A 47,474-nucleotide genomic window follows, 5' to 3' on the forward strand; every position below is an offset into this window, starting at 1 on the left:
AATAATTAAATAACAAATTATAGTGTCGCTCATCGTGAACCAGAATTAATAAACCGGAGCTGCACCATGTTAAAAAATGAAATGATCGACAAGCTCAATGCGCAAATGAATCTTGAGCTGTTTTCTTCCCTGCTTTATCAGCAAATGAGCGCCTGGTGCAGCTATCACAGCTTTGAAGGTGCGGCCGCCTTCCTGCGTCGTCATGCCCAGGAAGAGATGACGCACATGCAGCGTCTGTTTGATTACCTGACGGATACCGGCAGCCTGCCGCGCATTGATAACGTGGCATCGCCTTTTGCCGAATACGGCTCTCTTGATGAGTTGTTCCGCGCCACCTATGAGCATGAACAGCTGATCACCCAGAAAATTAATGAACTGGCTCATGCCGCCATGACCAGCCAGGATTATCCAACCTTTAATTTCCTTCAGTGGTATGTGGCTGAACAGCACGAAGAAGAGAAGCTGTTTAAATCCGTGCTGGATAAATTATCTCTGGCAGGTAAATCCGGTGAAGGTCTGTACTTCATTGATAAAGAGCTGTCGACGCTCGATACCCAGAATTAACAGAAAAGCGGTGCTGAGTTTTCAGCACCGCTTTATTTAATGACGGCAAATTTTACTTTCGTGAGTGGAAAATCCGTCTGCTGCCGGAATGAATTTTCCGCGCGCCGCCAGAAACGCCACCAGCTCCGCGGCTGTCATCTCTGAAGCTGAACAGGTATGGAAACGCGCCGCTTCGCCAAAGCGGGCATGTATCGCCTCTACCAGACTCTCCTCCGTATAGCGCTCACCTGACTCAATCATCATATTCAGCACGTCGTGTCCGTGAATTGACATGGTTACCTCTCGTAAATAAAAAGCAGACTAAACGCTCCCTCCACGGCACGCCTTGCGCTGGCGCAGGTTACGCCTTCCTTTTTTGTAAATTAATCATTACACCATATGTAACGGTGATTTGACGAGATGGGGCTTTTCCCTTACTCTGCGCCGCAGAATGAGTCGCGGTATGGAAGCGTTGTAGAGGAAAGCGTGAAGAACAGAACTCTGGGAAGTATTTTTATCGTCGCCGGGACGACAATTGGCGCAGGAATGTTGGCCATGCCGTTGGCGGCTGCGGGCGTCGGGTTTGGAGTCACCGTAGTGCTGCTGGGCGGTCTGTGGGCCCTGATGTGTTACACCGCGCTATTACTGCTTGAGGTTTATCAGCATGTCCCTCCCGATACCGGCTTAGGCTCCCTGGCTGCACGCTATCTTGGACGCTACGGGCAGTGGATCACCGGTTTCAGCATGATGTTTCTGATGTACGCCCTGACTGCCGCTTACATCAGCGGCGCCGGGGAGCTGATTGCGTCAAGTATCAATGACGGCTTCGGTGCGTCGCTTTCACCGGAAACGGGCGCCATTGTCTTTACGCTGATCGGTGGCGGCGTAGTTTGCGCGGGCACATCGCTGGTCGATCTGTTTAACCGTTTTTTGTTCAGCGCCAAAATTCTCTTCCTTGTTGTGATGCTGGTGCTGCTGGCACCGCATGTGCACAAGGTTAACCTGCTCTCCCTCCCGCTGGAGAAAGGTCTGGCGCTTTCGGCCATCCCGGTTATCTTTACCTCCTTCGGTTTTCACGGCAGCGTGCCGAGCATCGTGAGCTATATGAATGGTGATATTCGCAAGCTGCGCCGCGTCTTTGTTATCGGCAGCGCCATTCCGTTGGTTGCTTATTTGTTCTGGCAGCTAGTGACGCTGGGCAGTATTGGTTCCAATACCTTTATCGGCCTGATGGCAGAGCATTCTGGTCTGAATGGATTCCTGGTTGCCCTGCGTAACGTGGTGGCCTCTTCACACGTGGAGCTGGCGGTACATCTGTTTGCAGACCTGGCGCTGGCAACGTCCTTCCTCGGCGTGGCGCTTGGCCTGTTTGACTATATGGCGGATCTGTTCCAGCGTCGCAATACCGTTGCGGGACGCTTACAGACGGGGGCGATGACCTTCCTGCCGCCGCTGGCCTTCGCGCTCTTTTACCCGCGCGGGTTTGTGATGGCGCTGGGGTATGCTGGCGTGGCGTTATCGATTCTGGCCCTGCTGCTGCCTTCCCTGCTGGCGTGGAAGAGCCGCCAGCAACATCCGCAGCAGGGGTATCGCGTAGCGGGCGGTACGCCAATGCTGTGCGCGGTGTTTGGTTGTGGGGTGGTGATTATTCTGGTGCAGGTGCTGATTGCAGCGGGAATGCTGCCGGAAGTGGGATAACTTATTTATACAGGTCCTGAGGTACTGTTCCGTTCACCTTAAGATCTACAGAATATAATTTTTTCACAGCATGTGAACGGGATAAGGGGGCCGCCGCGGCCCCCTTATCAATCCCCGCGGCCCCGCGGAAAATCGGTGCTTCGCACTGCGCTCACCTCCCGACCATCTGCCTGCGGTCGGCTCAACTCGACATCCTGTCTCGATTCGCCTCTGGCCGCCATCCATGGCGTCCAGCCCTTGTCATCTGGTCTCCGGTTCGCCGATTTTAGCGGGGACTCAACACCCGTGCCCCATTCAGGCCACAGTAATTAATGATTTAATGCAGGCAGCAGCTTTTAAACTTCTTCCCACTCCCGCACGGGCACGGGTCGTTACGCCCCACCTTCGACCCGTTAACGATCGGCTTTTTCGCTTCCGGCTGCTGCGGGTTAGCCACCCAGTAGTTATACAAACGCAGCGCCGCAGGCTGAATGCTCTCGATGCTGGCCATGTACTCCTCTTCGGTCAGCGCATCCAGCTTCTCGCTGTTCTCTTCCGTCCCGTGGAGGGCAATCACCGCCAGGTCCGCTTCCAGCGCTTCCGGCAGGGATGACCAGTCCGTCAGCGCCACGCCGCGCATGTAGCCATAGCACCACTCTTCCACCACGGTATAGCTCTGACCGTCAACGTCGTTATAGCCAAACAGCGGTTCAAACTGATCCGGGTATTCGCTCAAACGCTCGGCAATATCGTTCATGTGCTTAAAGCAGAGATCGATAAAACGGTTCATCTCACGATCGTTTTTCCAGCGCGGAATATATTTCTCACCACCCCAGACCGTCACCAGCCAGGTGTCGGGCTCCACCACAACGGGACCGGAAAGTACTGCGGTAAGCATGCCGTCCAGTTCGGACACGTCAATCACGGATGCATCGTCGTGACCGTAAGAGATTAATGTCTCTTCCAGCCACGCCATCTCGCTTTCATTTAATGGGCCTTCAGCCATTGCTGATACTCCTGATAAAAAAAACGATCCTGACATATATCGCCGCGCGTGCCTATCTGAAGTTTAGGTCTTTATTGCTGCAAAAACGTGCAAATCGTGACCGTTGCACAACTTATGGGCTTTGTTGTTAAGGAGATGTGATCTCCGCTGTAAATTCATCTCATCCCGCAAAGGCGCATAAAACGGCGCTCTATACTCAACGTGTTGTGACCCGGTCAAGGGATTAACCATTCTGGCAACCTTTTTGCTTAATGTTCTGCGCGCTTCGCGGTGCGTGGGATCCTCGCCGTATTAAGCATGAGATTGCTTCTAAAGTGCATTTTGTTCTCGCTCTTGTTTTTGGATTTACGATGCCATCAGGCGTTCGGGTTTATACCTGGTGCAAAAACCTCTTTGCTAAGGAACATAATAATGTCGCTGAAATTTACCAAAACTCCCCTCTCCCTGGTGCTGGCCGGTTGTCTGGTGACGGCCTTTTCCGCGCAGGCCGATATCGTCATCGGCGTGGCCGGGCCGTTCACAGGCCCGAACGCAACCTACGGCGATCAATACTGGCATGGCGCTACGCAGGCGGCGGAAGACATTAACGCCGCCGGTGGGATCAACGGTGAGAAAATCAAACTGGTTCAGGGCGACGACGCCTGCGAGCCCAAACAGGCCGTCGCCGTTGCCAACCGCTTAGTCGATCAGGATAAGGTGAAAGCGGTCGTCGGCCACTTCTGCTCCTCGTCGACCATGCCCGCCTCCGAGGTCTACAGCGATGCCGGGATCCTCTCCATCACCCCCGGCTCAACGAACCCGCTGATTACCGAACGTGGCATGAGCGATATATTTCGCATGTGCGGACGTGACGACCAGCAGGGCCAGGTCGCCAGCGATTTCATTCTTGATAAGCTGAAAGCCAAACGGGTGGTCATCATCCACGATAAAGACACCTACGGTCAGGGGCTGGCGGACGCCACTAAGGCGGCGCTGGCGAAACGCGGCGTGAAGGAGGTGATGTACGAAGGGTTATCCCGCGGGGAGAAAGACTTTAACGCGCTGGTGACCAAAATCGGCGCACAAAAACCGGACGTGGTGTTCTTCGGGGGCTGTCACCCGGAAGCAGGCCCGCTGGTTCGCCAGATGCGTGAACAGGGCGTGCAGGCGAAGTTCTTCTCGGGAGACTGTATCGTCAATGAAGAGATGGTCACCGCCGCCGGTGGGGCGCAGTACACCAACGGTATTTACATGACCTTCGGTAAAGATCCGCGCCAGATCCCGGACGGAAAAGCCGTCATCGAGAAATTCCGCGCCGGTAAATTTGAACCCGAGGGATACACCCTCTACGCCTACGCGTCTGTGCAGGCTATCGCGACGGCATTTAAGGCCACAAAAGGGACGGATTCCGCAAAAGCCAGCGAGTGGCTGAAGGCCAACCCTGTCGACACGGTGATGGGTAAAAAAGCCTGGGACAGCAAAGGTGACCTCAAAGTCTCTGACTACGTGGTCTACCAGTGGGATGACAAAGGCAAATATAAAGAAGTGCCATAACGGGACGGAATCTGCTCAGCGCCGGCAGGTCTGACTGTCGGCGTAACCCTTTATTCAGGTGCGCGACCATGAGTACATTCTTCCTGCAACAATTAATTAATGGCTTAACGCTGGGTTCGGTCTACGGTCTTATCGCCATCGGCTACACCATGGTGTACGGCATCATCGGCATGATCAATTTCGCCCACGGCGAAGTGTATATGATCTCCGCCTATCTCTCGGCCATTGGTCTGGCTCTGCTGGCGTTTTTTGGACTCCACTCCTTTCCGCTGCTGATCCTGGGGACGCTGGTTTTCACCATCGTGGTCACCGGGGTTTACGGCTGGACGATTGAACGCATCGCCTATAAGCCGCTACGCAACTCGACGCGTCTGGCGCCGCTGATTTCGGCCATCGGGATGTCGTTGATACTGCAAAACTACGTCCAGCTCAGTCAGGGTCCGCGTCAGCAGGGCGTCCCGACCATGCTGGATGGCGTGCTGCGTTTTCACCTCGGCGAAGGGTTTGTCCAGATAACCTATACCAAAGTCTTTATTCTCATCGCCTCGTTCGCGGGCATGCTGGTGCTGACCTGGATTATCAACCGTACCCGCTTAGGACGCATGTGCCGTGCTGTGCAGCAGGATCGTAAGATGGCCTCCATTCTGGGTATCAATACCGACAGAATTATTTCGCTGGTGTTTGTTATCGGCGCAGCGATGGCCGGGCTGGCGGGCGTGCTGATCACCATGAATTACGGCACCTTTGATTTTTACGTCGGGTTCGTTATCGGCATTAAGGCCTTTACGGCGGCGGTGCTGGGCGGCATCGGCTCTCTGCCCGGCGCGATGCTTGGCGGGCTGATTCTGGGCGTCGCAGAAGCGCAATTCTCCGGGATGGTGAACTCGGATTATAAAGACGTGTTCTCGTTTGGATTGCTGGTCTTAATTCTGATCTTCCGTCCTCAGGGGCTGCTGGGCCGCCCTGTCGTGGCTAAAGTGTAAGGAACAACGCGATGACCTCTGACGGTTTTTCCCTGAAGCGCTGCATTCTGGACTCGATTTTTTCCGGAATGATCGCCCTGATTATTTTCGGCCCGATTGCGGGCGTGATACTGGATGGTTACAGCTTTACCTTTGACGGCCAGCGGCTGGCGTGGATTGTAGGCACGGTGATGATGGGACGCTTTTTACTGAGCGCCTTTTCAGCTACGGCGGCCGGAAGACGTTTACAGGCGCGGTTTGAATCCGACAATGCGGGCGTGTATGTCCGGCCACCGGCGTATAAAAGCCGCATGCGCTGGATCATTCCGCTGATTGTCACGCTGGCGATCTGCTTCCCGTTTGTGGCCACTAAATACGTTCTGACGGTTGCCATTCTCGGACTGATCTACGTCCTGCTCGGTCTTGGGCTGAACATTGTTGTTGGCCTGGCAGGGCTGCTGGATCTGGGTTATGTCGCCTTCTATGCCATCGGCGCTTACGGGCTGGCGCTCGGGTATCAGTATCTGGGGCTTGGGTTCTGGAGCATGCTGCCGCTGGCGGCGCTAATGGCCGCGGGCGCGGGCGCCCTGCTCGGCTTTCCGGTGCTGCGCATGCACGGGGATTATCTCGCCATCGTCACGCTTGGGTTTGGCGAGATCATCCGCCTGGTGCTGAACAACTGGCTCACCTTCACCGGCGGGCCTAACGGCGTTTCAGCCCCTGCCCCGACCTTTTTTGGCCTGGAGTTTGGCCGACGCGCCAAAGAAGGCGGCGTCCCCTTCCACGAGTTCTTCGGCCTGACCTATAACCCCAACATGAAGTTTATTTTCATCTATGCGGTACTTTTCCTGGTGGTGATGCTGGTGCTGTACATTAAACACCGGCTGACCCGAATGCCCATTGGACGGGCGTGGGAAGCGCTCCGTGAGGATGAGATTGCCTGTCGTTCCATTGGGCTGAATCACGTTCTGGTCAAACTCTCGGCCTTCACCCTGGGCGCATCGACGGCAGGTATCGCCGGGGTGTTTTTTGCCACCTACCAGGGGTTTGTTAACCCGACCTCTTTCACCTTTTTTGAATCGGCCCTGATCCTCGCCATTGTGGTCCTGGGCGGGATGGGCTCCACCGTCGGCGTCGTACTGGCCGCCTTTGTGCTGACCGTCACGCCGGAACTGCTGCGCAGCTTTGCGGAATACCGGGTGCTGCTGTTTGGCATGCTGATGGTGGTGATGATGATCTGGCGTCCTCGCGGTCTGATCCGCATCAACCGCAGCGGATTTGCCGTGCGTAAAGGAGTGGCGCCATGAACGCAACGATTTTACGTGTAGAACATCTGATGATGCACTTCGGCGGGATCAAGGCCTTAAACGACGTCAATCTTGAGGTGCAGCGCGGCTCCATTACCGCACTCATTGGGCCTAACGGCGCGGGAAAAACGACCGTCTTTAACTGCCTCACCGGTTTCTACCGGGCCTCCGGCGGCAACATTCTGTTCAATGCACGAAATAAAACCACCAATGTCATTCAGGTGCTCGGCCAGAAATTTCAGCCGGGCGACTGGCTTAACCCGGCGCAGCTTGGTCAACGCCTGTTCTATAAGATGTTTGGCGGCACGCATCTGGTGAACCGCGCGGGTCTTGCGCGCACGTTTCAGAACATCCGCCTGTTCCGCGAAATGTCCGTTGTGGAAAACCTGCTGGTGGCACAGCACATGCGCGTCAACCGCAATCTGCTGGCGGGGGTGCTGAACACCCCTGCGTATCGTCGGGCAGAAAACGATGCGCTGGACAGGGCGTTTTACTGGCTGGAGGTGGTGGATCTGGTGGAATGCGCGAACCGTCTGGCCGGGGAAATGTCCTATGGTCAGCAACGACGCCTCGAAATCGCCCGCGCCATGTGTACCGGCCCGGAGATGATTTGTCTCGATGAACCTGCTGCCGGCCTGAACCCGGTGGAGACGCACAAGCTGAGTGAGATCATCCGGTTCCTGCGCGACCACCATGACATCACGGTTTTGCTGATCGAGCATGATATGGGGATGGTAATGGGCATTTCAGATGACATCATTGTGCTCGATCACGGCGATGTGATTGCCAGAGGTAAACCGGCTGAGATCCAGCACAATGAAAAAGTGATTGCCGCGTATCTGGGCACCGACGAAAGTGAGGTAAACCTGTGAGCGAACCGATGCTTCAGTTTCAGGATGTGGATGTTTTCTACGGGGTGATCCAGGCGTTGAAGCAGGTTTCGCTTGAGGTTAATAAAGGGGAAACCGTAGCCCTGATTGGCGCTAACGGCGCGGGGAAGTCAACATTACTGATGTCTGTCTTTGGTCAGCCCCGGATCCGCAACGGGCAGATCCTCTTCTGCGGCGAGGATATCAGCCAGAAATCTACCCACTATGTTGCCACCGGCGGCATCGCGCAGGCACCTGAGGGACGACGCATTTTCCCGGATATGTCTGTAGAAGAGAACCTGCTGATGGGGACAATCCCCGTCGGCAATCAGCATGCAGCGGAAGATATGCAAAGCATGTTCGACCTCTTCCCTCGCCTCAAGGAGCGACGTAACCAGCGGGCGATGACGCTTTCCGGCGGTGAACAGCAGATGCTGGCTATCGCCCGCGCGCTGATGAGCCGTCCTAAACTTCTGCTGCTGGATGAACCCAGCCTCGGCCTCGCGCCAATCGTGGTTAAACAGATCTTCCAGACGCTGCGCGAGCTGGCCCGTAACGGAATGACAATTTTTCTGGTCGAGCAGAATGCGCACCACGCGCTGAAGTTGTCCGACCACGGTTATGTGATGGTTAACGGCCAGATTCGGTTAAGCGGCAGCGGCGAGGCGTTGCTGAAGGATCCGGAGGTGAGGAAGGCGTACCTGGGTGGCGTGTGAAACGAAAAGGCCATAGTGAGAAAAACTCACAGTGATTGCCATTATTAATCGTTTTTCTGATGCGACCGTATTCAAATATCATCCTCACGACCCGCCTTTGCGCGGGCCGAGAAACGTTCAGCCGCAAACTGAATAATAATGATAAGAGGATCCGGGGCAAACATGACACTTGATGCGTTATATCAGTTAATGAAAACTGTATTACCACCTGACAGCGATTCAGCCAATGATTTACAGGATTTTATGGCCATGCTTATGGCGACGAAACATCACTCAGAGGCTCTGTCACCGTTTTCGCAGCGCGTGTACATGCTGTCCGTTGCCCATCGCGACCCTAAGCAAGCGGCTGCGCTGATTTCAGCCTGTCATCCTGAAGCAGGAAAGCCCCTTCCTCTGCTCGACTTTTCCGGCTGGCCGCACGTGCGTTACGCCACGTCGGGTGAATTTCAGACGCCCGAGTCCGAGGCATATTTTCACAAGATTACGTCTGCCGCCACGATATTACGCGCGGCAATCATCGAGGCTGAGCAGCAAAAAAATACCCCTGCTTTTTATATTCTGGATAAGGTGCTCAGCCTGAACAGCGCTTTACCAGAACGCTATAAAAAGATGGCAAACATCTCTTACTCATAACGGTATTAATACACCCGGCTTTCATCGTATTCCAGATAAAGAATATCCAGAGCCGGAACGACCGGGGTATGGTTTTGCAGCCAGGCCAGAAGATGCTGAATGCTCTCTCTTTTGAGTGAATTTTTTGGCCAGACGAGGTAGTAGCCATCCCCCGTCGCGATAGCTTCCCTGAAAGGCAGGCCCAGCAGGCCACTTTTCAGGGCATCAAGCGTGAGATGCAGGTCGGCGATAGCGATGCCGTGCCCGTTCATCGCGGCAATACTCCCCTGTTCAAGGGTGTCAAACACCATACCGCTGCTCATATCGAGCCCCGGGAACAATCCTGTTCTTCGCAGCCAGCGTCGCCAGTCCCGTCTGTCCGGTGAAGGATGTATCAGATCGCATTGCGGAAGCCGCTGCCGTGCCGGTTCGATAAGTGATGGGGTACAAACCGGGATAAGCCATTCATGAAAAAGCAGCTGGCTTTCCGTTGTGTCACCAAAACGCCCATTGCCGAGAAGAATGGCGCAGTCGTAGGGCTCAAGATTGAAATCAACGGTGTCAATGTCCATCCAGACGCTGGCAATCTCAACCTGTGGTTTTGCATGGTTGTTGCGAAAAGATCGCAGCACGTCGAGAAGCCATCTCATGGTCAGGGTGCTGGGCGCTTTTAACCGCAGCAGGTGGTTTTCACTGCGAAATACCCGGCAGGCCCATTCAATGCTCGTGAAGCTTTCGTTCAGCTGCCCGGCAAGCACTCGCCCGGCTTCAGTGACCTCCACGCGAGGACCTTGCCTTTTGAAAAGCTCGCAGTCGAACCACAGTTCAAGGGTACGAACATGTCTGCTGACTGCGCCCGGTGTAATATTGAGCGTTTCAGCGGCTTTACTGAAGGAGTTCAACCGCGCAGCAACTTCAAACGCACGCAGTGCATACAATGGCGGTAAAGACATAGCGTCCCTTAAATGAGGTGATGGCATGGGGAATCAGGATCGCAAACCTGCAAATCTTCACACTGCAAATCGCGCCCGCTACACGATAGCATAATGGGTATCTGTTTAATTCCGTTGAAAAGGATCGTTGTTTTATTACGTGAGGGTCAGAAATGAAGGTTGTTGATTAGCAGAATGTCAGGCACAAAAAAACCACCTTTCGGTGGTTTCACGACACTGCTTATTGCTTTGATTATTCTGCTTTTTCCCATGGTAGCCGGAGTGGGACTTGAACCCACACAGCGCGAACGCCGAGGGATTTTAAATCCCTTGTGTCTACCGATTCCACCATCCGGCCAGGGAAGAAAGTGGAGGCGCGTTCCGGAGTCGAACCGGACTAGACGGATTTGCAATCCGCTACATAACCGCTTTGCTAACGCGCCTTAAATCTGTTGTCTTTCGACCTGCACCCGCAAACTGCCGATGCACTAATCTGGAGCGGGAAACGAGACTCGAACTCGCGACCCCGACCTTGGCAAGGTCGTGCTCTACCAACTGAGCTATTCCCGCATGTCATCAAGTAACTATTTAACCACTTCCTAACCACTTGATTTCATTGTCGTCCGGCTAACTGTGCCGCCGTTCGATGCGTTGCATTCTACTGATATGACGTTATGAGTCAACGTTATTTTTTGCATCTCAGGATCGTTTGCTGAAAATTAAGCCGAAACGATCACTGTTCAAGCAAATCACCACGCGCAGCGTTCAAATATTGCAGCATTGACCACAGCGTCAGCACCGCCGCAACCCACAGCAGACCAATGCCAGCCCACTCTACCCAGGCATTGGGACGCCACAGCATCCATACCAGCGCCGCCATCTGTGCGGTGGTTTTAACTTTACCGATCCAGGACACCGCCACGCTGCTGCGTTTACCCAGCTCCGCCATCCACTCGCGCAGGGCAGAGATAATAATCTCACGGCCAATCATGGTTGCGGCAGGCAGCGTCACCCACCAGGTATGATAATGTTCCGCCACCAGCACCATCGCGATTGCCACCATCACCTTATCGGCAACCGGATCGAGGAACGCGCCAAAGCGGGTACTCTGGTTCCAGCGACGCGCCAGATAACCGTCAAACCAGTCCGTCACGGCAGCGATCAGGAAAATAAGCGCACAGGCAAAAGGCGCCCAGACGACCGGCAGGTAAAATGCCAGGACGAAGAACGGAATGAGCACAACGCGAAAGAGAGTGAGCAACGTAGGGATATTAAATCGCATGATGACGGTAACTGTCTGTTGTCAGTAAAATTTAGCTCTATGTTGCTACAGAGCCCTCAATGTTTCAACGAGTAGTAGATCTTTTCTGCCAGCCCTTGCGAAATACCCGGCACTTTTGCAATTTCTTCCATACTGGCGTTGAGTAATCCTTGCAATCCGCCCATATACTTCAACAGCATCTGGCGACGTTTTGGCCCGACGCCTTCAATCGTCTCAAGGGTACTGGTATTTTTCACTTTCGCCCGTTTTTTACGGTGCCCACTGATGGCATGATCGTGCGACTCATCGCGGATATGCTGGATCACATGCAGCGCAGGGGAATCCGGCGGCAGGCTAAAGCCCTCGCCTTCCGGCTCAAAGAACAGCGTTTCCAGGCCAGCCTTACGGTCTGCCCCTTTCGCTACCCCCAGCAGCAGCGGATGATTCTTATCCCACTCCACGTCGAGCGATTCAAATACCGCCTTCGCCTGCCCCAACTGCCCTTTCCCGCCGTCGATAAGGATAACGTCCGGGATTTTGCTCTCTTCAATCGCTTTACCATAGCGACGGCGCAGCACCTGGTTCATGGCGGCATAATCGTCACCAGGCGTAATGCCGGTGATGTTATAGCGACGATACTCTGCCCGCAGCGGACCGTTGGCATCAAAGACCACACACGACGCCACGGTCTGCTCACCCATCGTATGGCTGATGTCGAAGCATTCCATGCGTTTCACTTCCGGCAGCTTAAGCAGCGTAGCAAGCGCGGTTAAACGCTGGCTCACAGTCGACTGCTGGGACAGTTTAGTGGTCAGCGCCGTGGCGGCATTGGTTCGCGCCAGCTTCAGATAACGCGCGCGATCGCCGCGCGGTTTCGTCTGAACATTCACCCGGCGGCCTGCCAGCTCTGAAAGCGACTCCGCCAGCAGGGTTTTATCATCGAGCGTGAAGTCGAGCAGGATCTCCGAGGGCAGCGTACGCATCTGGCTGCCCTGCAAATAAAACTGGCCGACAAAGGTCTCCACCACTTCACCCAGCTCAGTGCCGCCAGGCACTTTCGGGAAGTAGCTGCGGCTGCCGAGCACTTTGCCCTGACGAATAAACAGCACATGAACGCAGGCCAGACCGGCGTCAAAGGCTACGCCGATAACATCGAGGTCGTCGCCCGTATTGGAAACAAACTGCTTCTCGGTCACCCTGCGCACCGCCTGGATCTGGTCGCGGATGCGTGCGGCCTCCTCAAATTCCAGCGCCGCGCTGGCTTTTTCCATACGGGCAATCAGTTGCGTCAGCACCTGATCGTCTTTCCCGGCTAAAAACAGGCGGACATATTCCACCTGCTGCGCGTACTCTTCTTCGCTCACCAGCCCTTCTACGCACGGCCCCAGGCAGCGGCCAATCTGATATTGCAGGCATGGCCGCGAACGGTTGCGATAAACACTGTTTTCGCACTGGCGAACGGGAAAGATTTTTTGCAAAAGCGCCAGCGTTTCCCGCACGGCATAACCGTTCGGGAAGGGGCCGAAATATTCACCTTTCGCATGCTTAGCGCCACGATGCATCGCCAGCCGCGGGTGCGTGTCGCCGCTCAGAAAGATAAACGGATAGGACTTGTCATCGCGCAGCAGAACGTTGTAGCGCGGCTGATACAACTTAATGTAGTTGTGCTCAAGGAGCAGCGCTTCCGTTTCCGTATGCGTTACGGTGACATCAATGTTGTGTATAAGTGCGACCAGCGCTTCGGTTTTACGGGAGGCAAGGTTGCTGCGGAAATAGCTGGAAAGGCGTTTCTTCAGATCTTTCGCCTTACCGACATAGATAACCGTACCGCCAGCATCGTACATACGGTAGACGCCTGGCTGGCTGGTGACGGTTTTCAGAAATGCTTTTGAATCGAACGCTTCACTCACTGACTTATTAACGACTCCGCATTGCACAAACCATGGCGAATGGCCAGATGAGTCAGTTCGACATCACCGTGAATGTTCAGTTTACTGAACATTCGATAGCGATAGCTGTTGACCGTTTTCGGGCTGAGGTTCAGCTGCTCTGAAATCTCATTCACCTTCTGACCTTTAGTGATCATCAGCATAATCTGCAATTCGCGCTCAGACAAACTGGCAAACGGAGATTCCGTTTTTTCCGGTTCAATCTGACTCAGAGCCATCTGTTGAGCAATATCAGAAGCGATGTAGCGCTGCCCGGCGTGTACGGTGCGGATCGCATTGACAACTTCCTGCGGCGCGGCGCCTTTACTGAGATACCCGGCAGCACCCGCCTGCATAACCCTGGCAGGCAGCGGATTTTCGGTATGGACGGTCAGCATGATAACTTTGGTATCAACGAACATGCGCGCGATTTTGCGCGTGGCTTCAAGCCCGCCAATACCGGGCATGTTCATATCCATCAGCACCACGTCTGCGGAGTTAGCGCGACACCATTTGACGGCATCTTCGCCACAGCACGCCTCGCCGGCAACTTTAATACCCTTTATATCTTCAAGAATGCGTCGTATCCCTGCGCGCACCAGTTCGTGGTCATCAACAAGAAGGACGTTGATCAAAGGAAATGTCTCCAGAATAGGGATAACGCTACTGACTGCTAATTGGGTTTATATTAACGGTTTTCCATGCAAGATTAAAACGCTAAAAAATCGTCTATACGATTCTGGTCTCGTTTTTGGAAATTAGGCTGTACAGCAAGTGGAAAGAAAACCCTTGTCCGCTGGGCTTTTACCGCTATTTTTTAGCATCGACATTCAAAAAGTTACTAAAACAGTTGTTAACTCTGACGAAAAAGAGCGCGCGATTTTTTGTAACAACAATTAACGAATGGCGAACCGGGGATAAACATTTAATTGTCGCTAACATATTGGACAGAGTACCTTCATAATCCGCGCCGCCCAATAATCACGGCGTGATAAGTATAAAAAACAACCACTGCATTTTTTGCCGTAGCTTGTGGTATACTCCGCCGCCTTAACTTTCATCGTCGCGCTCATGCGCTGTTTTATAATGAGGAAAATAAATGAGCACACCTGAATTTGCCACTGCCGAGAATAACCAGGAACTGGCACAGGAAGTAAACTGCCTGAAGTCGCTGCTGACGCTTATGCTACAGGCGATGGGCCAGGCTGATGCTGGTCGTGTGATCATTAAAATGGAAAAACAGATCGCGCAGATGGAAGACCAGGCTGAATCCGCTGTTTTTGCCAATACGGTTAAGCAAATTAAACAAGCCTACCGCCAGTAACAAAAACGGCTGGATGCAAAGCATTCAGCCGTTTTCTCGTCTGACACGCAGAACGTGATATCAGTCAGATAAGCCCCGTCGCCGCGGCATAACACGCTATCTGGATCTTATTCGGTGCGTTGAATTTCTTCTGCATATTCTTTTGATGGAAATTGACGGTATTTTCCGAGATGGAGAGAATGATGGCGATTTCTGCCGACGTCTTCCCTTCTGCGGTCCACTTCAGAATTTCCCGCTCACGCTTGCTGAATTTCATTTCAGGCGGCATCACCGTCTCATGTTCAAAGCGCAGCAGCGTAGTGAGCGCCATCTGGACCAGCATTTGTAAACGCAGCTCAATTTCTTCACTGGATATCGAGTGTGCCTGTAAGCTGGTACATGACACGGAGAGGAAACCGAGCGCATGATTTGGCATCATCAGACACTGCGTTATTCCCTTGCGTAAACCGTGGTCCCGCGCGCCGTCCCATAATTGCTGGGCATCCGTGAATAATTCATCTGTCCAGGGCAAATGTCCCTGAATGAAATTCTCCGGCTTCAGCACCGGGTCAATGGCGAAATAATTCTCGGACTGATATTGCGCCATCCATTGTTGCGGATAACTGGAATGGACGGATGTTCGCGGGCGGGTAAATGGCACAGGGTGTCGAACACAAAGCGCATAATAATCGAATTCAAGCGCCTGCGTTTGTCGCTGAAGTTCCTGATATACCTCTTCGGCACAGGTCATTTCCTGAAACCGGAGGAAGCATTCCCGTCGCCAGGTGAAAAAGTCTATATCCCTCATACTTACTGAATGAAGCCTCTGATAAAGATAATCATTATTATGGTGAATATAACCTAACACATAAAGCATGATTATTTATATAAAATATCGGCCACAGGGAGATTATCTTTAATTTGGCGATGGCTTACCCACATCAGGCGGAATAAAAAAGCAACAGAACGGAGTTTAAGGGAGGATAATTTGCTCCAGAAGCGGCATCTGGAGCAAATTGAACGCTAAAATGCTACTGCATTAAGAATTTTTCAAGGAACTGACGGGTACGGGGCTGCTGCGGATTGGCAAACAGCGCTTTAGCCGGCCCCTGCTCAACTATTCTCCCCTGATCCATGAAAATAGCCCGATCGGCAACGTCGTGAGCGAAGCTCATTTCATGCGTCACAATCACCATCGTGCGTTTCTCCTGCGCCAGCTGTCGGATCGTGTTCAGTACTTCCCCGACCAGCTCAGGATCGAGCGCGGACGTGGGTTCGTCAAACAGGATCACATCCGGGCGCATCGCCAGCGCGCGCGCAATGGCGACACGCTGCTGCTGCCCGCCAGATAAGCGACGCGGATAGCTCGTCTCCTTCCCTGCCAGGCCAACCTTCGCCAGCAGCTCGCGGGCGCGGGCCGTCGCGTCTTCCTTTGATTCACCCTTGACGATGACCGGCCCTTCAATAATGTTTTCCAGCACCGTACGGTGCGGAAAAAGGTTAAAGCTCTGGAACACGAAGCCGACATGCTGGCGCAGGCGGCGAATCAACCCTTTTTGCTGGCTGATGGGTTTCCCGGTATCAATGGTGATATCACCCACGCGGATCGTCCCGCCTTCGGGCTGCTCCAGTAAATTGATGCTGCGCAGCAGCGTGGTTTTGCCTGACCCGCTCGGGCCGATAATGGCCACCACTTCGCCCTGCTCAACCTCAAGGTCAATGCCATGCAGCACCGTTTGCCCGTGGAATTTTTTCACCAGGTTTTTGACGTCAATTGCACTCATTTTGGATCACGCTCCTGGCGGTTAAGCTGGTTTTCAAAATAGTTTTGCAGAGCGGACAGTACCGTCGCCATCACCCAGTAAATCAGCGAGGCCGCCAGATACATGGTAAACACTTCCAGCGTGCGCGAGGTGATCAGCTGCGCCTGACGGAACAGCTCCGGCACCTGAATGGTCGCCGCAAGCGAGGTGTCTTTCACGAGGCTGATAAAGCTGTTGCTCAGCGGCGGCAGCGCCACGCGCGCCGCCTGGGGCAGGATCGCCCGGCGCAGCGTTTGCCACGGGGTCATCCCGATACTGGCCGCCGCTTCCCACTGCCCTTTATCGATGGAGGAGATCGCCGCACGCAGCGTTTCAGAGGTGTACGCCGCCGTATTCAGCGACAGGCCAATCATCGCCGCCGGGATCGGATCCAGCTCAATACCGAACTGTGGCAGACCGTAGTAAATCATAAACAGCTGGGCGATAAGCGGCGTTCCGCGGAACACGGAGATGTAAAACCGCGCCAGCCAACGCACCGGCCAGATGTTGGACATACGCATCAGTGCCAGCACAAACCCGAGCACCAGCCCGAAGAACATCCCGCCGATACTGAGCTGTAAAGTAAACACCGCGCCCTTAAGCAAGAACGGCAGCGAATCAATAACCAGTTGAATACTTTCTTGCATTATTATTTTTCTACCTGATTTTTAGACATGAGGATGATAGGCAAACAGCGCAGGCGCTCCGCCAGTATGAACAAACAAAATGGGTCCTTCATCCTTAAAGCGCTTGCGGGCGATGCCGTCGATCAGGCCCGCCATTGCCTTGCCGGTATAGACCGGGTCGAGCAGAATACCTTCGAGACGGGCCAACAGCTTAACCGCCTCCATCCCTTCATCATTGGGGGTGCCATAGCCCGGCGCGAAATAGTCATCCCACAGCACTATTTCCGCCTTCGCCTGAAGCGCAAGCTGTTCAGACACCGCCTGTTGCAGGGTGACGACTTTCGGCTTCTGGTCCGCAACGCTTCTGGAAACCGTCACGCCAATCAGTTCGACCTCCGGCATCAGCTGTTCAAGCCCGACCGCTAAACCGGCATGGGTCCCCGCACTGCCGGACGCCACCACCACCGAGGATAAACTTACCGCGCCTTCGCACTGCTGAGCGATTTCCAGCGCGCTCTCAACATAGCCGAGGGCACCCAGCGCATTCGAGCCGCCAACCGGGATCACGTACGGACGAAAACCCTGCGCTTCCAGCCGCGTCGCCAGCTCGTCGAGCTGTGCAGCCGGGTCGGTCAACGCGTCGACCATTTCAACCTGCACGTTGAACAGATCCAGCAGCAGACGGTTACCGTTAGTCAGGTAATTCTCTGCCTGCGTGCCGATCGGATTCTCCAGCAGGGCTACGCAGTGGAGTCCCAGCTTCGCCGCCACTGCCGCCGTCTGGCGAACGTGGTTAGACTGAATTGCCCCGGCGGTGATCAGCGTGTCCGCCCCCTCGCGCAGGGCATCGGCGGCGAGAAATTCCAGCTTGCGCAGCTTATTTCCGCCCATCGCCATGGGCGTCACATCGTCACGCTTAATGAAAATATCACGCCCCAGATAGTCAGAAAATCGCGGCAGGTACTCCAGCGGCGTGGGTGCGCCGATAAATTCAAGACGGGGAAAGCGCGTTAAATTCTGTAGTGACATGGTTCCTCCGGTCACGCAAACAATTGTTATTTCATTATGCACGCAGACGCGCGAGAAATAAAAAAGGCGCTTTTAAAAGCGCCTTTTTTTGTCAGTCAGAGACTTATTTCGTCACGTCTGCGCCGAACCACTTCTCAGAAAGCGCTTTAAGGCTGCCGTCTTTCTGCATCTCAGCAATGGCGCCGTCGATGGCTTTCAGCAGATCCTCGTTACCTTTACGCACCGCCACGCCGGACTCCTGACGGGAGAACGCATCACCCGCAACTGCCAGGGTATTGTTGGTTTTCTTCACCAGATCCAGCGCTGCCAGGCGGTCCACCAGAATGGCGTCAATACGGCCTACGCGCAGATCCTGGTATTTCGTCGGGTCATCATCGTAGGTACGGATGTCCACGCCCTGCACGTTCTGGCGCAGCCACTCTTCGTAGTTGGTGCCCAGACCGACGCCGACTTTCTTACCTTTCAGGTCCGCTGCGGACTTGATGCTGCCTTCGTTACCTTTCTTCACCAGCGCCTGAATACCGGACACGGTGTACGGCGTGGAGAAGTCATACTTCTTCTTACGCTCGTCAGAAATGGTTACCTGGTTAATCACCACGTCAATACGTCTGGAGTCCAGTGACGCCAGCATCCCGTCCCATTTGGTGGGTTTCAGGGAGGCTTTAACGCCGAGGTGTTTCGCCAACTCCTGCGCAAACTCCACTTCAAAACCGGTCAGTTTACCGTCGTCGCCCTGGAAGCTGAACGGAGGATAGGTTCCTTCCAGCCCAACCAGCAGCGTGCCGCGCTCTTTAACTTTGTTGAGCAGACTCTCTGCCGCGAACGTTTTCACGCTCATCCCCGCGACCAGCGCAACGGCCATCATCCCCATCAGCGCCTGACGACCCAGAAGTGCTAATTTCATAAGTACCCCGATACAGTGGAATTTTTGAGTAGTGTAGAGAAATCGCCTGCAACGTCAAAGGCGGCTGCGCTACATCTTATTCTTTTTTAATATATATCAGAAGTTGTTCCGGCGCGGACTTTCTGCTTTATGACGCCCGGCATCTGGACTTTAAATTGCGCGTACTTTCGCAACGCGATGCGGTAATTATTGGTACTTGTGGCGGGCAACCAGGGTTCCAGATTTTCATCCAGGTATCCGGTCGTCAGCAGATCGCGGGAGATATTTTGCATGGTCAAATGCTGACCCAGGCGGCGCAGGCGAACCACGTATTCACGCACGGTGCCGTGACTCATCTCCGTTTGTTCAAACAGGAATTGCTTGAAGCCGATAATATCGAAGAAGTCGCTTTGCTCTTTGCAATGGAGATCGCCACAGAAACGGCAAAGCGCTACCCACTCTTTTTGCTCTTCAAGCCAGGCGGCTTCATCCATCAGCGTGTCGAGGCGGGAAATCGCAATCTTGTTCACGATTTCACCGCGACGAACCAGCGTGATGCGGTCGAGTAATTTTTTACAGTGGGCGCAATGCGTCTGGCTGTGTTTAAAGTCTTTCAGGTAGCGGCTTAAAGGCCGTCTTTTAGATTGCTGCACCGTCATGATAACTCCTGGTTGTCAATACGTTGTGCGGCATTTCCAAGGCGAATAACTCACCTATAACTTACCCAGTTTTGTGCGCAGGCGTTTAATGGCCTGGCTGTGCAGCTGGCTCACCCGTGACTCGCCCACCTCCAGCACGGCGCCAATCTCTTTGAGATTGAGCTCTTCCTGGTAATAGAGGGTTAACACCAGTTGCTCACGTTCCGGTAAAGCTTCAATTGCTTCCATCACGCGCTGGCGTAAATTCCCTTCCAGTAAATGGTGTAACGGGTTTTCTTGCTGGTGTTCATCCGTCACCAGCTCGATGCTATCGCCATGCTCTTCGCGCCACTCATCATAAGAGAAGAGTTGGCTGTTATTGGTATCGAGCAACATCTGGCGATACTCTTCAACAGGAATGCCCAGACGTTCCGCCACTTCGGTTTCCGTCGCGTTGCGCCCCAGCTCCTGTTCCAGCTGCCCCATCGCATGCGCCACTTCGCGCGCGTTGCGGCGAACGCTGCGCGGCACCCAGTCGCGGCTGCGCAGCTCGTCCAGCATCGCACCACGAATACGCTGCACTGCGTAAGTCGTAAATGCCGTTCCTTGCAGAGCGTCGTACCGGTCAACTGCATTCAATAACCCGATACCGCCCGCCTGTAGCAGATCGTCCAGTTCCACGCTCGCCGGCAAACGCACCTGGAGGCGCAATGCTTCGTGACGCACCAGCGGAACATAACGCTGCCACAGCGAGTGTTTATCCATTACACCTTCAGCGGTATAGAGTGAATTCACGATAAACAGCCCTGCGTTAGTTGAGTTATCGGCATGATTATCCGATTCTGGAGGGGTTTTAATCGGGTGAATAGTGGGTGAAATGAGGGGTTATTTGGGGGGTTACGCTTATGCGTGGATAGAAAAAACCCCGCCGAAGCGGGGTTTGAGCGTAATCAGGCGATTAGCCTTGCAGCAGAGACAGAACCTGCTGAGGAACCTGGTTAGCTTTGGACAGCACGGAGTTACCGGCCTGCTGAACGATCTGCGCTTTAGACATGTTGGACACTTCGGTCGCATAGTCGGCGTCCTGGATACGGGACTGCGCTTCAGACAGGTTGGTGGTGGTGTTGTTCAGGTTGGTTACGGCAGAGCTCAGACGGTTCTGGACCGCACCCAGTGAAGAACGGAATTTGTCTACGGACGCGATAGCTTTGTCCAGCAGAGCCAGCGGATCGTTGGTAGATGCGCCTGCGAATTCTGCTGTTGCAGCAGTAGTACCATTTTGGCTAAGTTCAATTTTAGCCTGATTACCAGCAGCTGTATCTCCATCAATTGTTACTTTAGTAGCGGCAGCGCCAGCAGCGCCATTAGCATTCACTAATGAGCCATCAGCAACATAGTTTTTACCCTGCACGGTAACAAAACCAACTGCATTGTTTTTTGCATCAGCACCAACCTGAACCAGGCTACCAGCTTGGGTGGCATTAGCAACACCATTCGCTGCGTCATTATAAGTTACGTCGGCTTTGTTCAGTTTAACTGTGCCAGCCGCATCAACAGATGCTGCATAGCTCTTATCGCCATACTGAACAACATAAGTAGGCGTTGCTACGCCACCTTTAGTTACGTTGTGCAGAGAAACAGCTGAGGCATCAGTAATGTTAAGATCGGTCAGAACAGACGCATCCATCTTAACAGCGATTGGCGCATTAGCTCCGTTCGGCAGTTGAGTGATCGCTTCGCCAGTTTCGAGAGCATTTTTAGACACTGAGAAGCCGTTCAGGCCGAGAGTAGAAGAGTCGATTTTTTGCAGATCGATGGAAATAGTCTGACCATCATTCGCACCAACCTGAATCTTCATGGTACCGTCTTTAGCAAGTACGTTCACGCCGTTGAACTGAGTCTGACCAGATACGCGGTCGATTTCAGACAGACGGGATTTGATTTCGTCCTGGATTGAAGACAGGTCAGAATCAGAGTTAGTACCGGTCGTTGCCTGAACGGTCAGTTCACGAACACGCTGAAGGTTGTTGTTGATTTCAGACAGTGCGCCTTCAGTGGTCTGCGCCAGAGAGATACCGTCGTTAGCGTTACGTGCAGCCTGAGTCAGACCTTTGATGTTAGAGGTGAAGCGGTTAGCGATAGCCTGGCCCGCAGCGTCATCTTTCGCGCTGTTGATACGCAGACCAGAAGACAGGCGCTCGATAGAAGAAGACAGAGCGGACTGGTTCTTGTTGATGTTGTTCTGAGTGATCAGCGAGAGGCTGTTGGTATTAATGACTTGTGCCATGATTTCGATTCCTGTTGTTCATCAAATCTGTTTGGTTAGATTTGGGTTTCCACCCTTCGGCTTCATCGCCGTCAAAGGTGTTATCGTCTGGTCCAAAACAACCTTTAGATTTTTTTTCAGGATCGCGTTAATTTTTTTAGCCACGGAAAAGCTCTTCTCTATTACCGTTATTCCCGCCATTAAAAAAAAGAAATTAACCGTAAACTTTCCCCCATTAAGGCCGATAACCCCACTATTCGTTCTACGTGTCGATAGATTAAGGAATAAATATGGCAAGTATTTCATCATTGGGGATTGGATCGGGTCTTAAGTTAGCAGACATTCTGGATAGTCTGACCAAGGCCGAAAAAGAGCAGCTGACGCCGATTTCCAAACAACAGTCATCTTATACCGCCAAGCTGAGCGCTTACGGCACGTTGAAGAGTTCACTGGAAGCGTTTCAGACCGCCAACACCGCGCTGAATAAAGCCGACCTGTTTACGGCGACCAGCACGTCGAGCAGCTCCACGGCATTCAGCGCCACCACCACCGGCAGCGCGATTGCCGGTAAATACACCATCAGCGTGTCGCAGCTGGCGCAGGCGCAAACCCTGACGACCAAAAACGCGCAGCCGGATACCAAAACGGCCATTGCCACGGCTGACAGCAAGATCACCTTTACCGCCGGTAACGGTAAAGATCCGGTGACCGTCGATATCAGCGCGGCAAACTCTTCGCTGACCGGCATTCGCGATGCGATTAACAAAGCTGACGCCGGCGTGACCGCCAGTATTATTAACGTCGGTAATGGTCAGTATCGTCTGTCCATCACCTCCACCGAAACCGGGGCGGACAACGCGGTCAGCATCAGCGTGAGCGGCGACAGCGCCCTGCAATCCTTTATGGGTTACAACGGCACCAGCACTGACGCCAGCAACGGCATGACGGAAAGCGTCACCGCGCAGAACGCGAAGCTGAAGGTGAATAACGTTGATATCGAAAACAGCAGCAACACCATCAGCGATGCGCTGGAAGATATCACCCTGAACCTGAACGACGTCACCACCGGTAACCAGACGCTGACGATCGCTAAAGATACGTCGAAAGCGGAAACGGCGATGAAAGCCTGGGTGGATGCCTACAACACCCTTCAGGACAGCTTTGCATCATTAACCAAATATACGGCGGTTGATGCGGGTACAGATGCGCAGGACTCCAGCAACGGCGCCCTGCTCGGGGACAGCACGCTGCGTACTATTCAGACGCAGCTGAAAACCATGCTGGGCAACTCCGTCGGCGGAACCGCCTATAAAACGCTGTCTCAGGTCGGCATTACCTCAGACCCCAGCACGGGCAAGCTGGAGCTGGACAGCGACAAGCTGAAAAAAGCGCTGACGGATAACCCGTCTGCCGTGAAAGATTTGGTTGTGGGTGACGGTAAAACCACCGGGATCACTACCACCATGGCCACCCATCTGACTGACTGGCTTTCCAGCAAAGGCATTATCCAGGCGGCCAAAGATGGCGTCAGCAAAACGCTGAACAAGCTGACGGATCAATATAACTCAGTTAGCGAACGTATTGACGCAAGAGTGGCACAGTACAAAGCCCAGTTTACCCAGCTGGACGTACTGATGACCTCGCTGAACAACACCAGCAGCTACCTGACGCAGCAGTTCGAAAATACGTCCAGCAACAAGTAGTAAACGCTAATCAGACCCGAGGGGGATAACATGTACGGCGCAAAAGGCACGCAAGCCTACGCAAAGATAGAAGTTGAAAGCGCGGTGATGAGCGCCAGCCAGCAGCAGCTGGTTATCATGCTATTTGATGGAGCCCTCAGCGCGCTGGTACGCGCGCGTCTGTTCCTGGCAGACGGTAATATCCCGGCAAAAGGGCTGGCGCTTTCAAAAGCCATCAACATTATCGAAAACGGGCTGAAGGTTGGCCTGGTGGAAAATAACGGGGATGAGCTTACGCAAAACCTGATTGCCCTTTATGCCTATATGGTACGTCGCCTCCTGCACGCCAACGTGAATAACGACGCCAGCGCCATCGAAGAGGTGGAAACCTTGCTGCGCAATATCGCTGACGGGTGGAAGGAGGTTGCCGGTACGCCACAACTGATGCAGGACGCCGTCTAATGAGTAACGCACCGCAACTTTATGCCCTTTATCAGCAACTCCTTGAGCAGAGCCAGTTGATGTTGCGACTGGCCCGGCAGGGACTATGGGATGATCTGATCATCTGTGAAACCGACTATGTTAATGCGGTGCACTCACTGGCTCGTCTCACTCAGGAAAGTGAACCTTCGATGCAGATTCAGGAGCAGCTTCGCCCGACGCTGCGGGTGATCCTGGACAACGAAGGCCAGGTAAAAACGTTGCTGCAAGCCAGAATGGATGAGCTGGCGAAGCTGGTCGGGCAATCTTCCATCCAGAAAACCGTTCTCTCCACCTACGGTAACCAGGGCGGTCATGTCCTGGTTCCGCAAAGTAATAGCGATATCAATTAGCCATTTAACTGGCGGGCAAACGTTAACCGTTTCGTTCGCCAGGCATTTCTGCCAAACCTGCTCCATACTTGAGTTTCGCGACCTCATGGAGATGGTGCATGCGCAACCCAACACTTTTACAATGTTTTCACTGGTACTACCCCACCGGCGGTGAACTGTGGCGAGAAGTCACGGCATTAGCCCCCAACCTGAACGAAATCGGCATCAATATGGTCTGGTTACCGCCAGCCTACAAAGGGGCATCCGGCGGCTATTCCGTCGGGTATGACTCTTATGATCTTTTCGACCTCGGTGAGTTTGACCAGAAAGGCAGCGTCGCCACCAAATACGGCGATAAAGCCCAGCTGCTGGAGGCCATCAACGCCTTAAAAAGCAACCAGATTGCGGTGCTTCTGGACGTGGTGGTCAACCACAAAATGGGGGCCGATGAAAAGGAACCCGTCCGCGTGCAGCGCGTGGATGCTCAGGATCGCACCCAAATCAGCGATGAGATCATCGAATGTGAAGCCTGGACGCGCTACACCTTCCCCGTTCGGGCCGGGCAGTATTCACAGTTCATCTGGGATTACAAATGCTTCAGCGGTATCGACCACATTGAAAACCCCAATGAGGACGGTATCTTCAAAATCGTGAACGACTACACCGGCGAAGGCTGGAACGATCAGGTCGACGACGAGATGGGCAATTTCGATTACCTGATGGGTGAAAATATTGATTTTCGCAACCACGCGGTGACGGAGGAGATCAAATACTGGGCGCGCTGGGTGATGGAGCAAACCCACTGCGACGGCTTCCGCCTGGACGCGGTAAAACACATCCCGGCCTGGTTCTATAAAGAGTGGATTGAGCACGTTCAGGAGGTGGCCCCGCAGCCGCTGTTTATTGTGGCGGAATACTGGTCTCACGAAGTGGATAAATTGCAGCACTACATCAATCAGGTGGACGGCAAAACCATGCTGTTTGATGCGCCACTGCAAATGAAATTTCACGAAGCCTCACGCCAGGGACGCGACTACGATATGAGCCAGATTTTCACCGGTACGCTGGTGGAAGCCGATCCGTTCCATGCCGTGACGCTGGTAGCCAACCACGACACCCAACCCTTGCAGGCGCTGGAAGCCCCGGTTGAAGCCTGGTTCAAACCGTTGGCGTACGCGCTCATCCTGCTGCGTGAAAACGGCGTGCCGAGCGTGTTCTACCCGGATCTTTTTGGCGCCAGCTATGACGACACCGGCGGGGATGGCGAGACGTATCACATCGATATGCCGGTGATTGAACAACTCCACGAGCTGATCCTCGCCCGGCAGCGTTTTGCCCACGGCGTGCAGACGCTGTTTTTCGATCATCCAAACTGTATTGCGTTTAGCCGCAGCGGGACTGAGGAACACCCGGGCTGTGTGGTGGTGCTGTCGAATGGCGATGACGGCGAGAAGACGATCTGCCTCGGGGAGAATTACGGCAACAAGACCTGGCGTGATTTTTTAGGCAACCGCGAGGAAACCGTGACCACGGCGGCGGATGGCGAAGGGACGTTCTTCTGTAACGGGGGCAGCGTCAGCGTCTGGGTGATTGAGGACGCGCTGTAGTGCTGGAACAGTGCGGTCTGCGGACCCGCTCCCGAAGCGTACGCCATCCTCACAAAATAATGTCTGCACAGACGGCCCCCTCTCCCTTGAGGGAGAGGGCTGGGGTGAGGGGGAACATACGGCTCTGGTGGTCATTCCGTTCACTTTATGTCCTTGCTACTCTGTCACAACATAACCGGTGAACGTGCCAGGGTGGCTCAGTCGCCACCACCCTGGCGACCCGGGCTTCCGGCGGAAAATCGCCGCTTCGCGGTGCCTTAGGCTTATTCCTTCCGGCTTATCGGGGACGGGCGGAGGTAACATCCCTGTAAAGCCCGCCCTCTCGGCGCATCCCTGCGCCTCGCCCCGGCCTACAGGAAACGCCTCAGCGATTTACAGCCGGACCAGAGCATCGCTGAAAGCCTTCAGTCGTTCTCAAACAAGTTTTTTGCTTCGGGTTAAAAGTTACGGAAGCTTACTCTCCAGCGAATTCTTGCTCAGGTAATCTGCGCATTCCACCGTTGGACGGTCAACCTTGTACAGTTCCATACCGTCATACTCCAGCGCCGCCCCATCACGCTCCAGCGGATAGACATCCAGCTTACGCGTCACGTTATAATAATCATCTGAACGCAGCATGATCTTACCCGGCACCGCGATAACGCGCTGCCACTGACGGCAATCCAGCGTATCCCCCTCTGGCGTCACCACCAGCGTGGCGATCGCTTCCGGGCTCACCATCGCGCTCTGCGGCCCTTTCGACTGCCAGTAACCTGCCAGTTGCGAAGGTACCGGGTGCTTAATTACTTCCTGATAGTTATCGACCTGAACACATCCCGCTAACGTCAGCATCGCAGCCACAATTGCTACTTTTTTCATCATCTTTCCTGCATGCGAAGAAAAAAATATTGTGGCATTAAAGCCATCAGGCTGCCAGCGTAAGATAGGTATTGATTAAACCTGCATCCCCATCACTTCCTGGTATGCCGACACCAGCTTGTTACGCACCTGCAACCCCATCTGCAATGACACCGACGCTTTTTGCAGATCGGCCATCACATCGTTGAGCGCCACGCCGGGTTCGCCAAGGGTAAATCTCTCAGCCTGGGTACGGGCCGCGTTTTGCTTGTCGCTGATCCGGTCCAGCGCCGCATGCAGTTGACCGGCGAAGCTAACGCCCGGCGGCTGGTCAGCCACGCTCTGGTTACGGGCGGTCATCGCCGTTGCCTGTAACTGACTGAGTACCCCTTCAATGCCCTGTATAGCCATGACTCTCCCCTGGATGGTTTTTTACGAGGTCAAGACTAACAGCTTGTCAATAAGATAATGGCGGTAAATAGCGTTAAAAAACCAGGTTATTTGACGCATAGAAAATCCCGAATCATCAAATAATGGCAGGGCCATCAGTATGGAACTTTTGTCGTGTTTGCCGACCCGGGAGTCAGTTTTGTTTCTCTACACGAATAACGTAAACCACCAGGATTTAAGAGGTGCGCAATGAGTGCGACAGCAGCATCGACAGCGCCGCAGAATAAATCACTCGAGTGGATGAACCGCCTTCGCGCCAACCCTAAGATCCCGTTGATTGTGGCAGGCGCTGCCGCCATTGCGATCGTTGTCGCGATGGTCTTATGGGCAAAAAGCCCGGATTACCGCACGCTCTACAGCAACCTTTCCGATCAGGATGGCGGCGCCATCGTCACCCAGCTGACCCAGATGAACATCCCGTATCGCTTTGCCGATAACGGCGGTGCGCTTGAAGTACCGGCAGATAAAGTGCACGAGCTTCGCCTGCGTCTCGCCCAGCAGGGGCTGCCAAAAGGCGGCGCGGTTGGGTTTGAGCTGCTGGATCAGGAAAAATTCGGCATCAGTCAGTTCAGCGAGCAGGTTAACTATCAGCGCGCACTGGAAGGTGAACTGGCCCGTACGATTGAAACCTTAGGCCCGGTGAAAAGTGCCCGTGTGCACCTGGCGATGCCTAAGCCGTCCCTGTTTGTCCGCGAACAAAAGTCCCCTTCTGCCTCTGTGACCGTTAACCTCGAACCTGGCCGTGCGCTGGATGAAGGGCAGATCAGCGCCGTCACGCACCTGGTCTCCAGTGCGGTGGCCGGTCTGCCGCCGGGTAACGTTACGCTGGTGGATCAGAGTGGTCATCTGCTGACGCAGTCCAACACCACCGGGCGCGATCTCAATGACGCTCAGCTGAAATACGCCGCCGATGTGGAAGGCCGTCTCCAGCGCCGCATCGAAGCGATTCTGGGCCCGGTGGTCGGCAGCAGCAACGTACACGCGCAGGTCACCGCGCAGATTGATTTCTCGAATAAAGAACAGACCGAAGAGCAGTACGCTCCGAACGGGGATGCCTCCCGTGCCGTGTTACGCTCGCGTCAAATCAATGAGACGGAACAGGTCGGCGGCCAGTATCCTGGCGGTGTGCCGGGCGCGCTCTCTAACCAGCCTGCGCCTGCCAACGCCGCGCCAATCTCCACCCCGCCGGCAAACCCGCAGAACGGTCAGCAAACGAATCAGCAGACGACCTCGACCGCGAACAGTACCGGCCCGCGTAACAGCAGCCGTAACGAAACGACCAACTACGAAGTCGACCGGACTATCCGCCATACCAAACTGAACACGGGCGATATTCAGCGTCTCTCTGTTGCCGTGGTGGTGAACTACAAAACGCTGCCGGACGGTAAACCGCTGCCGCTCACGGCGGAGCAGATGAAGCAGATCGAAGATTTGACCCGCGAAGCGATGGGCTTCTCTGAAAAACGTGGCGATACCCTCAACGTTGTGAACTCACCGTTCAACCCGGTGGATGAGTCCGGTGGCGAACTGCCGTTCTGGCAACAGCAGGCGTTCTTCGATCAGCTGATGTCCGCAGGCCGCTGGCTGCTGGTGCTGATTGTCGCGTGGCTGCTGTGGCGTAAGGGTGTCCGTCCTCAGCTACAGCGTCGTGCTGAAGCCGAGAAAGCCGCGCTGGAACAGAAGAACGCGCGTCCGGATGAGGAAGAAGCGGTTGAAGTTCGTCTCAGCAAAGATGAACAGATGCAGCAGCGTCGTGCTAACCAGCGCATGGGCGCAGAGGTGATGAGCCAGCGCATTCGCGAAATGTCAGATAACGATCCGCGCGTCGTCGCGCTGGTCATCCGCGGTTGGATGGGTAACGAACATGAGTAATACGCTTACAGGCACCGATAAGAGCGTCATCCTGCTGATGACTATTGGCGAAGATCGCGCGGCGGAGGTGTTTAAACACCTCTCCCAGCGAGAAGTGCAGATCCTCAGCGCGGCGATGGCCAACGTGCGCCAGATCTCCAACAAGCAGCTGACCGAAGTGCTGGCGGAGTTTGAGCAGGAAGCCGAGCAGTTTGCGGCGCTCAACGTCAACGCCAACGAATACCTGCGCTCCGTGCTGGTTAAGGCGCTCGGCGAAGAGCGCGCCGCCAGCCTGCTGGAAGATATTCTCGAAACGCGCGACACCGCCAGCGGGATCGAAACGCTCAACTTTATGGAGCCGCAAAGCGCCGCCGATCTTATTCGCGACGAGCACCCGCAGATTATCGCCACCATTCTGGTCCACCTCAAACGGGGTCAGGCAGCCGATATTCTGGCGCTGTTCGACGAGCGCCTGCGCCACGACGTAATGCTGCGTATCGCCACCTTCGGCGGCGTCCAGCCAGCCGCGCTGGCGGAGCTGACCGAAGTGCTGAACAACCTGCTCGACGGCCAGAACCTCAAGCGCAGCAAAATGGGCGGCGTGAGAACGGCAGCGGAAATCATCAACCTGATGAAAACGCAGCAGGAAGAGGCGGTTATTACGGCGGTACGCGAGTTCGACGGCGAACTGGCGCAGAAAATTATTGACGAGATGTTCCTGTTCGAAAACCTGGTCGAAGTGGACGATCGCAGCATCCAGCGCCTGCTCCAGGAGGTGGACTCCGAATCGCTGCTTATCGCCCTCAAAGGCGCCGAGCAGCCGCTGCGCGAGAAGTTCCTGCGCAACATGTCCCAGCGTGCGGCCGATATCCTGCGCGACGACCTGGCCAACCGTGGCCCGGTGCGTCTGTCTCAGGTGGAAAACGAACAGAAAGCGATCCTGCTTATTGTTCGTCGTCTGGCAGAAACCGGCGAGATGGTGATTGGCAGCGGAGACGACACCTATGTCTGATGAACTGTCGTGGAAGCGCTGGACGCCTGACGACCTCTCCCCTCCCACCGCAGAGTTCACCCCTGCCGTTGTGTCGTCCGACGAGGGCGACGCCGGGGCGGGTATCCCCGAGCTGAGTGAAGAGGAACAGCGCGCCCAGATGCTGGCCCAGATGCAAATGCAGGCGCACGAGCAGGGCTTCAACGCCGGGATGAACGAAGGCCGTCAGACCGGGCACGCACAGGGTTATCAGGAAGGGCTGGCGAAAGGTTTAGAGCAGGGCATCGAGCAGGCGCGCCAGCAGCAGGCGCCGCTGCATGCCCGCATGCAGCAGCTGGTGAGCGAGTTTCAGCACACGCTGGATGCGCTCGACAGCGTGATCGCCTCGCGCCTGATGCAGATGGCGCTGGAGGCGGCCCGTCAGGTGATCGGCCAGACGCCGGTAGTGGATAACGCCGCGCTGATTAAGCAGATCCAGGGGCTGCTCCAGCAGGAGCCGCTGTTCAGCGGCAAACCGCAGCTGCGCGTTCATCCTGATGATTTGCAGCGCGTGGAAGAGAGCCTCGGCGCGACGCTGAGCCTGCACGGCTGGCGGCTGCGCGGCGATCCGTCGCTCCATCACGGAGGCTGTAAGGTCTCGGCGGATGAGGGCGATCTGGATGCCAGCGTTGCGACCCGCTGGCAGGAACTGTGCCGCCTGGCGGCGCCGGGAGTCGTCTGATGACCGCTCGCCTTACGCGCTGGCTTAACACGCTCGATAATTTTGAAACGAAGATGGCGCAGCTGCCATCCGTTCGTCGTTATGGACGCCTGACGCGCGCCACCGGTCTGGTCCTGGAAGCCACGGGGCTGCAACTTCCGCTCGGCGCCACCTGCGTGATTGAGCGGCAGGACGGGGGGGAGACGCGTGAAGTGGAAAGCGAAGTGGTCGGGTTCAACGGTCAGCGCCTGTTTCTGATGCCCCTTGAAGAAGTGGAAGGGATTTTGCCCGGCGCCCGCGTCTACGCGAAAAACATCAGCGGCGACGGCCTGCAAAGCGGCAAACAGCTCCCGCTCGGTCCGGCGCTGCTGGGCCGCGTGCTGGACGGAAGCGGCAAACCGCTCGATGGCCTGCCCTCCCCTGATACCACCGAAACCGGCGCGCTGATCACCCAACCCTTCAACCCGCTGCAACGCACCCCAATCGAGCACGTACTGGATACCGGCGTGCGGCCGATTAACGCTCTGCTCACCGTGGGACGCGGCCAGCGTATGGGGCTGTTTGCCGGCTCCGGCGTGGGTAAATCGGTCCTGCTCGGCATGATGGCGCGTTATACCCAGGCGGACGTTATCGTGGTTGGCCTGATTGGTGAGCGTGGTCGCGAAGTCAAAGATTTTATCGAAAACATTCTGGGTGCGGAGGGCCGCGCCCGCTCGGTGGTGATCGCCGCGCCTGCGGACGTGTCGCCGCTGCTGCGTATGCAGGGTGCCGCCTACGCCACGCGTATTGCGGAAGATTTCCGCGACCGGGGCCAGCACGTACTGCTGATTATGGACTCCCTGACCCGCTACGCGATGGCGCAGCGTGAGATTGCGCTGGCCATCGGCGAGCCGCCCGCGACCAAAGGTTACCCGCCGTCGGTCTTCGCCAAGCTCCCGGCGTTGGTTGAGCGCGCGGGGAACGGCATCAGCGGCGGCGGCTCCATCACCGCGTTCTATACGGTACTGACCGAAGGCGATGACCAGCAGGACCCAATTGCCGACTCCGCGCGCGCGATCCTCGACGGCCATATCGTGCTGTCGCGCCGTCTGGCCGAAGCCGGGCACTACCCGGCGATTGATATTGAAGCGTCGATCAGCCGTGCGATGACGGCCCTGATCACCGAGCAACACTACGCCCGCGTGCGTAACTTCAAACAACTGCTCTCCAGCTTCCAGCGCAACCGCGATCTGGTCAGCGTCGGGGCGTACGCCAAAGGCAGCGACCCGATGCTCGATAAAGCGATTGCCCTGTGGCCGCAGCTGGAGGCATTTCTGCAACAGGGTATTTTTGAACGCGCCGACTGGGAAGATTCCCTCCAGGCACTGGAGCTGATTTTCCCGCAGGTGTAACACAGGTGGAGGGCGAAGGTCATGGCGCAGAACAGCGCGTTATCAACGCTGAAAGATCTGGCTGAAAAAGAAGTTGATGATGCCGCATTGCAGCTTGGCGCAATGCGACGCGGGTGCCAGCAGGCTGAAGAACAGTTGAAGATGTTAATCGACTATCAGCATGAATATCGCACCAACCTTAACACCGACATGACGCAGGGCATTGGTAGCCAGCGCTGGATTAACTATCAGCAGTTTATCCAGACGCTGGAAAAGGCGATTGAGCAGCATCGCCAGCAGCTTAACCAGTGGACGCAAAAAGTCGATACCGCGCTGAATTTCTGGCGCGAGAAAAAACAGCGGTTGCAGGCCTGGCAAACCTTACAGGACCGGCAGATTGCAGCCTCGACCCTGGCGGAAAACCGTCTGGATCAGAAAAAAATGGATGAGTTTGCCCAGCGCGCATCAATGAGGAAACCAGAATGATCACACTGCAACAACTGCTGATGACCGACAGCGACCCGTCCGGCGGCACGCTGACCGGGAAAGGCGCTGAGGGCGCGCAAGATTTTCTCTCTCTGCTGGCGGGCGCGCTGACCGAGACCACCGGCAAAGGCAAAGATGCCCCGCTGACGCTGGCGGACCTGAAAGCGGCGGGCAGCAAGCTGTCGACAGCGGCAAAGGAAAAAAACGGTGATACCACGCTCCAGGCCAAAATTGCCGAGCTGCTCTCCCGTCAGGAGACCCTGACTGGTGAAGATACCGCCGTCTCCCTGCAAAGCCTCGTCTCCGGCCTGAAACCCGCAGCGAATACCGATGCGCTGAAGACGCTGACCCAGCCGGAGGCGAAAACAAACAGCGAGACCACGACTGAAGAAGAGGAGCTGGCCGGGTTAAGCGCGCTGATGGCGATGTTACCGCACCAGCAGACCACCACCCCGGTAGCGACGCAGCCTGCGAGCACCGGGGAGATCGCCCCCCGTGCCGCCCTCCCCTCTGCGCTAGCCCAGACGGACAACGGCCAGCATCAGCCGCTTAGCCAGGCGTTAACGGGTCAGGAAAAAATGCCGGTTCAGGACAGCGACACATCGCTGCCCGCCACGGCAGCCGTTACGCCAGCCGTCGCCGCCGTCGCGGAGAAGCAGGACGTAGCGAGCGCGGCGTCGTCTGCCGCCAGCCCAACCGCGACGCTGGCCCCGATCGTCAGTCACCTGGCGCCCTCCCAGCCTGCCGCTACCGTTGCGACAGCGCCGGTGTTAAGCCAGCCGCTGGGCACGCACGAATGGCAGCAGAATCTGAGCCAGCACATCACCCTGTTCACAAAGCAGGGACAGCAGACCGCAGAGCTGCGTCTGCACCCGGAAGATCTGGGTCAGGTGCAAATTTCGCTTAAGCTGGATGACAACCAGGCGCAGTTGCAGATGGTTTCGCCCCACAGCCACGTTCGCGCGGCGCTGGAAGCGGCCCTGCCGATCCTGCGCACGCAGCTTGCGGAAAACGGCATTCAGCTTTCCCAAAGCAGCGTCAGCAGCGAGGGCTTTGCCGGGCAACAGCAGTCCTCATCCGGGCAGCAACAGCACGCTTCGCGTTCCGGCCAGCATGGCGGGTTTAACGATGAGAGTGAAGAGTTATTGCCTGCCCCTGCCGCCCTGCAATCCGCCGCGCGCGGCAGCCGTGCCGTAGACATCTTTGCCTAAACGCCAGAGGTAACGTGATTATCCCCGTCTTTTCCACGCTTTGACCTAAGCCGGACACGGGATAATCACCGTATTAAGCTGTACCGAAACAGGAAGCTCGTATCAGATGACAGACTCCGCTATCACCAAAAAAAGCAAGCGTTCCATCTGGATCCCGCTGCTGGTGTTGATTACCCTCGCGGCCTGCGCCACCGCAGGCTACAGTTACTGGCGTATGCAGCAGGAACCCTCCAGCGCGGCCGCCAAAGCTGAAGCGCCGCCTCCACCGGCGCCGGTCTTCTACCCGCTGGATACGTTCACCGTCAATCTGGGCGATGCGGATCGCGTGCTTTACGTGGGCATTACGCTGCGTCTGAAAGATGAAGCGACCCGTGCACGTCTGAACGACTACCTGCCAGAAGTGCGTAGCCGTCTGCTGCTGCTGTTTTCTCGTCAGGATGCCTCCGCGCTCGCCACCGATGTGGGCAAGCAAAAGCTGGTCGATGCCATAAAACAGACGCTGGCGACCCCGCTGGTAAACGGCCAACCTAAGCAGGAAGTCACTGACGTTCTGTATACAGCCTTCATTCTGCGGTAACGACATGGGCGACAGTATTCTTTCTCAGGCAGAAATCGATGCGCTGCTCAACGGCGACAGCGATAAAAGTGACGAACCGAAACCGGGTCTGACCGGCGACGATAATATTCGTCCCTACGATCCCAATACCCAGCGTCGCGTGGTGCGCGAGCGTTTACAGGCGCTGGAGATCATCAACGAACGTTTCGCACGTCAGTTCCGTATGGGGCTGTTTAACCTGCTGCGTCGTAGCCCGGATATCACCGTCGGTGCGATCCGCATTCAGCCGTATCATGAGTTTGCCCGCAACCTGCCGGTGCCAACCAACCTTAACCTGATCCATCTGAAACCGCTGCGCGGTACCGGCCTGGTTGTGTTCTCGCCAAGCCTGGTGTTCATCGCGGTGGATAACCTGTTCGGTGGCGATGGCCGTTTCCCGACCAAAGTGGAAGGCCGCGAGTTTACCCATACCGAACAGCGCGTGATTAACCGCATGCTGAAGCTGGCGCTGGAGTCCTACAGCGACGCGTGGAAAGCGATTAACCCGCTGGAAGTGGAGTACGTACGTTCCGAGATGCAGGTGAAGTTTACCAACATCACCACCTCCCCGAATGACATCGTCGTGAACACCCCGTTCCACGTCGAGATCGGCAACCTGACGGGCGAGTTCAACATCTGTCTGCCGTTCAGCATGATTGAACCGCTGCGCGAACTGCTGGTGAACCCGCCGCTGGAGAACTCACGTCACGAAGATCAGAACTGGCGTGAAAACCTGGTGCGTCAGGTGCAGCATTCGCAGCTGGAGCTGGTAGCCAACTTCGCCGACATCTCCATGCGGTTATCGCAGATCCTGAAATTACAACCCGGCGACGTTTTGCCGATAGATAAACCCGACCGCATTATTGCCCATGTGGATGGCGTACCCGTGCTGACAAGCCAGTACGGCACGATTAACGGCCAGTATGCGTTACGCGTTGAGCACTTGATCAACCCGATTTTGAATTCGCTGAATGAGGAACAGCCCAAATGAGTGACATGAACAATCCGTCCGATGAAAACAGCGGAGCACTGGACGATCTGTGGGCTGACGCGTTAAACGAGCAGAAAACGACGCCGACGAAAAGCGCGGCAGACGCGGTCTTTCAGCAGTTAGGCGGCGGCGACGTCAGCGGCACGTTGCAGGACATCGACCTGATTATGGACATTCCGGTCAAGCTCACCGTTGAGCTGGGTCGCACCCGCATGACCATTAAAGAGCTGCTGCGCCTGACGCAGGGTTCCGTGGTGGCGCTTGACGGTTTAGCGGGTGAGCCGCTGGATATTCTGATCAACGGCTACCTGATTGCACAGGGCGAAGTAGTGGTGGTGGCCGATAAATACGGCGTACGTATCACCGACATCATTACCCCTTCCGAACGCATGCGTCGTCTGAGCCGTTAAGTATGAAAACCCAGGCAACACTGTCCGCGCCCTCCGCCGTACCCGGCTCACCGCTGCTCCAGGTGAGCGGCGCGCTGTTCGGTATTATTGCCTTTATCCTTATCGCCGCCTGGCTGGCAAAGCGTTTCGGTCTGGCGGGGAAAACGGCCGGTACCCGCGGGTTGAAGGTCAGCGCCAGCACCCCGCTCGGGCCGCGCGAACGCGTGGTCATTGTGGAGGTGGAAGATGCGCGACTGGTGCTGGGCGTGACCGCCTCCAGCATTAACGTTCTTCACACGCTTCCCCCTGCGCCTGCCACGGTGGAGGCTAACGCCCAGGCCCCTGCGGATTTCCAGTCCGTTATGAAGAGTTTGCTCAAGCGTCCCGGGAGATCCTGATGCGCCGTTTGTTATTCCTTACGCTGGCAGGCCTGGGCCTGTTCGCGCCCTCTGTGTATGCGCAACTGCCGGGGCTGGTTTCCACGCCGCTGGCGAACGGGGGGCAAAGCTGGTCCCTGTCCGTGCAGACGCTGGTGTTCATCACCTCGCTGACCTTTATCCCGGCGATCCTGCTGATGATGACCAGCTTCACCCGCATCATCATTGTGTTTGGCCTGCTGCGCAACGCGCTCGGCACGCCGTCCGCGCCGCCCAATCAGGTGCTGCTGGGTTTAGCCCTGTTCCTGACCTTTTTCATTATGTCGCCGGTGATCGACAAGATTTACACCGAGGCCTACCAGCCGTTCAGCGAAGATAAAATTTCCATGCAGGTTGCCCTGGAAAAAGGCGCGCAGCCATTACGTGAATTTATGCTTCGCCAGACGCGCGAAGCGGATCTGGCCCTGTTTGCCCGTCTCGCTAACACCGGTGAGTTACAGGGACCGGAAGCGGTGCCGATGCGCATTCTGCTCCCGGCGTATGTGACCAGTGAACTGAAAACGGCGTTCCAGATTGGCTTCACCATTTTCATTCCGTTCCTGATTATTGACCTGGTGATCGCCAGCGTCCTGATGGCGCTCGGGATGATGATGGTCCCGCCCGCAACCATTGCCCTGCCCTTTAAGATCATGCTGTTCGTGCTGGTCGACGGCTGGCAGCTGCTGGTCAGCTCGCTGGCGCAGAGTTTCTACAGTTGAGGAGCGCGCAATGACGCCTGAGTCGGTCATGATGATGGGCACGGAGGCGATGAAAGTCGCGATTGCCGTCGCCGCGCCCCTGCTGCTGGTTGCGCTGGTCACCGGTCTGATTATCAGTATTCTCCAGGCCGCCACGCAGATTAACGAAATGACCCTGTCGTTCATCCCGAAGATCATTGCCGTCTTCGTGGCGATTATCGTTGCCGGGCCATGGATGCTCAATTTGCTGCTGGACTATATGCGCAACCTGTTCACCAATCTGCCTTACATCATCGGCTGACGGACGATGCTGCATTTCACCAGCGATCAGTTTGTTCAGTGGCTCGGGATCTATTTCTGGCCGATGCTGCGCATCATGGCGCTGATCTCCACCGCCCCCATACTCAGTGAAAAGTCGGTGCCTAAACGCGTCAAAATTGGGCTGGGCATGGTTATCACCCTTATCGTTGCCCCTACCCTGCCAGCGGTGGATATCCCGATCTTTTCCCCGAATGCGATCTGGATTGCCCTGCAACAGGTGATGATTGGCGTGGCGGTCGGGTTTACGATGCAGCTCGCCTTCGCTGCGGTACGAACGGCGGGCGAACTGATCGGTTTGCAGATGGGACTGTCTTTCGCGACGTTCGTTGACCCGGGCAGCCACCTGAATATGCCCGTGCTGGCGCGTATTATCGACCTGCTGGCGATGCTGTTGTTTCTCTCGTTCAACGGCCACCTGTGGCTCATCTCGATGCTGGTGGACACCTTCCACACGCTGCCGATTGGCGACAACCCGGTAAACAGCAACGCGTTTCTGGCGCTGGTGCGGGCTGCCGGGCTGATCTTCCTCAACGGGCTGATGCTGGCGCTGCCGATCATTACCCTGCTGCTCACCGTTAACCTCGCATTAGGTTTACTCAACCGAATGGCTCCGCAGCTGTCGGTATTCGTCATCGGCTTTCCGGTGACGTTGACGGTTGGCCTTTTATTAATGTCATTATTGATGCCACTTATCGCCCCCTTCTGCGAGCATTTATTCAGTGAGATATTCAATCTGTTAGCGGATATTGTCAGCGAACTTCCACGCAAATAATAACCCGCAGTGTTTGCAATGCCTTTCTGAGGATATTCCTAAAAATAATCTCGAAAAACATCTACCAGGATATATCTGACGCGGTTTAAATGTTTCTAACCACCTCACAATACTTAATATTTACTTTACTTTAAGATGATTCCTGGCAAATTATACGTAACTTTACGGGATAGTGAGTTCGCCTGAAAGTCTTTGTCATGCTCACAGGTTTTATTAGATTTTTTCCATCCCGTATGGCTGTTTATGAGCTCTCAGGCAGGTGGTGAATTATCGTTACGCATTGAGTGAGGGTATGCCATGTCAACGATCATTATGGATTTATGCAGCTACACCCGGCTAGGGTTAACCGGGTACTTAGCAAGCAGAGGGGTAAGAAAGAGAGACATCAACGATGCACACACCGTTGAAGAACTCGCAGCCGCTTGTGACGCCCACAAGCCCGGCGTGGTGTTTATTAATGAGGACTGTTTCATTCACGACCCCGCTAACAGTCAGCACATTAAGCAGATCATTAATCAGCATCCTAAGACCCTGTTTATTGTTTTTATGGCGATCGCCAATATTCATTTCGATGAGTATTTGTTGGTGCGTAAAAACTTATTAATCAGTTCGAAATCGATTAAACCAGAGTCGCTTGATGATATCCTGGGCGATTATTTGAATAAAGAAGTTAAGAATGTAGGGGCGGTTAACTTACCCACCCTATCATTAAGCAGAACTGAATCAAGTATGCTAAGAATGTGGATGGCTGGACAAGGGACAATTCAGATCTCAGACCAGATGAATATCAAGGCAAAAACAGTATCGTCACACAAAGGAAATATTAAAAGGAAAATTAAAACGCATAATAAGCAAGTCATATACCATGTCGTACGCCTGACAGATAATGTGACGAATGGGATTTTCGTTAATATGCGCTAATTTGCACGGCCATGTTGTACCCTACCTTGATCTCTGGCCTGGCCAGAGATTTTGCTTTTCAGCAGCCGGAGCCGGGGAGAAGACGCCCCCGACGCCGCCCTATTCCGCCGTTTCCACAAAGATCCCATCCGGGTGGCCCAGTTCGTTGAAGAACCAGATGCCGAGCGGGTAATCTTCCAGCGACACCAGATACATTGTGCCTTCATTAAACTCTTCTATTGCCAGCACCACGCCCGGGCGGCGCGGCCCACCGTCCGTTTTGACGGTTACCCGATCGTTGACCTTCATACATTCCTCCTGTGGTTTTGAGCCAGTGTAGAACAAATTACATTGCCTGGCATCGCCGCCTGGCGCGAATGGCGTTTTTGTGTGCGGTCTATACTTAGCTGTTGAGACGGTTAAATGAGGAACCCGCCATGAAGACTGACAAAGAGTACAGCGACACCATTAAGCGTGAGGTTGAAGTGGATGTCGATGCCCTGCTTGCCGCCATCAATGAAATTAGTGAGTCCGAAGTTCATCGCGCGGAGGATAATTCAGACCGTGTCGTGGTCAATGGTCGGGATTACCATACCTACCGTGAACTGGCTGAGGCATTCGAGCTGGACATCCATGATTTTAGCGTCTCGGAGACGAATCGCTAAGACGAAAAAAATCCCGGTCATGGGGATGACCGGGATCAAACTTGCTTATGCAAGAAGCACTTGTAAATTCGTTACACCAGGAAATCTGATGCAGGTAAGACATTATCCCCAACAGAATTGTCTTACAAGCATATATTCTCTTAGCGAATATTATGTTTTATACATGTGAATTTTGGTTATGAGTATAAACATGCGCCGCGTGTGGGTTTGTCGGGATCGTTACCACTTCAACGGCGCGTCAATGTCTATTTTTTTTAAGATTTTTCTTAGGCAAAATTATCATCCGGGAGACATTATGCCTTCGCTTGAGGAGACTCTGCTTGTCTTTACCGACCTCGACGGCACGCTGTTGGATTTTCACACTCTCGACTGGCAGCCTGCGGCCCCCTGGCTGGAAAAGTTAATGGATGAACAGATACCGGTCATTTTATGCAGCAGCAAAACCGCGTCCGAGATGGATGACATCCAGCAGGAGCTGGGGCTTGGCGGGCTGCCCTATATTGCGGAAAACGGCGCGGTGATCCAGCCTGACGTACGGTGGGAAAACGCCGCACGGTTCATCTCAGAAAAGAAGCATGACGAGATCCGGCAGTGTATTGCCCGGGTACGCCAGGCCATGCATCTGAAATTCACCACCTTCGATGATGTGGACGAGCGCGTGGTCGCCGAATGGACCGGGCTGAGCCGTCCCCGTTCGGTGCTTGCGCGTAAACACGAGGCTTCCGTGACGCTGATCTGGCGTGACAGTGATGAACAAATGAAACGCTTTGCCGCCGAACTCGCCCGGCAGGGGCTGAAGATCGTCCAGGGAGCACGCTTCTGGCATATTCTGGACACCTGCTGCGGCAAAGACGTGGCGGTTCACTGGCTTGTGGACCAGTATCGCCTGCACGAGGGCTACGAACCGACGACCCTGGGCCTGGGCGACGGCCCCAATGATGCCCCGCTGCTGGACAGCGTAGGCTTCGCCGTGGTGGTGAAAGGCTTCAACCGGGAGGGTGTCAGCCTAAAGAACAACGATCCCGCCCGGGTTTATCACACTCAGCACACCGGGCCAGCCGGCTGGCGCGAGGGGCTTGATTACTTTTTGACGTGATCCTGCCAGATGACCCGGTTACGCCCGCGCTGTTTCGCCTCATACAGACGCGCATCGGCGGTGGATTGCAGATTTTCGAAGTGGTAATTGCCCTTCTCCTGCGCGCCAGAGACGCCAAACGACGCACTCACGCGCAGGGTGGTACTTTTCTTAATCAGGATCTCTTTGCTGTCGATACGCTCGCGGATCTGCTCTGCGACTTCCGCCGCCTCTTCAAGCGTCATGCCGGGCAGCACCACACAGAACTCTTCCCCCCCGACGCGTCCGGCAATATCTTTATCACGTAGGGTGCTGGCAATCAGCCCCGCGGCATGGGACAACACCTTATCACCCGCCTGATGCCCGAACCGATCATTGATGCTCTTGAAGCAGTCAAGATCGATCTGGATGACCGAGAAAGGCAGCGACTGCTGTTCACACTGCTTCGCCAGTATTTTCGCCTGCTCGAACAGTGACCCACGATTATTCAGCCGGGTCAGAGGATCATGCCAGGCCTGCCATTGCAGCGAGTTCTGCATCGAATACATATTACTGACCATGCGCCGGATCACCAGCCAGGAGATGAGCAGCATCGCGGTGAACAGCGCCCAAAGCAGTGCCAGCACAATGCTGATGCTGCCGAAATCGCCGCGCACCCCTTCATCCAGGGTGTGCACGCGCAGGATGACGCCATCAAAATGGTCGAGACGCTCCCAGCTGACAAAACGACTCCCCAGGCGAATGCCGCCTTCGGAATCCGATTCTGTCGCGTGCGCTATCTGGGCTAATTCGCGCGCGTCAAAATGATTAACGTCCGCAGCCGGTGATTCAGACGTCGCAAGCAGGGTAAGCCGACTGTCATACAGCTGGTATTCCCCCTCCGGGTTATCGCCGACGGCTTCCACCAGCAGGCGACGCAGGGTGGCAAAGGTGAAATCCATCGCCACCACGCCATACCAGACGTGATTGTAGTAAACCGGCACGCTGGCGGTAATCAGCGGCTTTTTGCCCACAAAGGAGGAAGGCGGCGAGATAAACCAGCGCACGGCACGCGCACGGTTTTCACGCTCGGACTGTTGGGTAAACCAGGGCTGAGTGACCAGATGGTAATAGCGCTGCACGATATCGCTGGAATTTCCCGGCGTATCCGTTTCCAGAAAGAATCCGGCGCGAGAGACATAAATCACGCGCTCTTCGTTGCGGGAAGGGCTGGATGCCAGACGCAGCAAATACCCCACTTCAAGCGCGGCGGACAGTTCATTATCAAGGTACTCATCATCACGGTTCAGAAGGGTTGTCTTTTCAACGAAAGCATCCGAAACACCGTTGATCGGTAACGTGCGCCGTTTATCAACCGCAATTTGCCAGGTGGGGGACGTGCGCAAATGCGCAAAACGCTTTACCGCATCATGCAGCGCGCCAAACGCTAGCGGCGTTTCCAGCGCATCACGCATGCTGTGGCGAAAAAACAGCATTTTATCGACGCTGAACTGAAGCTGTCTGTCCAGCGCACTGGCAACTGTTTCCAGATGGTTACGCTGGCTGGAGATATAAGCATCTTCCAGTACCACGACTTCGCGCCAGGTCAGGAGGGTGGAAAAGATCAGGACAACGATAAAACAGAGGTTAACAATCAAACGGGGATTGCTACGCTTATGCAGCCACTGCAAAAAAGATTGTTTTACAACAAAGGTATCGTGCTGCACACACACTCCCTGATTGTCGCTCACCATCCGATATGATAAGTCTTCTGCCAGTAAAAACGCCCGGCAAGGCCGGGCGTTGTGTGATTAAGCCTTGTCGCGTTTTTGCCTTTTATTCGCAGGCTGAAGCTCGTCTTCACGAAAAGCCTCCCGCTTAATGCCGTATCCATCATGCCACCGACACTCCACCATTCCGCTGGAATACCCGGTGACGATCATGCCTGGACCACCATTTTTAGGCTTAACTTCATCACTGATCAAAAAGACCATACCTGCCTCCTGTATCAGGGTGAAACGTTTTCAATTTAGACGAGGAACGGTCTTTTTGCATCCGGGGTCAGCAATAATTAATGCGATTTCCCGCGTACTTTTTCAACCAGCTTAACAACGGCTACCACAATCAGACCGACGATAAAGCCCAGTACGAGATTAAGCAGTGTGGGCAGGATCGCAGCGACTACCGCTCCCTGGCCTGACGCAAAATGTTCAATCATGTGATGCAGCGAAGCAACACCGTGCACGATAATGCCGCCGCCGACCAGGAACATCGCCAGGGTTCCCACCACCGACAAGGTTTTCATCAGCCACGGCGCCAGCACCAGCAGGCTTTTCCCGATGCCGCGCGCAATTGCGCTGGATTTTTTTTCCAGCCAGAAGCCGATATCGTCCAGCTTGACGATCAGCCCGACCAGGCCATAAACCCCTATCGTCACGAGGATCGCAATGCCGGACAGGATCAGCACCTGGTTCATCAGAGGGGCATCTGAGACGATCCCCAGCGTAATCGCCACAATCTCGGCCGAGAGGATGAAGTCCGTGCGGATCGCGCCTTTGACCTTATCGCGCTCGAACGTTTTTGGATCCTGCGCGGCCAGCGCTTCCAGACGCTGCTGACGCATTTCCGGGGTGTCTTTCTCTTTGCGTGCAGCGAACATATGCAACACTTTTTCGGCACCCTCGAAGCACAGGAACGCCCCGCCAATCATCAGCAGGGGCGTAATGGCCCAGGGTATAAAGGCGCTAATCAGCAGCGCCAGCGGAACGAGGATCACCTTGTTAATAAAGGACCCTTTCGCTACGCCCCACACCACCGGCAACTCACGGTTCGCCCGCACGCCGCTGACCTGCTGCGCGTTAAGCGACAAATCATCTCCCAGTACCCCGGCGGTTTTTTTCGCCGCCAGTTTTCCCATAACCGAAATGTCATCCAGCAAGGTGGCGATATCATCCAGCAATGTTAATAAGCTACTTCCTGCCAAAATCTCTATCCTTCTTTTTTTGCTAATTAAGTGAATAGTATGGAACAAAACTCACCGCCCGGAAACAGGCACCTCACGTCAACAAAAATTTCACATTAACTACACAATTAAAGCACTCGCCAGCCCGATAGTTTTGGCGTTAACTATGAGCGAACTTTTTATTTCGTCGTGAGGGACTATGCGTTTTCGGCATTTATTACCGCTCATTGGAGCACTCTTTTCCCTGTATATCATCTGGGGATCCACCTATTTTGTCATTCGTATAGGCGTGGAAAGCTGGCCCCCGCTGATGATGGCCGGTATTCGTTTCCTTACGGCTGGCGTGCTGCTGATGGCGTTTTTATTGCTGCGCGGCCACCAGCTACCGCCGCTGCGTCCCTTGCTTAACGCCGCCCTGATTGGCCTGCTGCTGCTGGCGGTGGGCAATGGCGCGGTAACCGTCGCCGAACACCAGAACGTGCCGTCGGGCATCGCCGCGGTGGTTGTCGCGACCGTGCCGCTGTTTACGCTCTGCTTTAGTCGTCTCTTCGGGATCCGCACCCGTAAGCTCGAATGGCTGGGCATCGCAATTGGGCTTGTGGGTATCATCCTGCTGAACAGCGGCGGTAACCTGAGCGGGAACCCCTGGGCTGCCGTTCTGATCATGATCGGCTCCATGAGCTGGGCCTTCGGCTCGGTCTACGGTTCCCGCATCGAGCTGCCCTCCGGGATGATGGCGGGTGCCATTGAGATGCTCGCGGCAGGCATTGTGCTGCTGCTTGCCTCCGCGTTGACGGGGGAAAAACTGACGGCGATGCCAGACCTTTCAGGTTTCCTGGCCGTTGGGTATCTGGCGCTGTTTGGCTCCATTATCGCCATTAACGCCTATATGTACCTGATCCGCAACGTCTCACCGGCGGTTGCCACCAGCTACGCCTACGTTAACCCGGTGGTAGCCGTGCTGCTGGGTACCGGTTTTGCGGGCGAAGTGCTGTCGACGATTGAATGGCTGGCGCTGGGTGTGATTGTCTTTGCCGTGGTGCTGGTCACGCTGGGTAAATATTTGCTGCCCGCGAAACCGATTATTACGACGTGTGAGGTGGAGAAACCGTGATCGGGTGAATGCCCTGGGTATCGATCTGCGCGGCCTGACCGCCGCCGCAGATCCACTCTTCCAGCCGCTCCGTCAGTTCCACGTCATTCAGCTTCATTCTTCCGCGCAGCGCGCACTCCCAGACAATCAGCACCCGCCAGCCCTGAGCGTAAAGCTGCGAAACATCGCGTTTATCACGCTCGACGTTCCTGCCAATCTTCTCCAGCCAGAAGTCGGTGCGTGTCGCCGGGACTTTAAACAGATAGCAGTCATGATGATGCCAGAAACAGCCGTGGGTAAAGATGATGCACTGGTACGCGTCGATGACGAAATCAGGACGCCCGGCAAGCGTGGCATCCTGAACCCTGAATTCAAACCCGACGGCGGTCAGGAGGCCCGCGATCCGTTTTTCAATCGCGGTATCACGCGTGCCGATGGCACGCATGTTTTTACTGCGCGTGGCCTTATTGTGAACGTCCGCCATTGACGGCCTCGCTCTGACGAAGCTGAACGGCCTTGCTGATGCGTGAGGCCAGCAGTTTTGCTACCGCGGCAAAGGCGGGTACCACCACCGAGTTGCCAAACTGACGATAGGCCTGGGTATCCGACACCGGGATGCGAAAACTGTAGCCCTGCGGCGTCTCAAAGCCCATTAAGCGGGCGCACTCGCGCGGCGTTAAGCGCCGTGGCCGGTGCTGTTGGTTCTGTGGATCGTCAAAATCTTTTTCGCCCAGCGCCTTATCCCAGCCCCGATCGATAAGAATTTCCGCGCCATCTTTGTAATAGCGCGCCGACAGCGTACGCGTCACGCTGTCAGGATTAAGCGGATTGACCATGCCAAACCCAAAGCCATTGCCTTTGGCCTGATGCTTTTTGGCATAGCGATAGAGGTATTTCCACAGCACCGGGGTCAGAATGAATTTCGCATCGACGGCGGGCTCCAGCAGATCGGCCACCGTCGGTCGGCGCGCCGGGTACAGCGAGGGTAAATCACGCAGCGTAAAATCGCCTTTCAGATTGAGATCGCGGCGAAAGCCCACCAGCACGATGCGTTCGCGATGCTGTGGCAGGAAGTGTTTGCCGTCGATAATTTTCGGATCGTCCGGCCCCATGTCCTCTGCATCCGCCACGTCGTAACCCAGTTCATCCAGCGTTTGCATGATAATGCGGAAGGTTTTACCGCCGTCATGACTCTTTAAATTCTTGACGTTCTCCAGCACAAAAATTGCCGGGCGGCGGGCATCAATAATCCGGGCAACGTCAAAGAAGAGTGTTCCTTGCGTATCACAGGCAAAGCCGTGTGCGCGTCCCAGCGCGTTCTTCTTCGACACGCCAGCCAGCGAGAACGGCTGACACGGAAAACCTGCCAGCAGCACGTCATGCGCCGGAATGGTATTGCGAATGTGTTCGGCGGCCTCTTCATCGCTGACGCCGGTTTTGTGGCTCAGCGTGACATCACGAATATCCGCGTTGAACTGGTGCGCATCGGGATCGCAGTACCAGTTGGCTTTATAGGTACGGACGGCATGTTTATTCCATTCACTGGTGAACACACACTGCCCGCCAATAGCTTCAAAGCCATGGCGAATGCCGCCGATACCGGCAAAGAGATCGATAAAGCGAAAGGCATAATTTGGATGCGCAGCAGGAGGACGCGGCAGCAAATTTTGCAGATAGCGGAACTCACCGTCGCTCAGGCGGTGCCCTGCCCTGTCGCTTATCAGCAGCCGCTTGAGTATCGCCGGGCTCCAGTGGCTCTCGCCATGGGCCACCAGCTGGTTTGCCAGCGTTTTAGCATCATACATTTCCAGCAGCTGACGCAGGAGTGCCTGCACGGCTGCCGTTGATTTCTCAACCCGCTCAGGCGCGGGCACAGTCACTGATCGATTTTCCTGCATTCTCTTAACCGGACAATAAAGACAGAAAACAGAGTACCACAGTTCAGGATCGCACACTGCGACGGAAATGGGTCAATATCTGACTGTCGGTTCCGAGGTAATCGCCCTGTAATTCGGCACTCAGCTTCGCCATAAACTGGATCAGAAAATCGGCATTGTGACGCGCAAGTTCGCGCCCCCGCGCAGTTTGCATGGTGTCCGGCAGGCGCAGGAGTTTGGTCTGAAAGTGGTCGAGCGCGAAGGCTTTATCATCCAGCGCTCGTGTTCCGGCAAACGGGTCGTCGGCATCAAACAGCGCGGCGCCCAGCGCACCGGAGACGGCAAAGACGCGCGCCAGGCCGATAGCGCCTAACGCCTCCAGCCGGTCGGCATCCTGCACAATTTTGGCCTCCAGGCTTTGCGGCGCGATACCGGCACTGAAGCTGTGCGCTTCAATGGCATGTTCAACGGCTGCATAACGATCGGGCGGAAAATCAGGAAAATCGCGACTGAGGATCTCGCGCGTTTCTCGCGCTGCCAGCCGCGAGGAGTGGCTGCGTTGCGGGTGATTTTTCGGCAGGCTGACAATGTCATGGAAGTAGCATGCGGTCAGCACAACCAGCGGATCGCTATCCTCGTCAGCCATTATGGCCTGCGCGGTAATCCAGACGCGGCGAAAATGGGCGATATCGTGCGCCGCATCATCAGTAAAATGATTTTCGTCGAGCCAGCGCTCAAAACGGTGCTGCCACTGCGCAAGTTCCATCATCCCATCCTGTTGCTCAAAAGAGAGTGAATTATAATACACCCGAATCAAAATCTTTAATAAATAGAATTACGAAATACTTAAT

Annotated in this window: 52 protein-coding genes, 3 tRNA genes and 1 pseudogene; 30 read left to right on the forward strand and 26 right to left on the reverse strand. The window is 55.2% G+C overall.

Annotated elements, in window-relative coordinates; translation table 11 throughout:
• Window positions 1-66 precede the first annotated feature (66 nt).
• Window positions 67-564, forward strand: a complete 498-nt coding sequence (ftnA, locus tag ACNQ0W_RS19075) for a non-heme ferritin (protein ID WP_062933829.1) — start codon at window positions 67-69, stop codon at window positions 562-564.
• 36 nt (window positions 565-600) lie between these two features.
• Here the strand turns inward: ftnA and ACNQ0W_RS19080 are convergent, their stop codons facing one another.
• Complete coding sequence (locus ACNQ0W_RS19080; protein ID WP_003859673.1) at window positions 601-837, reverse strand: YecH family metal-binding protein; 237 nt, start codon at window positions 835-837, stop codon at window positions 601-603.
• A gap of 192 nt (window positions 838-1,029) precedes the next feature.
• Between ACNQ0W_RS19080 and tyrP the strand changes: the two genes are divergently transcribed.
• Window positions 1,030-2,241: a tyrosine transporter TyrP gene (gene tyrP / locus ACNQ0W_RS19085; RefSeq protein ID WP_062933832.1), complete on the forward strand. Its 1,212-nt coding sequence runs from the start codon at window positions 1,030-1,032 to the stop codon at window positions 2,239-2,241.
• A gap of 316 nt (window positions 2,242-2,557) precedes the next feature.
• Here tyrP and ACNQ0W_RS19090 read toward each other — a convergent pair whose 3' ends face one another.
• On the reverse strand, window positions 2,558-3,226 hold the full coding sequence (locus ACNQ0W_RS19090) for a YecA family protein (protein ID WP_062933828.1): 669 nt from the start codon (window positions 3,224-3,226) through the stop codon (window positions 2,558-2,560).
• A gap of 411 nt (window positions 3,227-3,637) precedes the next feature.
• On the opposite strand from ACNQ0W_RS19090, the gene ACNQ0W_RS19095 reads away from it, so the two are divergent.
• From ACNQ0W_RS19095 to ACNQ0W_RS19120, 6 genes are all read left to right on the forward strand, one after another.
• Window positions 3,638-4,759 carry a branched-chain amino acid ABC transporter substrate-binding protein gene (locus ACNQ0W_RS19095; RefSeq protein WP_062933827.1) on the forward strand — a complete coding sequence of 374 codons (1,122 nt, stop codon included), beginning with the start codon at window positions 3,638-3,640 and terminating at the stop codon, window positions 4,757-4,759.
• Window positions 4,760-4,827: 68 nt separating this feature from the next.
• Window positions 4,828-5,742 (forward strand): ABC transporter permease subunit, encoded by a 915-nt coding sequence (locus ACNQ0W_RS19100; protein WP_003859667.1) that lies wholly within the window; start codon window positions 4,828-4,830, stop codon window positions 5,740-5,742.
• 11 nt (window positions 5,743-5,753) lie between these two features.
• Window positions 5,754-7,028, forward strand: a complete 1,275-nt coding sequence (gene livM / locus ACNQ0W_RS19105; RefSeq protein ID WP_062933826.1) for a high-affinity branched-chain amino acid ABC transporter permease LivM — start codon at window positions 5,754-5,756, stop codon at window positions 7,026-7,028.
• Window positions 7,025-7,900 (forward strand): ATP-binding cassette domain-containing protein, encoded by an 876-nt coding sequence (locus ACNQ0W_RS19110; RefSeq protein ID WP_062933825.1) that lies wholly within the window; start codon window positions 7,025-7,027, stop codon window positions 7,898-7,900. The genes livM and ACNQ0W_RS19110 overlap by 4 nt, the downstream gene beginning before the upstream one ends.
• Window positions 7,897-8,613 (forward strand): ABC transporter ATP-binding protein, encoded by a 717-nt coding sequence (locus ACNQ0W_RS19115; RefSeq protein ID WP_062933824.1) that lies wholly within the window; start codon window positions 7,897-7,899, stop codon window positions 8,611-8,613. Before ACNQ0W_RS19110 ends, ACNQ0W_RS19115 begins: the two co-directional genes overlap by 4 nt.
• Before the next feature lie 162 nt (window positions 8,614-8,775).
• Window positions 8,776-9,246, forward strand: a complete 471-nt coding sequence (locus ACNQ0W_RS19120) for a hypothetical protein (RefSeq protein WP_047716605.1) — start codon at window positions 8,776-8,778, stop codon at window positions 9,244-9,246.
• A 5-nt stretch (window positions 9,247-9,251) separates the two neighbouring features.
• On the opposite strand, the gene ACNQ0W_RS19125 is transcribed toward ACNQ0W_RS19120, so the two are convergent.
• The 7 genes from ACNQ0W_RS19125 to uvrY all read right to left on the reverse strand — a co-directional run bounded on the left by ACNQ0W_RS19125 (window position 9,252) and on the right by uvrY (window position 13,981).
• Window positions 9,252-10,178 (reverse strand): LysR substrate-binding domain-containing protein, encoded by a 927-nt coding sequence (locus ACNQ0W_RS19125; RefSeq protein WP_062933823.1) that lies wholly within the window; start codon window positions 10,176-10,178, stop codon window positions 9,252-9,254.
• Between the two features lie 250 nt (window positions 10,179-10,428).
• Window positions 10,429-10,515, reverse strand: a tRNA-Leu gene (locus ACNQ0W_RS19130).
• A gap of 11 nt (window positions 10,516-10,526) precedes the next feature.
• Window positions 10,527-10,600 (reverse strand) — tRNA-Cys (locus ACNQ0W_RS19135).
• A 51-nt stretch (window positions 10,601-10,651) separates the two neighbouring features.
• Window positions 10,652-10,727: transfer RNA gene (locus ACNQ0W_RS19140), tRNA-Gly, on the reverse strand.
• Between the two features lie 163 nt (window positions 10,728-10,890).
• Window positions 10,891-11,439, reverse strand: coding sequence for a CDP-diacylglycerol--glycerol-3-phosphate 3-phosphatidyltransferase (gene pgsA / locus ACNQ0W_RS19145; protein ID WP_003859652.1), 549 nt, complete (start codon window positions 11,437-11,439; stop codon window positions 10,891-10,893).
• Between the two features lie 56 nt (window positions 11,440-11,495).
• On the reverse strand, window positions 11,496-13,328 hold the full coding sequence (gene uvrC / locus ACNQ0W_RS19150) for an excinuclease ABC subunit UvrC (RefSeq protein WP_017384477.1): 1,833 nt from the start codon (window positions 13,326-13,328) through the stop codon (window positions 11,496-11,498).
• The gene (gene uvrY / locus ACNQ0W_RS19155) at window positions 13,325-13,981 is read right to left on the reverse strand and encodes a UvrY/SirA/GacA family response regulator transcription factor (RefSeq protein ID WP_017384478.1); all 657 of its coding nucleotides are present in this window, start codon (window positions 13,979-13,981) and stop codon (window positions 13,325-13,327) included. The genes uvrC and uvrY overlap by 4 nt, the downstream gene beginning before the upstream one ends.
• A gap of 464 nt (window positions 13,982-14,445) precedes the next feature.
• On the opposite strand from uvrY, the gene ACNQ0W_RS19160 reads away from it, so the two are divergent.
• The gene (locus ACNQ0W_RS19160) at window positions 14,446-14,670 is read left to right on the forward strand and encodes a DUF2594 family protein (RefSeq protein ID WP_003859644.1); all 225 of its coding nucleotides are present in this window, start codon (window positions 14,446-14,448) and stop codon (window positions 14,668-14,670) included.
• A 64-nt stretch (window positions 14,671-14,734) separates the two neighbouring features.
• Here ACNQ0W_RS19160 and sdiA read toward each other — a convergent pair whose 3' ends face one another.
• The 8 genes from sdiA to ACNQ0W_RS19200 all read right to left on the reverse strand — a co-directional run bounded on the left by sdiA (window position 14,735) and on the right by ACNQ0W_RS19200 (window position 21,914).
• Complete coding sequence (sdiA, locus tag ACNQ0W_RS19165; protein ID WP_045333304.1) at window positions 14,735-15,457, reverse strand: transcriptional regulator SdiA; 723 nt, start codon at window positions 15,455-15,457, stop codon at window positions 14,735-14,737.
• 223 nt (window positions 15,458-15,680) lie between these two features.
• Window positions 15,681-16,433, reverse strand: coding sequence for an L-cystine ABC transporter ATP-binding protein TcyN (gene tcyN / locus ACNQ0W_RS19170; protein ID WP_062933822.1), 753 nt, complete (start codon window positions 16,431-16,433; stop codon window positions 15,681-15,683).
• The gene (tcyL, locus tag ACNQ0W_RS19175; RefSeq protein WP_003859632.1) at window positions 16,430-17,098 is read right to left on the reverse strand and encodes a cystine ABC transporter permease; all 669 of its coding nucleotides are present in this window, start codon (window positions 17,096-17,098) and stop codon (window positions 16,430-16,432) included. The genes tcyN and tcyL overlap by 4 nt, the downstream gene beginning before the upstream one ends.
• Before the next feature lie 21 nt (window positions 17,099-17,119).
• The gene (gene dcyD / locus ACNQ0W_RS19180; RefSeq protein ID WP_062933821.1) at window positions 17,120-18,106 is read right to left on the reverse strand and encodes a D-cysteine desulfhydrase; all 987 of its coding nucleotides are present in this window, start codon (window positions 18,104-18,106) and stop codon (window positions 17,120-17,122) included.
• Between the two features lie 103 nt (window positions 18,107-18,209).
• Window positions 18,210-19,010, reverse strand: coding sequence for a cystine ABC transporter substrate-binding protein (gene tcyJ / locus ACNQ0W_RS19185; RefSeq protein WP_062933820.1), 801 nt, complete (start codon window positions 19,008-19,010; stop codon window positions 18,210-18,212).
• 86 nt (window positions 19,011-19,096) lie between these two features.
• On the reverse strand, window positions 19,097-19,648 hold the full coding sequence (fliZ, locus tag ACNQ0W_RS19190) for a flagella biosynthesis regulatory protein FliZ (protein ID WP_062933819.1): 552 nt from the start codon (window positions 19,646-19,648) through the stop codon (window positions 19,097-19,099).
• Between the two features lie 54 nt (window positions 19,649-19,702).
• On the reverse strand, window positions 19,703-20,422 hold the full coding sequence (locus ACNQ0W_RS19195) for an RNA polymerase sigma factor FliA (protein ID WP_003859623.1): 720 nt from the start codon (window positions 20,420-20,422) through the stop codon (window positions 19,703-19,705).
• Between the two features lie 163 nt (window positions 20,423-20,585).
• Entirely contained in the window at window positions 20,586-21,914 is a 1,329-nt protein-coding gene (locus ACNQ0W_RS19200) for a flagellin (RefSeq protein ID WP_062933818.1), read from the reverse strand.
• 269 nt (window positions 21,915-22,183) lie between these two features.
• Between ACNQ0W_RS19200 and fliD the strand changes: the two genes are divergently transcribed.
• The 4 genes from fliD (at window position 22,184) to amyA (ending at window position 25,994) form a co-directional block, all read left to right on the forward strand.
• On the forward strand, window positions 22,184-23,596 hold the full coding sequence (gene fliD / locus ACNQ0W_RS19205; protein WP_062933817.1) for a flagellar filament capping protein FliD: 1,413 nt from the start codon (window positions 22,184-22,186) through the stop codon (window positions 23,594-23,596).
• A 30-nt stretch (window positions 23,597-23,626) separates the two neighbouring features.
• Window positions 23,627-24,037 carry a flagellar export chaperone FliS gene (gene fliS, locus ACNQ0W_RS19210; protein ID WP_047063139.1) on the forward strand — a complete coding sequence of 137 codons (411 nt, stop codon included), beginning with the start codon at window positions 23,627-23,629 and terminating at the stop codon, window positions 24,035-24,037.
• On the forward strand, window positions 24,037-24,408 hold the full coding sequence (gene fliT, locus ACNQ0W_RS19215; protein WP_006811148.1) for a flagella biosynthesis regulatory protein FliT: 372 nt from the start codon (window positions 24,037-24,039) through the stop codon (window positions 24,406-24,408). The genes fliS and fliT overlap by 1 nt, the downstream gene beginning before the upstream one ends.
• Window positions 24,409-24,506: 98 nt before the next feature.
• A complete protein-coding gene (gene amyA / locus ACNQ0W_RS19220; protein WP_003859614.1) occupies window positions 24,507-25,994 on the forward strand; it encodes an alpha-amylase in 1,488 nt (495 codons plus the stop codon).
• A gap of 444 nt (window positions 25,995-26,438) precedes the next feature.
• Here amyA and yedD read toward each other — a convergent pair whose 3' ends face one another.
• Together yedD and fliE are read right to left on the reverse strand one after the other, a co-directional pair.
• Entirely contained in the window at window positions 26,439-26,852 is a 414-nt protein-coding gene (yedD, locus tag ACNQ0W_RS19225; RefSeq protein WP_062932913.1) for a lipoprotein YedD, read from the reverse strand.
• Window positions 26,853-26,927: 75 nt separating this feature from the next.
• On the reverse strand, window positions 26,928-27,242 hold the full coding sequence (gene fliE, locus ACNQ0W_RS19230) for a flagellar hook-basal body complex protein FliE (RefSeq protein WP_003859612.1): 315 nt from the start codon (window positions 27,240-27,242) through the stop codon (window positions 26,928-26,930).
• A gap of 228 nt (window positions 27,243-27,470) precedes the next feature.
• On the opposite strand from fliE, the gene fliF reads away from it, so the two are divergent.
• The 14 genes and pseudogenes from fliF (at window position 27,471) to rcsA (ending at window position 38,993) form a co-directional block, all read left to right on the forward strand.
• The gene (gene fliF, locus ACNQ0W_RS19235; RefSeq protein WP_062932912.1) at window positions 27,471-29,153 is read left to right on the forward strand and encodes a flagellar basal-body MS-ring/collar protein FliF; all 1,683 of its coding nucleotides are present in this window, start codon (window positions 27,471-27,473) and stop codon (window positions 29,151-29,153) included.
• A complete protein-coding gene (gene fliG / locus ACNQ0W_RS19240) occupies window positions 29,146-30,144 on the forward strand; it encodes a flagellar motor switch protein FliG (protein WP_003859608.1) in 999 nt (332 codons plus the stop codon). The genes fliF and fliG overlap by 8 nt, the downstream gene beginning before the upstream one ends.
• The gene (fliH, locus tag ACNQ0W_RS19245; RefSeq protein ID WP_017693145.1) at window positions 30,137-30,844 is read left to right on the forward strand and encodes a flagellar assembly protein FliH; all 708 of its coding nucleotides are present in this window, start codon (window positions 30,137-30,139) and stop codon (window positions 30,842-30,844) included. Before fliG ends, fliH begins: the two co-directional genes overlap by 8 nt.
• Window positions 30,844-32,214 (forward strand): flagellar protein export ATPase FliI, encoded by a 1,371-nt coding sequence (gene fliI, locus ACNQ0W_RS19250; protein ID WP_017693144.1) that lies wholly within the window; start codon window positions 30,844-30,846, stop codon window positions 32,212-32,214. Before fliH ends, fliI begins: the two co-directional genes overlap by 1 nt.
• Before the next feature lie 21 nt (window positions 32,215-32,235).
• Entirely contained in the window at window positions 32,236-32,679 is a 444-nt protein-coding gene (gene fliJ, locus ACNQ0W_RS19255; RefSeq protein ID WP_006811155.1) for a flagellar export protein FliJ, read from the forward strand.
• Window positions 32,676-33,890, forward strand: coding sequence for a flagellar hook length control protein FliK (gene fliK, locus ACNQ0W_RS19260; RefSeq protein WP_062932911.1), 1,215 nt, complete (start codon window positions 32,676-32,678; stop codon window positions 33,888-33,890). Before fliJ ends, fliK begins: the two co-directional genes overlap by 4 nt.
• Before the next feature lie 106 nt (window positions 33,891-33,996).
• Window positions 33,997-34,467 carry a flagellar basal body-associated protein FliL gene (gene fliL, locus ACNQ0W_RS19265; protein ID WP_003859598.1) on the forward strand — a complete coding sequence of 157 codons (471 nt, stop codon included), beginning with the start codon at window positions 33,997-33,999 and terminating at the stop codon, window positions 34,465-34,467.
• Window positions 34,468-34,471: 4 nt separating this feature from the next.
• The gene (gene fliM / locus ACNQ0W_RS19270; RefSeq protein WP_003859594.1) at window positions 34,472-35,476 is read left to right on the forward strand and encodes a flagellar motor switch protein FliM; all 1,005 of its coding nucleotides are present in this window, start codon (window positions 34,472-34,474) and stop codon (window positions 35,474-35,476) included.
• Entirely contained in the window at window positions 35,473-35,886 is a 414-nt protein-coding gene (fliN, locus tag ACNQ0W_RS19275; protein WP_003859592.1) for a flagellar motor switch protein FliN, read from the forward strand. The genes fliM and fliN overlap by 4 nt, the downstream gene beginning before the upstream one ends.
• 2 nt (window positions 35,887-35,888) lie before the next feature.
• The gene (fliO, locus tag ACNQ0W_RS19280) at window positions 35,889-36,263 is read left to right on the forward strand and encodes a flagellar biosynthetic protein FliO (RefSeq protein WP_003859591.1); all 375 of its coding nucleotides are present in this window, start codon (window positions 35,889-35,891) and stop codon (window positions 36,261-36,263) included.
• Complete coding sequence (fliP, locus tag ACNQ0W_RS19285; RefSeq protein ID WP_003859589.1) at window positions 36,263-37,000, forward strand: flagellar type III secretion system pore protein FliP; 738 nt, start codon at window positions 36,263-36,265, stop codon at window positions 36,998-37,000. Before fliO ends, fliP begins: the two co-directional genes overlap by 1 nt.
• Before the next feature lie 10 nt (window positions 37,001-37,010).
• Window positions 37,011-37,280 carry a flagellar biosynthesis protein FliQ gene (gene fliQ / locus ACNQ0W_RS19290; protein WP_003859587.1) on the forward strand — a complete coding sequence of 90 codons (270 nt, stop codon included), beginning with the start codon at window positions 37,011-37,013 and terminating at the stop codon, window positions 37,278-37,280.
• A gap of 6 nt (window positions 37,281-37,286) precedes the next feature.
• A pseudogene (gene fliR, locus ACNQ0W_RS19295) lies at window positions 37,287-38,079 on the forward strand (flagellar biosynthetic protein FliR); the annotation flags it as partial.
• Window positions 38,080-38,369: 290 nt separating this feature from the next.
• The gene (gene rcsA, locus ACNQ0W_RS19300) at window positions 38,370-38,993 is read left to right on the forward strand and encodes a transcriptional regulator RcsA (protein WP_017383340.1); all 624 of its coding nucleotides are present in this window, start codon (window positions 38,370-38,372) and stop codon (window positions 38,991-38,993) included.
• Window positions 38,994-39,092: 99 nt separating this feature from the next.
• Here rcsA and dsrB read toward each other — a convergent pair whose 3' ends face one another.
• A complete protein-coding gene (gene dsrB / locus ACNQ0W_RS19305) occupies window positions 39,093-39,281 on the reverse strand; it encodes a protein DsrB (protein ID WP_003859583.1) in 189 nt (62 codons plus the stop codon).
• Between the two features lie 128 nt (window positions 39,282-39,409).
• Between dsrB and yodD the strand changes: the two genes are divergently transcribed.
• Entirely contained in the window at window positions 39,410-39,637 is a 228-nt protein-coding gene (gene yodD / locus ACNQ0W_RS19310; protein WP_017383339.1) for a YodD family peroxide/acid resistance protein, read from the forward strand.
• Between the two features lie 295 nt (window positions 39,638-39,932).
• Complete coding sequence (locus tag ACNQ0W_RS19315) at window positions 39,933-40,733, forward strand: mannosyl-3-phosphoglycerate phosphatase-related protein (RefSeq protein WP_062932909.1); 801 nt, start codon at window positions 39,933-39,935, stop codon at window positions 40,731-40,733.
• Here ACNQ0W_RS19315 and dgcQ read toward each other — a convergent pair.
• The 3 genes from dgcQ to ACNQ0W_RS19330 all read right to left on the reverse strand — a co-directional run bounded on the left by dgcQ (window position 40,718) and on the right by ACNQ0W_RS19330 (window position 43,674).
• Complete coding sequence (gene dgcQ / locus ACNQ0W_RS19320) at window positions 40,718-42,418, reverse strand: cellulose biosynthesis regulator diguanylate cyclase DgcQ (protein WP_062932908.1); 1,701 nt, start codon at window positions 42,416-42,418, stop codon at window positions 40,718-40,720. The genes ACNQ0W_RS19315 and dgcQ overlap by 16 nt on opposite strands.
• A gap of 84 nt (window positions 42,419-42,502) precedes the next feature.
• Window positions 42,503-42,685 (reverse strand): YodC family protein, encoded by a 183-nt coding sequence (locus tag ACNQ0W_RS19325; protein WP_003859574.1) that lies wholly within the window; start codon window positions 42,683-42,685, stop codon window positions 42,503-42,505.
• Between the two features lie 77 nt (window positions 42,686-42,762).
• Window positions 42,763-43,674, reverse strand: coding sequence for a DUF808 domain-containing protein (locus ACNQ0W_RS19330; protein ID WP_017383336.1), 912 nt, complete (start codon window positions 43,672-43,674; stop codon window positions 42,763-42,765).
• A 178-nt stretch (window positions 43,675-43,852) separates the two neighbouring features.
• Between ACNQ0W_RS19330 and yedA the strand changes: the two genes are divergently transcribed.
• The gene (yedA, locus tag ACNQ0W_RS19335; protein ID WP_062932907.1) at window positions 43,853-44,767 is read left to right on the forward strand and encodes a drug/metabolite exporter YedA; all 915 of its coding nucleotides are present in this window, start codon (window positions 43,853-43,855) and stop codon (window positions 44,765-44,767) included.
• Here the strand turns inward: yedA and ACNQ0W_RS19340 are convergent.
• The 3 genes from ACNQ0W_RS19340 to ACNQ0W_RS19350 are packed head-to-tail and all read right to left on the reverse strand — an operon-like array spanning window position 44,739 to window position 47,389.
• Window positions 44,739-45,230, reverse strand: coding sequence for a very short patch repair endonuclease (locus ACNQ0W_RS19340; RefSeq protein WP_017693140.1), 492 nt, complete (start codon window positions 45,228-45,230; stop codon window positions 44,739-44,741). The two genes, yedA and ACNQ0W_RS19340, sit on opposite strands and share 29 nt — an antisense overlap.
• Window positions 45,211-46,644 (reverse strand): DNA cytosine methyltransferase, encoded by a 1,434-nt coding sequence (locus ACNQ0W_RS19345; protein ID WP_094058366.1) that lies wholly within the window; start codon window positions 46,642-46,644, stop codon window positions 45,211-45,213. The genes ACNQ0W_RS19340 and ACNQ0W_RS19345 overlap by 20 nt, the downstream gene beginning before the upstream one ends.
• Window positions 46,645-46,687: 43 nt before the next feature.
• Window positions 46,688-47,389, reverse strand: a complete 702-nt coding sequence (locus ACNQ0W_RS19350; RefSeq protein ID WP_062932906.1) for a phosphohydrolase — start codon at window positions 47,387-47,389, stop codon at window positions 46,688-46,690.
• Window positions 47,390-47,474: the final 85 nt, after the last annotated feature.

Source organism: Enterobacter cloacae complex sp. 6730903 (assembly GCF_048283985.1).
Lineage (GTDB): Bacteria > Pseudomonadota > Gammaproteobacteria > Enterobacterales > Enterobacteriaceae > Enterobacter > Enterobacter hormaechei_C.

Bases quoted from the DNA above. Each gene is read 5' to 3' on its own strand.
- amyA (WP_003859614.1), top strand. From the start codon at position 24,507: ATGCGCAACCCAACACTTTTACAATGTTTTCACTGGTACTACCCCACC.
- ACNQ0W_RS19340 (WP_017693140.1), bottom strand. From the start codon at position 45,230: ATGGCGGACGTTCACAATAAGGCCACGCGCAGTAAAAACATGCGTGCC.
- dcyD (WP_062933821.1), bottom strand. From the start codon at position 18,106: ATGTCACTACAGAATTTAACGCGCTTTCCCCGTCTTGAATTTATCGGC.
- tcyN (WP_062933822.1), bottom strand. From the start codon at position 16,433: ATGAGTGCAATTGACGTCAAAAACCTGGTGAAAAAATTCCACGGGCAA.
- fliT (WP_006811148.1), top strand. From the start codon at position 24,037: ATGAGTAACGCACCGCAACTTTATGCCCTTTATCAGCAACTCCTTGAG.
- fliE (WP_003859612.1), bottom strand. From the start codon at position 27,242: ATGGCTATACAGGGCATTGAAGGGGTACTCAGTCAGTTACAGGCAACG.
- ACNQ0W_RS19100 (WP_003859667.1), top strand. From the start codon at position 4,828: ATGAGTACATTCTTCCTGCAACAATTAATTAATGGCTTAACGCTGGGT.
- fliD (WP_062933817.1), top strand. From the start codon at position 22,184: ATGGCAAGTATTTCATCATTGGGGATTGGATCGGGTCTTAAGTTAGCA.
- ftnA (WP_062933829.1), top strand. From the start codon at position 67: ATGTTAAAAAATGAAATGATCGACAAGCTCAATGCGCAAATGAATCTT.
- ACNQ0W_RS19110 (WP_062933825.1), top strand. From the start codon at position 7,025: ATGAACGCAACGATTTTACGTGTAGAACATCTGATGATGCACTTCGGC.
- rcsA (WP_017383340.1), top strand. From the start codon at position 38,370: ATGTCAACGATCATTATGGATTTATGCAGCTACACCCGGCTAGGGTTA.
- sdiA (WP_045333304.1), bottom strand. From the start codon at position 15,457: ATGAGGGATATAGACTTTTTCACCTGGCGACGGGAATGCTTCCTCCGG.
- fliF (WP_062932912.1), top strand. From the start codon at position 27,471: ATGAGTGCGACAGCAGCATCGACAGCGCCGCAGAATAAATCACTCGAG.
- ACNQ0W_RS19080 (WP_003859673.1), bottom strand. From the start codon at position 837: ATGTCAATTCACGGACACGACGTGCTGAATATGATGATTGAGTCAGGT.
- fliI (WP_017693144.1), top strand. From the start codon at position 30,844: ATGACCGCTCGCCTTACGCGCTGGCTTAACACGCTCGATAATTTTGAA.
- ACNQ0W_RS19315 (WP_062932909.1), top strand. From the start codon at position 39,933: ATGCCTTCGCTTGAGGAGACTCTGCTTGTCTTTACCGACCTCGACGGC.
- fliK (WP_062932911.1), top strand. From the start codon at position 32,676: ATGATCACACTGCAACAACTGCTGATGACCGACAGCGACCCGTCCGGC.
- ACNQ0W_RS19160 (WP_003859644.1), top strand. From the start codon at position 14,446: ATGAGCACACCTGAATTTGCCACTGCCGAGAATAACCAGGAACTGGCA.
- fliO (WP_003859591.1), top strand. From the start codon at position 35,889: ATGAAAACCCAGGCAACACTGTCCGCGCCCTCCGCCGTACCCGGCTCA.
- ACNQ0W_RS19345 (WP_094058366.1), bottom strand. From the start codon at position 46,644: ATGCAGGAAAATCGATCAGTGACTGTGCCCGCGCCTGAGCGGGTTGAG.
- ACNQ0W_RS19200 (WP_062933818.1), bottom strand. From the start codon at position 21,914: ATGGCACAAGTCATTAATACCAACAGCCTCTCGCTGATCACTCAGAAC.
- yedD (WP_062932913.1), bottom strand. From the start codon at position 26,852: ATGAAAAAAGTAGCAATTGTGGCTGCGATGCTGACGTTAGCGGGATGT.
- tcyJ (WP_062933820.1), bottom strand. From the start codon at position 19,010: ATGAAATTAGCACTTCTGGGTCGTCAGGCGCTGATGGGGATGATGGCC.
- ACNQ0W_RS19090 (WP_062933828.1), bottom strand. From the start codon at position 3,226: ATGGCTGAAGGCCCATTAAATGAAAGCGAGATGGCGTGGCTGGAAGAG.
- fliQ (WP_003859587.1), top strand. From the start codon at position 37,011: ATGACGCCTGAGTCGGTCATGATGATGGGCACGGAGGCGATGAAAGTC.
- fliG (WP_003859608.1), top strand. From the start codon at position 29,146: ATGAGTAATACGCTTACAGGCACCGATAAGAGCGTCATCCTGCTGATG.
- ACNQ0W_RS19120 (WP_047716605.1), top strand. From the start codon at position 8,776: ATGACACTTGATGCGTTATATCAGTTAATGAAAACTGTATTACCACCT.
- fliH (WP_017693145.1), top strand. From the start codon at position 30,137: ATGTCTGATGAACTGTCGTGGAAGCGCTGGACGCCTGACGACCTCTCC.
- yodD (WP_017383339.1), top strand. From the start codon at position 39,410: ATGAAGACTGACAAAGAGTACAGCGACACCATTAAGCGTGAGGTTGAA.
- fliZ (WP_062933819.1), bottom strand. From the start codon at position 19,648: ATGACGGTGCAGCAATCTAAAAGACGGCCTTTAAGCCGCTACCTGAAA.
- livM (WP_062933826.1), top strand. From the start codon at position 5,754: ATGACCTCTGACGGTTTTTCCCTGAAGCGCTGCATTCTGGACTCGATT.
- fliN (WP_003859592.1), top strand. From the start codon at position 35,473: ATGAGTGACATGAACAATCCGTCCGATGAAAACAGCGGAGCACTGGAC.
- yedA (WP_062932907.1), top strand. From the start codon at position 43,853: ATGCGTTTTCGGCATTTATTACCGCTCATTGGAGCACTCTTTTCCCTG.
- ACNQ0W_RS19350 (WP_062932906.1), bottom strand. From the start codon at position 47,389: ATGGAACTTGCGCAGTGGCAGCACCGTTTTGAGCGCTGGCTCGACGAA.
- fliL (WP_003859598.1), top strand. From the start codon at position 33,997: ATGACAGACTCCGCTATCACCAAAAAAAGCAAGCGTTCCATCTGGATC.
- ACNQ0W_RS19325 (WP_003859574.1), bottom strand. From the start codon at position 42,685: ATGGTCTTTTTGATCAGTGATGAAGTTAAGCCTAAAAATGGTGGTCCA.
- fliP (WP_003859589.1), top strand. From the start codon at position 36,263: ATGCGCCGTTTGTTATTCCTTACGCTGGCAGGCCTGGGCCTGTTCGCG.
- dsrB (WP_003859583.1), bottom strand. From the start codon at position 39,281: ATGAAGGTCAACGATCGGGTAACCGTCAAAACGGACGGTGGGCCGCGC.
- fliJ (WP_006811155.1), top strand. From the start codon at position 32,236: ATGGCGCAGAACAGCGCGTTATCAACGCTGAAAGATCTGGCTGAAAAA.
- ACNQ0W_RS19125 (WP_062933823.1), bottom strand. From the start codon at position 10,178: ATGTCTTTACCGCCATTGTATGCACTGCGTGCGTTTGAAGTTGCTGCG.
- fliS (WP_047063139.1), top strand. From the start codon at position 23,627: ATGTACGGCGCAAAAGGCACGCAAGCCTACGCAAAGATAGAAGTTGAA.
- pgsA (WP_003859652.1), bottom strand. From the start codon at position 11,439: ATGCGATTTAATATCCCTACGTTGCTCACTCTCTTTCGCGTTGTGCTC.
- fliM (WP_003859594.1), top strand. From the start codon at position 34,472: ATGGGCGACAGTATTCTTTCTCAGGCAGAAATCGATGCGCTGCTCAAC.
- tcyL (WP_003859632.1), bottom strand. From the start codon at position 17,098: ATGCAAGAAAGTATTCAACTGGTTATTGATTCGCTGCCGTTCTTGCTT.
- ACNQ0W_RS19095 (WP_062933827.1), top strand. From the start codon at position 3,638: ATGTCGCTGAAATTTACCAAAACTCCCCTCTCCCTGGTGCTGGCCGGT.